The 57,223-nt window shown below is 63.0% G+C and carries 48 protein-coding genes and 1 riboswitch (2 of these 49 running past the window's edge); of the genes, 19 read left to right on the forward strand and 29 right to left on the reverse strand.

All coding sequences use genetic code 11. The features are described 5' to 3' along the window. From LNV08_RS15945 to LNV08_RS15955, 3 genes are all read left to right on the forward strand, one after another. Positions 1–661, forward strand: partial view of a molybdopterin-dependent oxidoreductase gene (locus LNV08_RS15945; RefSeq protein WP_263534708.1) — the final stretch only. The gene continues 1,547 nt to the left of window position 1, outside the view; the window shows 661 of its 2,208 coding nt (coding positions 1,548–2,208); its start codon lies off the left edge, out of view; the stop codon is at positions 659–661. A 258-nt stretch (positions 662–919) separates the two neighbouring features. Next, positions 920–1,126: a cold-shock protein gene (locus tag LNV08_RS15950; protein ID WP_263534780.1), complete on the forward strand. Its 207-nt coding sequence runs from the start codon at positions 920–922 to the stop codon at positions 1,124–1,126. A gap of 449 nt (positions 1,127–1,575) precedes the next feature. Next, positions 1,576–1,746, forward strand: a complete 171-nt coding sequence (locus LNV08_RS15955; protein WP_411969337.1) for a hypothetical protein — start codon at positions 1,576–1,578, stop codon at positions 1,744–1,746. A 73-nt stretch (positions 1,747–1,819) separates the two neighbouring features. Here LNV08_RS15955 and LNV08_RS15960 read toward each other — a convergent pair whose 3' ends face one another. From LNV08_RS15960 to LNV08_RS15970, 3 genes are read right to left on the reverse strand one after another with little or no spacing between them, the layout of a single operon-like run. Beyond that, positions 1,820–3,217 (reverse strand): efflux transporter outer membrane subunit, encoded by a 1,398-nt coding sequence (locus tag LNV08_RS15960; protein ID WP_263534710.1) that lies wholly within the window; start codon positions 3,215–3,217, stop codon positions 1,820–1,822. Beyond that, positions 3,214–6,387: an efflux RND transporter permease subunit gene (locus tag LNV08_RS15965; RefSeq protein ID WP_263534711.1), complete on the reverse strand. Its 3,174-nt coding sequence runs from the start codon at positions 6,385–6,387 to the stop codon at positions 3,214–3,216. The genes LNV08_RS15960 and LNV08_RS15965 overlap by 4 nt, the downstream gene beginning before the upstream one ends. Positions 6,388–6,402: 15 nt before the next feature. Then, positions 6,403–7,665 (reverse strand): efflux RND transporter periplasmic adaptor subunit, encoded by a 1,263-nt coding sequence (locus LNV08_RS15970; protein WP_263534712.1) that lies wholly within the window; start codon positions 7,663–7,665, stop codon positions 6,403–6,405. Between the two features lie 101 nt (positions 7,666–7,766). On the opposite strand from LNV08_RS15970, the gene LNV08_RS15975 reads away from it, so the two are divergent. Then, positions 7,767–8,477: a TetR family transcriptional regulator gene (locus tag LNV08_RS15975; RefSeq protein WP_263534713.1), complete on the forward strand. Its 711-nt coding sequence runs from the start codon at positions 7,767–7,769 to the stop codon at positions 8,475–8,477. A 137-nt stretch (positions 8,478–8,614) separates the two neighbouring features. Next, positions 8,615–10,990, forward strand: coding sequence for a YgiQ family radical SAM protein (locus tag LNV08_RS15980; protein WP_263534714.1), 2,376 nt, complete (start codon positions 8,615–8,617; stop codon positions 10,988–10,990). 3 nt (positions 10,991–10,993) lie between these two features. Here the strand turns inward: LNV08_RS15980 and LNV08_RS15985 are convergent, their stop codons facing one another. Together LNV08_RS15985 and LNV08_RS15990 are read right to left on the reverse strand one after the other, a co-directional pair. After that, a complete protein-coding gene (locus LNV08_RS15985) occupies positions 10,994–11,257 on the reverse strand; it encodes a hypothetical protein (RefSeq protein ID WP_263534715.1) in 264 nt (87 codons plus the stop codon). Continuing rightward, positions 11,258–11,671 (reverse strand): phage holin family protein, encoded by a 414-nt coding sequence (locus tag LNV08_RS15990; protein ID WP_263534716.1) that lies wholly within the window; start codon positions 11,669–11,671, stop codon positions 11,258–11,260. It lies immediately after the preceding gene. Between the two features lie 185 nt (positions 11,672–11,856). Here LNV08_RS15990 and LNV08_RS15995 point away from each other — a divergent pair, with 185 nt between their 5' ends. Then, positions 11,857–14,109: an EAL domain-containing protein gene (locus tag LNV08_RS15995; RefSeq protein WP_263534717.1), complete on the forward strand. Its 2,253-nt coding sequence runs from the start codon at positions 11,857–11,859 to the stop codon at positions 14,107–14,109. 38 nt (positions 14,110–14,147) lie between these two features. Here LNV08_RS15995 and LNV08_RS16000 read toward each other — a convergent pair whose 3' ends face one another. Further along, the gene (locus LNV08_RS16000) at positions 14,148–14,459 is read right to left on the reverse strand and encodes a DUF883 family protein (RefSeq protein ID WP_263534718.1); all 312 of its coding nucleotides are present in this window, start codon (positions 14,457–14,459) and stop codon (positions 14,148–14,150) included. 128 nt (positions 14,460–14,587) lie between these two features. Next, positions 14,588–15,703 carry an alanine dehydrogenase gene (gene ald / locus LNV08_RS16005; protein WP_263534719.1) on the reverse strand — a complete coding sequence of 372 codons (1,116 nt, stop codon included), beginning with the start codon at positions 15,701–15,703 and terminating at the stop codon, positions 14,588–14,590. 190 nt (positions 15,704–15,893) lie between these two features. Here ald and LNV08_RS16010 point away from each other — a divergent pair, with 190 nt between their 5' ends. The 3 genes from LNV08_RS16010 to LNV08_RS16020 are packed head-to-tail and all read left to right on the forward strand — an operon-like array spanning position 15,894 to position 18,812. Further along, on the forward strand, positions 15,894–17,111 hold the full coding sequence (locus LNV08_RS16010) for a 6-phosphofructokinase (RefSeq protein ID WP_263534720.1): 1,218 nt from the start codon (positions 15,894–15,896) through the stop codon (positions 17,109–17,111). Between the two features lie 2 nt (positions 17,112–17,113). Next, a complete protein-coding gene (locus LNV08_RS16015; RefSeq protein ID WP_263534721.1) occupies positions 17,114–18,097 on the forward strand; it encodes an aldo/keto reductase in 984 nt (327 codons plus the stop codon). Positions 18,098–18,140: 43 nt separating this feature from the next. After that, entirely contained in the window at positions 18,141–18,812 is a 672-nt protein-coding gene (locus tag LNV08_RS16020) for a dienelactone hydrolase family protein (RefSeq protein WP_263534722.1), read from the forward strand. Positions 18,813–18,816: 4 nt separating this feature from the next. Here LNV08_RS16020 and LNV08_RS16025 read toward each other — a convergent pair whose 3' ends face one another. The 11 genes from LNV08_RS16025 to LNV08_RS16075 all read right to left on the reverse strand — a co-directional run bounded on the left by LNV08_RS16025 (position 18,817) and on the right by LNV08_RS16075 (position 31,555). Further along, complete coding sequence (locus tag LNV08_RS16025; protein ID WP_263534723.1) at positions 18,817–19,731, reverse strand: hydroxymethylglutaryl-CoA lyase; 915 nt, start codon at positions 19,729–19,731, stop codon at positions 18,817–18,819. Continuing rightward, positions 19,728–21,728, reverse strand: a complete 2,001-nt coding sequence (locus LNV08_RS16030; RefSeq protein WP_263534724.1) for an acetyl/propionyl/methylcrotonyl-CoA carboxylase subunit alpha — start codon at positions 21,726–21,728, stop codon at positions 19,728–19,730. The genes LNV08_RS16025 and LNV08_RS16030 overlap by 4 nt, the downstream gene beginning before the upstream one ends. A 1,120-nt stretch (positions 21,729–22,848) precedes the next feature. Continuing rightward, the gene (bioB, locus tag LNV08_RS16035) at positions 22,849–23,919 is read right to left on the reverse strand and encodes a biotin synthase BioB (RefSeq protein ID WP_263534725.1); all 1,071 of its coding nucleotides are present in this window, start codon (positions 23,917–23,919) and stop codon (positions 22,849–22,851) included. A gap of 20 nt (positions 23,920–23,939) precedes the next feature. Further along, on the reverse strand, positions 23,940–24,641 hold the full coding sequence (bioD, locus tag LNV08_RS16040) for a dethiobiotin synthase (RefSeq protein ID WP_263534726.1): 702 nt from the start codon (positions 24,639–24,641) through the stop codon (positions 23,940–23,942). Then, positions 24,638–25,870: an aminotransferase class I/II-fold pyridoxal phosphate-dependent enzyme gene (locus LNV08_RS16045; protein WP_263534727.1), complete on the reverse strand. Its 1,233-nt coding sequence runs from the start codon at positions 25,868–25,870 to the stop codon at positions 24,638–24,640. Before LNV08_RS16045 ends, bioD begins: the two co-directional genes overlap by 4 nt. Continuing rightward, the gene (gene bioA / locus LNV08_RS16050; RefSeq protein WP_263534728.1) at positions 25,860–27,221 is read right to left on the reverse strand and encodes an adenosylmethionine--8-amino-7-oxononanoate transaminase; all 1,362 of its coding nucleotides are present in this window, start codon (positions 27,219–27,221) and stop codon (positions 25,860–25,862) included. The genes LNV08_RS16045 and bioA overlap by 11 nt, the downstream gene beginning before the upstream one ends. A 20-nt stretch (positions 27,222–27,241) precedes the next feature. Further along, positions 27,242–28,045 (reverse strand): enoyl-CoA hydratase/isomerase family protein, encoded by an 804-nt coding sequence (locus LNV08_RS16055; protein WP_263534729.1) that lies wholly within the window; start codon positions 28,043–28,045, stop codon positions 27,242–27,244. Continuing rightward, on the reverse strand, positions 28,042–29,247 hold the full coding sequence (locus LNV08_RS16060; RefSeq protein ID WP_263534730.1) for an alpha/beta hydrolase family protein: 1,206 nt from the start codon (positions 29,245–29,247) through the stop codon (positions 28,042–28,044). Before LNV08_RS16060 ends, LNV08_RS16055 begins: the two co-directional genes overlap by 4 nt. Before the next feature lie 2 nt (positions 29,248–29,249). Next, positions 29,250–29,651 (reverse strand): PIN domain nuclease, encoded by a 402-nt coding sequence (locus tag LNV08_RS16065; protein WP_263534731.1) that lies wholly within the window; start codon positions 29,649–29,651, stop codon positions 29,250–29,252. Further along, positions 29,648–29,908: a type II toxin-antitoxin system VapB family antitoxin gene (locus tag LNV08_RS16070; protein ID WP_263534732.1), complete on the reverse strand. Its 261-nt coding sequence runs from the start codon at positions 29,906–29,908 to the stop codon at positions 29,648–29,650. Before LNV08_RS16070 ends, LNV08_RS16065 begins: the two co-directional genes overlap by 4 nt. Before the next feature lie 39 nt (positions 29,909–29,947). Next, positions 29,948–31,555 carry a carboxyl transferase domain-containing protein gene (locus LNV08_RS16075; protein WP_263534733.1) on the reverse strand — a complete coding sequence of 536 codons (1,608 nt, stop codon included), beginning with the start codon at positions 31,553–31,555 and terminating at the stop codon, positions 29,948–29,950. Positions 31,556–31,707: 152 nt separating this feature from the next. Between LNV08_RS16075 and LNV08_RS16080 the strand changes: the two genes are divergently transcribed. Continuing rightward, entirely contained in the window at positions 31,708–32,436 is a 729-nt protein-coding gene (locus tag LNV08_RS16080; protein ID WP_409993951.1) for a TetR/AcrR family transcriptional regulator, read from the forward strand. Positions 32,437–32,454: 18 nt separating this feature from the next. Here LNV08_RS16080 and LNV08_RS16085 read toward each other — a convergent pair whose 3' ends face one another. The 3 genes from LNV08_RS16085 to LNV08_RS16095 all read right to left on the reverse strand — a co-directional run bounded on the left by LNV08_RS16085 (position 32,455) and on the right by LNV08_RS16095 (position 36,203). After that, positions 32,455–34,743, reverse strand: a complete 2,289-nt coding sequence (locus LNV08_RS16085; protein WP_263534735.1) for an ATP-dependent DNA helicase — start codon at positions 34,741–34,743, stop codon at positions 32,455–32,457. After that, positions 34,740–35,531, reverse strand: coding sequence for a hypothetical protein (locus LNV08_RS16090; protein ID WP_263534736.1), 792 nt, complete (start codon positions 35,529–35,531; stop codon positions 34,740–34,742). The genes LNV08_RS16085 and LNV08_RS16090 overlap by 4 nt, the downstream gene beginning before the upstream one ends. Positions 35,532–35,735: 204 nt before the next feature. Further along, a complete protein-coding gene (locus LNV08_RS16095) occupies positions 35,736–36,203 on the reverse strand; it encodes an excalibur calcium-binding domain-containing protein (protein ID WP_263534737.1) in 468 nt (155 codons plus the stop codon). Between the two features lie 458 nt (positions 36,204–36,661). Between LNV08_RS16095 and LNV08_RS16100 the strand changes: the two genes are divergently transcribed. Continuing rightward, the gene (locus tag LNV08_RS16100) at positions 36,662–39,598 is read left to right on the forward strand and encodes a DUF349 domain-containing protein (protein ID WP_263534738.1); all 2,937 of its coding nucleotides are present in this window, start codon (positions 36,662–36,664) and stop codon (positions 39,596–39,598) included. 10 nt (positions 39,599–39,608) lie between these two features. Here LNV08_RS16100 and LNV08_RS16105 read toward each other — a convergent pair whose 3' ends face one another. After that, a complete protein-coding gene (locus tag LNV08_RS16105; protein WP_263534739.1) occupies positions 39,609–40,454 on the reverse strand; it encodes a LytR/AlgR family response regulator transcription factor in 846 nt (281 codons plus the stop codon). 7 nt (positions 40,455–40,461) lie between these two features. Continuing rightward, complete coding sequence (locus LNV08_RS16110; protein WP_263534740.1) at positions 40,462–41,652, reverse strand: sensor histidine kinase; 1,191 nt, start codon at positions 41,650–41,652, stop codon at positions 40,462–40,464. 202 nt (positions 41,653–41,854) lie between these two features. On the opposite strand from LNV08_RS16110, the gene LNV08_RS16115 reads away from it, so the two are divergent. The 3 genes from LNV08_RS16115 (at position 41,855) to LNV08_RS16125 (ending at position 45,201) form a co-directional block, all read left to right on the forward strand. Next, positions 41,855–42,448, forward strand: coding sequence for a nuclear transport factor 2 family protein (locus tag LNV08_RS16115; RefSeq protein ID WP_263534741.1), 594 nt, complete (start codon positions 41,855–41,857; stop codon positions 42,446–42,448). 120 nt (positions 42,449–42,568) lie between these two features. After that, entirely contained in the window at positions 42,569–43,036 is a 468-nt protein-coding gene (locus LNV08_RS16120; RefSeq protein WP_263534742.1) for a (2Fe-2S)-binding protein, read from the forward strand. A 2-nt stretch (positions 43,037–43,038) separates the two neighbouring features. After that, positions 43,039–45,201 (forward strand): xanthine dehydrogenase family protein molybdopterin-binding subunit, encoded by a 2,163-nt coding sequence (locus LNV08_RS16125; RefSeq protein ID WP_263534743.1) that lies wholly within the window; start codon positions 43,039–43,041, stop codon positions 45,199–45,201. Positions 45,202–45,226: 25 nt separating this feature from the next. On the opposite strand, the gene LNV08_RS16130 is transcribed toward LNV08_RS16125, so the two are convergent. After that, positions 45,227–45,421, reverse strand: coding sequence for a heavy-metal-associated domain-containing protein (locus LNV08_RS16130; protein ID WP_263534744.1), 195 nt, complete (start codon positions 45,419–45,421; stop codon positions 45,227–45,229). A gap of 209 nt (positions 45,422–45,630) precedes the next feature. Here LNV08_RS16130 and LNV08_RS16135 point away from each other — a divergent pair, with 209 nt between their 5' ends. Together LNV08_RS16135 and LNV08_RS16140 are read left to right on the forward strand one after the other, a co-directional pair. Then, positions 45,631–46,431 (forward strand): hypothetical protein, encoded by an 801-nt coding sequence (locus tag LNV08_RS16135; RefSeq protein ID WP_263534745.1) that lies wholly within the window; start codon positions 45,631–45,633, stop codon positions 46,429–46,431. A 47-nt stretch (positions 46,432–46,478) separates the two neighbouring features. After that, a complete protein-coding gene (locus LNV08_RS16140; RefSeq protein ID WP_263534746.1) occupies positions 46,479–49,037 on the forward strand; it encodes a heavy metal translocating P-type ATPase in 2,559 nt (852 codons plus the stop codon). 11 nt (positions 49,038–49,048) lie between these two features. On the opposite strand, the gene LNV08_RS16145 is transcribed toward LNV08_RS16140, so the two are convergent. From LNV08_RS16145 to LNV08_RS16155, 3 genes are all read right to left on the reverse strand, one after another. Beyond that, on the reverse strand, positions 49,049–49,768 hold the full coding sequence (locus LNV08_RS16145) for a substrate-binding periplasmic protein (RefSeq protein ID WP_414858755.1): 720 nt from the start codon (positions 49,766–49,768) through the stop codon (positions 49,049–49,051). Between the two features lie 79 nt (positions 49,769–49,847). Then, a complete protein-coding gene (locus tag LNV08_RS16150; protein WP_263534747.1) occupies positions 49,848–50,714 on the reverse strand; it encodes a pirin family protein in 867 nt (288 codons plus the stop codon). Between the two features lie 32 nt (positions 50,715–50,746). Beyond that, complete coding sequence (locus tag LNV08_RS16155) at positions 50,747–51,382, reverse strand: FMN-dependent NADH-azoreductase (protein ID WP_263534748.1); 636 nt, start codon at positions 51,380–51,382, stop codon at positions 50,747–50,749. A 131-nt stretch (positions 51,383–51,513) separates the two neighbouring features. Between LNV08_RS16155 and LNV08_RS16160 the strand changes: the two genes are divergently transcribed. Beyond that, entirely contained in the window at positions 51,514–52,443 is a 930-nt protein-coding gene (locus LNV08_RS16160; protein ID WP_263534749.1) for a LysR family transcriptional regulator, read from the forward strand. A 59-nt stretch (positions 52,444–52,502) separates the two neighbouring features. Here the strand turns inward: LNV08_RS16160 and LNV08_RS16165 are convergent, their stop codons facing one another. Further along, positions 52,503–53,522 (reverse strand): PEP-CTERM sorting domain-containing protein, encoded by a 1,020-nt coding sequence (locus tag LNV08_RS16165; RefSeq protein ID WP_263534750.1) that lies wholly within the window; start codon positions 53,520–53,522, stop codon positions 52,503–52,505. Positions 53,523–54,124: 602 nt separating this feature from the next. On the opposite strand from LNV08_RS16165, the gene LNV08_RS16170 reads away from it, so the two are divergent. Then, positions 54,125–54,493: a hypothetical protein gene (locus tag LNV08_RS16170; RefSeq protein ID WP_263534751.1), complete on the forward strand. Its 369-nt coding sequence runs from the start codon at positions 54,125–54,127 to the stop codon at positions 54,491–54,493. 27 nt (positions 54,494–54,520) lie between these two features. Here LNV08_RS16170 and LNV08_RS16175 read toward each other — a convergent pair whose 3' ends face one another. Further along, positions 54,521–55,261, reverse strand: a complete 741-nt coding sequence (locus LNV08_RS16175; RefSeq protein WP_263534752.1) for an energy transducer TonB — start codon at positions 55,259–55,261, stop codon at positions 54,521–54,523. Between the two features lie 141 nt (positions 55,262–55,402). Next, positions 55,403–55,536, forward strand: a riboswitch (TPP riboswitch). A gap of 125 nt (positions 55,537–55,661) precedes the next feature. Here LNV08_RS16175 and thiC point away from each other — a divergent pair. Beyond that, positions 55,662–57,223 carry the 5' portion of a phosphomethylpyrimidine synthase ThiC gene (gene thiC / locus LNV08_RS16180; protein WP_263534753.1) on the forward strand. The gene runs 289 nt beyond the window's last position, so the window shows 1,562 of its 1,851 coding nt (coding positions 1–1,562); the start codon lies at positions 55,662–55,664; its stop codon lies beyond the right edge, outside the window.

Genomic DNA, 57,223 nt, shown 5'->3' on the forward strand with positions numbered 1-57,223 from the left:
CACTGCCACCACCTTGTCACAACAACTCGCCGGCCTGCGCGGGCCGGAGCGCTTGATCGACTTGGCGCTGCGCACCGGGCCTTATGGTGGAGCCGCAGAGCAAGACCTGACCCTCGCCAAGATCAAGGCAGCCGATGGCGGCATCGACCTCGGCCCTTTGCAGCCGCGCATCCCCGAGTTGTTGCGCACGCCGTCCGGCCGCATCGAGCTGGCTCCGCCTTCGCTGCTGGCGGATCTGCAATATGTCGACGCGGCATTGAGCTTGCCGGCGCCCGAGTTCAGCCTGATAGGCCGGCGTGACCTGCGTTCGGGCAATAGCTGGATGCACAACCTGCCGCTGCTGGCCAAGGGACCGGAGCGCTGCACCCTGTTCATCAATCCGCAGGACGCCGCGCGGCTGGGTCTGGGCGACGGCAGCCAAGCCAAGCTCAGCAGCGACTTGGGCGAGCTGCAAGTGCGGGTGGCATTGAGCGTGGACATGTCGGCCGGTGTGGTCAGCCTGCCGCATGGCTGGGGACATGACTTGCCCGGCGTTCGAATGGCCATCGCAGGCATCAAGCCTGGCGTCAATCTGAATGCCCTGATGAATGACAGCCTGCGCGACCCGCTCTCCGGCAACGCCGTGCTCAGCGGCGTGGCGGTCAAGATTTATGCCGCATGAGTCAGAGAAAACTCAAACTCCTCGACAGAGCTATAACTTTCGTGTTACATTCATCGGATAGATACGCACAAGACCGTTTCTTCAAGGTCTTCAATCTGCAGCCCCGCCGTACGTACGCTTTATTCGTCGCGCTAGGCTCGCTTCAGTTTCAACTCCCCGTTTGACTGTTCTTGAGTGTTTCTGTCTTCGAAGGTCTCGCGTTGTCGCGAGCCGCGAAGTGTTTTTTATTTTGTTCAAAAGGAACACATCATGACAACAATGCAAACTGGCACCGTGAAATGGTTCGACGACGGCAAGGGCTTCGGCTTCATCACGCCTGAAGACGGCTCCAAGGATCTGTTCGCTCACCACAGCGAAATCCGCAACAACGGCGGTTTCCGCACTTTGGCCGAAAACCAAAAGGTTGAGTTTGAAGTCAAGCAAGGCCCTAAGGGTCTGCAAGCTTCGAACATCCGCGGCCTGTAAAAGCCCCGGTACGGCGCGCAAGCGCCGTCACTAAAAAGGGTTGGCGCGCAAGTGCTGACCCTTTTGTTTTGATTTACAAGTTTTGCCCGTTTCAAATTTGATCTCACCAGATCAAACGGTTTTGCCCCCAACAAAACCAATGCGCCCCATTGACCCACAATGCGCCGCAGTTTCACCTTGCCAAAATAATTACAAATCCAGGCAAGCGAATATCAAGGTCGGCCCATTGAGCCCGGCACCTGTCAAGCGCCCACCAAGCCAAGACCAAGCCATTACCGTCGTTTGAGGCCACGAAGACTCACGACCCCATGCGCGACCCCCGATCACGCAGTCAATAAGCAAATCCCCTTCGCCATATCGCGCCGCGACATCTGTCATGGCGCACACCTCTCTCAAAAAAAATGCAAACTAAAAACAGCATTGAGGTGGGCAAATATCTTGTCTCACCCATGATCAAACCCCAGGACGATGGCAGTTTTGCTGCGTCTGTTTCAATCCGCTCAGGTCGCGGCATGGCCAGCCATGACCGTGTGATGCGCTTCACCCCGCGTTTCATCAGCCAGCGCGCTGCGATGCGCTACGCCACGTCCGAAGGCTTGGCCTGGGTGCGCGCGCATTGATGCACGCGAACTCATAAGCCAATAAGAAAAGGCGCTCCGAGGAGCGCCTTTTTGCGTTCAAGCGGCCGGCAAGTTAGCTCTTGGCCAGGCCGCCGCCCAGCGCCTTGTACAACTGCACATTGTTCAGCAGCAAACCCAGGCGGGTCTGCAACAAGGCCTGTTGCGCGGCATAACTGGCACGTTGAGCGTCCAGCAGCTCCAGGCTGTTCGATGCGCCATTGGCAAACCGCAGCTCCACCAAGCGCAGCCGCTCGGCCTCGGCGCGCGCCTGCTCAAGCTGTGCCTGCGTTTGCTCCGCATAAGTGGCGCGGCCCGCCAAGGCGTCGGCTACTTCACGGAAAGCCTGTTGCACCGCCTTTTCGTACTGCGCGACAGCAATCGCTTGCGCCGCTTTGCTGGCTTCCAGATTGGCCTGATTGCGCCCGGCATCAAAGATCGGCATCAGCGCTTGCGCACCCAGACTCCAGACCGTGTTGCTGAACAGCTGCGACAACTCATTGCTGGCCGTCCCCAAGCTGGTGGTCAGGCTGATGGACGGGAAAAAGGCCGCCCGCGCTGCGCCGATATTGGCGTTCGCCGCAATCAGCAATTGCTCCGCCTGCAAGACATCGGGGCGTTTGATCAAGACCTCGGACGGCAGGCCGGCCGGCAGCTCGAACACCTGAGCGGCCGCCAATTGCTGGCCTTGAGCCAAGTCGCTTGGCAGGGGCTGGCCGAGCAGCAACACCAGGCCGTTCTCGCTCTGCTCGCGCTGGCGCTTGGCCTGTGCGAGGCTGGCGCGTGCAGCCGCCGCAGCGGACTCGGCAGAGCTCAGGTCCAGGGCCGAGCCGGCGCCGCCGTCAAACTTCATGCGCGTCAAGCGCAAGGTGTCCTCGCGGGCGGCCAAGGTCTGGCGGGCCAAGAGCAGGAGCTCCTGGTCGGCTTGCAGCGCCAGATAGCTGGAAGCCACGCCGGCCACCAGGCTGATTTGCGCTGCGCGGCCACCCTCCGCGCTGGCCAGGTAACGCGCCAGCGCAGCGTCACTTTGGCTCTTCACGCGCCCGAACAAATCGAGCTCGAAAGCGCTGATCTGCAGTCCGGCCTGGTAGTTATTGCTGCTACCTCCGCTGCCGTCTGTTTTGGGCTGCCGGTTGGCGCTGAGGCCGGCATTGACGGTCGGCCAACGGTTGGCGTCAGCCACCCGCGCCAGCGCGCGTGCCTGCTCGACATTGAGCAGCGCCACGCGCAGATCGCGGTTGTTCTTGAGGGCGATTGCGATCAGCTCGCTGAGCCGGGCGTCGGCGGCGTAGAAACTCTGCCAGGGCAGCTCGACCGCCGAAACAGCGGCCGAGGAGCTGCCTTCGGCATGAAGCCAGGTGGCAGCCACCGGCGCCGCCGGCGTCTTGTGCTCAGGCGCCAAAGACATGCAAGCGCTGAGCAGCAGGGTTGATGCTGCCGCAATCAGACTGATTGAAAAACTTGGGCGAATCATGGTGCTTGCTCCTGAGTCGATGCTGGAGCGACACCAGCACCGAGATGATGTTGGGCGCTGAGCTGGCGTTGCCGCTCGGTGCCCGGGAAGATGCGCCGCACCACCAAGAAGAACACGGGCACGAACAAGACCGCCAAGACGGTGGCCGAGATCATGCCGGCCATCACACCGGTACCGATGGCGCGCTGGCTGGCCGAGCCCGCGCCGCTGGCGAACACCAAAGGCATCACACCCAAGATGAAAGCCATCGAGGTCATGATGATGGGCCGGAAGCGCAGATGACAGGCTTGCAGAATCGATTCGATCAGCCCCAGGCCCTCGGCCTGCAAGTCCTTGGCGAACTCGATGATCAGGATCGCGTTCTTGGCCGACAGGCCGATGATGGTGATCAGGCCCACTTTCAGAAACACGTCATTGGGCATGCCGCGCAGCGACACGCCAGCCAAGGCTCCCAGCAGGCCCAGCGGCACCACCAGCAGAACCGCCAGCGGAATGGTCCAGCTCTCATACAGCGCAGCCAGGCACAAGAACACTGCCAGCAGCGAGAACACCAGCAGGATGGTCGCCTGCGAGCCCGACAGCTTTTCTTCACGCGACAGCCCGGTCCACTCATAGCCGATACCGGCCGGCAGCTTGGTGATCATCTGCTCGAGCTCCTTCATCGCGTCGCCGGTGGAAGAGCCCACAGCGGCATCACCGGCCAGACGCATCGCCGGGTAGCCGTTGTAGCGCACCGCCTGCATCTGACCGCTGGTCCAATGCGTGGTGGCGAAGGCCGACAGCGGCACACTCTTGCCCAGGTTGTTGTTGACATTGAGCTTGAGCAAGTCCTCCGGCTTCATGCGCGCGGCGGCCTCGGCCTGCACGATCACGCGCTGCAACCGTCCACTGCTCGGGAAGTCATTGATATAGGCCGAACCCAGCTGGGTGCCGATTACCGCCGCCACCGACTCATAGGCGACGCCCAGGGCATTGGCCTTGTCGCGGTCGATCTCGACCTGCAGCTGCGGCGCGTCTTCCAGACCGTCCGGCCGCATGCCGGTGATGACCTTGCTCTTGGATGCCATGCCCATCAGCTGATTGCGCGCATTCAGCAAGGCCTCATGGCCTAGGCCGGCGCGGTCCTGCAGACGCAGGGCGAAGCCAGAGGCCGTGCCCAGCTCGGGGATGGGCGGCGGCGAGAGCGGGAAGATGAAGGCATCGCGCACCGCCATCATCGCGCCGAAGGCTCGCCCGGCCAGCGCCTGCGCGCTGTGCTCGGGGCCATGGCGTTCGCTCCAGGGCTTCAGCGGCACGAACACCAGCGCGGCATTCTGGCCCTGGCCGGAGAACGAGAAGCCGATCACGCCGACGGTGGCTTGCACCTCGGGCTGCTTGAGCATGAAGTCTTCCACCTGCTTGACCGCAGCTTCGGTGCGATTGGTCGTCGCACCCGGCGGCAGTTGCACATTGACGATCAGATAGCCCTGATCTTCATTGGGTAGGAAGGAGGTTGGCATGCGCACATAGAGCAGGCCGACGACGGCGACCAGCGCCACATAAATGATCAAGACCCGACCGCTGCGGCGCAGCAGCTTGGCGACCCAGCCCTCGTAGCCCTTGGCGGTGCGCGAGAAACCTCGGTTGAACCAGCCGAAGAAGCCGGTCTTGGCATGGGCATGGCCGGCCTGCACCGGCTTGAGCAGCGTCGCGCACAGCGCCGGCGTCAGCGTCAGCGCCATCAACGCGGACAAGAGCATCGCCGCCACCATGGCGAGCGAGAACTGGCGGTAGATATTGCCGACCGAGCCGGCAAAGAAGGCCATCGGCACGAACACCGAGACCAGCACCACGGTGATGCCGATGATGGCGCCGGAGATCTGCCCCATCGCCTTGCGGGTGGCCTCCAGCGGCGACAGGCCCTCCTCGTTCATGATGCGCTCGACGTTCTCGACCACCACGATGGCATCGTCAACCAGGATGCCGATCGCAAGCACCATGCCGAACAGCGTCAGCACGTTGATGGAAAAACCCATGGTCAGCATGATGGCAAAGGTGCCCAGCAAAGCAATCGGCACGACCAGGGTCGGGATCAAGGTGTAGCGCCAGTTCTGCAGGAACAGATACATCACCAGGAAGACCAGCACGATGGCTTCGAACAAGGTCGTCACCACTTGCTTGATCGAGATGTCGACGAACTTGGACGAGTCGTAGGGGATCTCGTAATTGACGTCCTCAGGGAAGTAGCGCTGCAATTCCAGCATGCGCGCCTTGACCGCATCGGCGGCCGCCAGTGCATTGCCGCTCGGCGCCAGCTGGATGCCGATGCCGGTGGATGGCTTGCCGTTCAGGCGCGAGTAGGAGCCATAGCTCTGGCCACCCAGCTCAATGCGGGCGACGTCCTTGAGGCGCACGCTTGAGCCGTCGGCGTTGGCGCGCAGCACCACATTCTGGAACTGCGCAGCACTCTCCAGCTGACCCTTGACCACCACCGTGGCCGACATGGTCTGAGTCGACAGATTCGGCAGATCACCCAGCGTGCCGGCTGGCACCAAGGCGTTCTGATTGCGGATCGCGTTATTGACTTCGGACGGGCTGATATTGAAAGACAACATCTTGGCCGGGTCCAGCCAGATACGCATCGCCCGCTCGGTGCCGAAGAGCTGGGCCTGGCCGATGCCGGGCAGGCGCTGGATCTCGGGGATGATGTTGCGCGAGGCGTAATCACCCAATTGCACGGGATCCATGGTCCCATGCTTGGACGACAAGGTGACGAACAATAAGAAGTTGCTGCGCGCCTTGTCGATGCGCACGCCCTGCTGGACCACGGCCGAAGGCAGACGCGGCGAGGCGCGGCCCATGCGGTTCTGGATCTCGACCTGAGCCAAGTCGATATTGGTGCCGGGCTCGAAGGTGACGGTGATCGCACCGGTGCCGTTGGCCTGGCTGACTGATTCCAGATAGGCCAGACCGGGCGCGCCGTTGAGCTCTTGCTCGATCACGGAAATAACGCTCTCGTCCAGGGTCTTGGCCGAAGCTCCCGGATAGACGGTGCTGATGACCAGCGACGGTGGCGCCACGGTCGGATACTGGGCGACCGGCAATTTGGTGATGGCGACAGCGCCAAACACCAAAATGAACAGCGCAATCACCCAGGCAAAAATCGGTCGATCAATGAAAAAACGTGCCATTGCGTGACCCTCCGCTTAGTGGCTGGCAGCCGAAGCTGCAGCCATAGGCGCGGACGCCGAAGCGGCTGGAGCCGAAGCTGCCATCCAAGGCACCGGCGTCACCGGCGCGCCGGGCACGAACATCTTCTGGAAGCCGTCAACAATGACTTGCTCGCCGACCTTCAGACCCTCCAGCACCACCCATTGATTGCCGGCTGCTTGGCCGATCTTGACCTGTCGCGCCAGCGGCTTGTTGTCGGGGCCAACGACCAGCACCGAGTCACCCTGATTGCCCCGCTTGACCGCTTGCTGCGGCAGCAGAATACCGGCCGGCAACTCGGCCTGCACCAGACGCACCCGCACATATTGGCCGGGCAGAAGCTGAACTTCAGCATTCGAGACTTCGGCACGCAGCGTCACTTGACCCGAAGTGGGGTCCACACTCAAATCGGTGAACAGCAGACGACCGGGCTGCTTGAGCTCGCTGCCGTCATCCAACACGATGCGCACTTCCGCCGCGGGCTGGCCCGTCTTTGAGCCGAGCTTGCGCAATTGCCCTGCATTCAGTGCCCGGCGCAATTGCTGCACCTCGTTGGCGCTTTGGGTGAAGTTAACGAACACGCTGGAGGTTTGCTGAATCAGCGCCAGCTGTGTCGCTTCCGCTGCACTGACCAAGGCGCCCTCGGTCACCAGCGCACGCCCGATGCGGCCGGAGATCGGTGCCGTCACATGGGCATAGTCCAGATTCAATTTAGCGCCAGTAATGGTCGCTTTGGCTGCGGCCACATCGGCCTCGGCGGACTTGGCGGACGCGACCGATATCAAGTATTCCTGCTGCGAGATCGCCCTGCCCTCATACAAAGGCTTGTTGCGTTCCGCTTGCGCCGCTGCCTGGCTCAGATTGGCCTGCGCCTTGGCCAAGTTGGCCTGCGCGCTGTCCAGCGCGGCCTGGTAGGGCGCGGGGTCGATCTGGAACAAGGCCTCACCGGCTTTGACTTCAGCACCTTCGGTAAACAAGCGCTTGAGCACCACGCCATTGACGCGCGCCCTCACCTGCGCGGTGCGCAAGGCTTCGACCCGACCGGGCAATTCGGTCTGCAAGGCCACGGCCTGCTGCTGAGCGCTGATCACGCCAACCTGCGGTGGTGGGGGCGCGCCACCTCCGGCTGCGGGCTTGTCGGTGCCGCCGCCACAGGCACTCAATGCGGCAGCCACGGCGATGACCAAGGGAATCAGATAGAGAACCCGAGCGCCGGTACTCAGCGCGCGTGGGGTCAAAGATGCGTTTTTTGTCGGCATGGTGATGGGAGGCAAATGTGTTGAGGCAACTGAACAAGAATGGCTCGCATTCTATACATACATTCACGCATGTATGTAAATAGGGTTAAAATATCCCCACGATGGCCAGAAAAACCAAACTCGAAGCACAGGAAACGCGCAACCGCTTGCTCGACGCAGCTGAACTGCTGTTCCAGCAACGCGGCGTCTCACGCTGCTCGCTGCAGGACATTGCCTTGGCGGCGGGCGTGACGCGCGGGGCGATCTACTGGCATTTCCAGGACAAGGCCGAGTTGTTCAACGCGATGATGGAGCGCGCCACCATGCCGCTCGAAGAAGGCATGCACCCGCCCAGCGCGGCCGCCGCCCACCTGACGCTGACGGAATTGCGCTGGGGTTTGGTCAACGTTTTCTACTCTGCCATGCACAACGAACGCACCCGCCGGGTGTTCGAGATCGCGATGCAAAAGGTCGAGTACACCGGCGAGATGCAGGCCCTGCAGGAGCGCAAACTTGCCTCGCACCGCGAGTGGCGCGAGCAAAATCGCGCCGCGTTCAATCACGCTGTGGGCTTGGGCCAATTGCCTAGCAGCCTGGACACGCGCATCGCGGCGGTCTCCCTGGTCGCCCTGGTGGACGGGCTGCTGCACCAATGGATGATGGACCCCAGCTCCTTCGATTTGCTGGAAGTCGGGCAAGCTGCTGTGGAAGGCTTCTTGACCAGTTTGGCCTCCAAGGACGTTAATTTGCTGCCGCCAATGAGCGAGGAAGAGCGCACTCGGCTCGGGCAAGTCGGAATTTGCAGGCGCAGCAGCCAGCTTGATACGCAGTAGCTGTAAGTCCGATTCATCAGCAAAGCATGAACAAAGCCCGCCACTTGCTGGGCTTAAGCCCTTGATTTTTGATGGCAATGAGCGGGTTTGTCCTAAGTCAGGGACAATCGCGGGTTGCTCTCCAAAGAATTGCCGCCGTGTCCGCACACCCAACCCTCACCGCACCGAAACCAGTCAAGGCCCTGACGGCTTATCGCCCGTTCTGGGCCAAGCGTTTTGGTCACGCCCCTTTTCTGCCCATGAGCCGGGCCGAGATGGATCAGCTCGGCTGGGATTCCTGCGACATCATCATCGTCACCGGCGACGCCTATGTGGACCACCCGAGCTTCGGCATGGCGGTGATTGGCCGCACGCTGGAAGCGCAGGGTTTCCGCGTCGGCATCATTGCCCAGCCCGATTGGCAAAGCGCCGAGCCTTTCAAGGTCTTGGGCAAACCGAATCTATTTTTCGGCATCGCCGCCGGCAATATGGATTCGATGATCAACCGCTACACGGCCGACCGCAAGATCCGCAGCGACGATGTCTACACGCCGGGCGGCCAGGGCGGCAGCCGGCCCGACCGCGCCACGCTTGTCTACACCCAGCGCTGCAAAGAAGCCTGGAACGAGGTGCCTATCGTGATCGGTGGCATCGAGGCGTCGCTGCGCCGCATCGCGCATTACGACTACTGGCAAGACAAGGTGCGCCGCTCGGTGCTGGTCGACTCCAAGGCCGATCTCTTGGTCTACGGCAATGCCGAGCGCGCCATTGTCGAGATCGCCCACCGCTTGGCCGCGCGCCAGCCGGTCGAGAGCATCACCGATGTGCGCGGCACCTCCTTCATGCGCCGCACCGATGATCCGACCTCGCATGAATGGTTCGAGCTGGACTCCTCCTCCGTTGATCTGCCCGGCCGCATCGATGCGCATATCAGCCCCTATCAGACGATTGAAGAGACCGCCACCGACAAGGCCGCCGCCTGCGTGACCGGCCAGGTCAAGGCGCCCGGCGACGACGGCAGCAAGCCGATCAAGATCGTGCGCATGGCCAGCGCCGCCGTGGCTGCAGCACCTCTGTCCGGCAAGATCCAACTGCCAGACCGCGCTCGCACCGTCGTGCGCCTGCCCTCTTACGAGCAAGTCAAGAGCGACCCGGTGCTGTATGCCCACGCCAACCGCGTCTTGCACCTGGAGACCAACCCGGGCAATGCCCGCGCGCTGGTGCAAAAGCACGGTGACCGTGACGTATGGATCAATCCTCCGCCAATCCCGCTGACGACGGCCGAGATGGACCATGTGTTCGATCTGAACTATGCGCGCTCACCGCACCCGCGCTATGCCGACGAGAACGGCAGCCATGACGGGACAACCAAGATCCCGGCCTGGGAGATGATCCGCTTCAGCGTCAACATCATGCGCGGCTGCTTCGGTGGCTGCACTTTCTGCTCGATCACCGAGCACGAAGGCCGCATCATCCAGAGCCGCAGCGAGGACTCGGTGATCCGCGAAATCGAAGAGATGCGCGACAAGGTCAAGGGCTTCACCGGCGTCGTTTCCGACCTCGGGGGACCTACCGCCAATATGTACCGCATCGGCTGCAAGTCGCCCGAAATTGAAGCCGCTTGTCGCAAGCCGTCTTGCGTCTACCCCGGCATCTGCTCCAACCTCAACACCAATCATGATCCGCTGATCAAGATGTACCGCCGCGCGCGGGCCTTGAGGGGCGTGAAGAAGATTCTGATCAGCTCCGGCCTGCGCTATGACCTGGCCGTCAAGTCACCCGAATACGTCAAAGAACTCGTAACGCATCATGTCGGCGGCTACCTGAAGATCGCGCCCGAGCACACCGAGAACGGGCCGCTGACCAAGATGATGAAGCCCGGTATCGGCACTTACGACAAGTTCAAGCAAATGTTCGAACAGGCCAGCGAAGAAGCCGGCAAGAAGCAGTATCTGATCCCTTACTTCATCGCCGCTCATCCGGGCACCTCGGACGAGGACATGATGAATCTGGCGGTCTGGCTGAAGAAGAATGGCTTTCGCGCCGATCAGGTGCAGACCTTCTACCCCAGCCCCATGGCCACGGCCACAGCGATGTACCACACCAGCAAGAATCCGCTGAAGAAGATCACCCGCAGCGCAGAGACCAGCGAGACGGTGGACATCGTGCGCGGCGATCGCCGCCGGCGACTGCACAAGGCCTTTTTGCGCTATCACGATGCGAACAACTGGCCGCTCTTGCGCGAGGCTTTGCAGACCATGGGCCGGGCCGATCTGATCGGTAACGGCAAATATCATCTGATTCCGACCTATCAGCCGGTCACCGACGGTAGTTACGAGAGTGCGCGGCGCAAGAACTCGACGCCGACCGGCGCGGCAAAACCTGCGCTCGGCAGCAAGCCGCGCCCAGGCCAGATCCTGACCCAGCACACCGGCCTGCCACCGAGAGATAACGGATCACGGCCGGCGCCGCGCCGATCGACATCCGCTACGACGGTCAGCACCGGCGTACGTCGCCCGCAGACGAAGAAGTAAGACTCAAGGCTTGGCGCGCAAGGCAGTCAGCAAGCGCGCCAGCCGCAGGCCCAAGCTGGTAAAGCCAAGCACCTTGCTGAAGAAGCCAGGGCGCCGCAAGCCCGCCGCCATCACCGCCGCGCCAGCCAAACCGCCGGCTGCGCCAAACCAGCCCACCGGCTTGAGCAGGGCTTGGGCCTCGGCGCGCATTTCGGCGCGCAACTCGATATTGCGCAGGCGCAGCGCCAACTGGCGCTGCCTCAATTCGACCAATTCGCGTGTAAACATTCAGGGCTCCAAGGCATTGCGGTCACGACCCAGCTCGGCCACTGTGCCGGCAAAGGCACCGCCGGGTTGACTCAACTGGCGACCGGCCCGCCGCCAGCAAACCCAGGCTAGCGCCAAGTAAAGCAAACCCAAGACCAGCGCCGTCAGCCAACGCCACGTCTCCGGCGTCATCAGCAACAAGCACAAACTCAACATGCCCAGCGCGGCCGCCGCCAAGAGCAAGGCTAGCAGCGACTGAATCAGGGCGCTGAAAAGCCTGAGTTTTTCAGCCTCGAACTCCAGCGAAATTTGCTCGACACGGATCTGCACCAACTCCAGGCCATGCCCAAACAGACGCCGTAAGGACGCCAACAGTCCCGCCGCAGGCGCGGGCTCTTGTTCGCCTCGCTCCTGGCTATCCGGCTCGCTCTTCATATCTTTTTCTCCAAAAAAACATCTTGCCAAGCTATTCAATCGATCAATGCTGCTGCAAATCGTCTATAACCGCAAACAATGCCGCTACGGGCGTTGCTTCATAGGCAATTGCGCGCATAGCGGCAGGGTGCAAAATGAAATACCCTTACGCCATTGTCAATCCATAGGCTGGAGCACAGGCCCACATGCGCGAGACAGACAGTCCGGCCAAGTCCGATCACAAGGACGACGACGATCTATTGGAATTTTTGGATGGCCCAGAAATAGGCGATGCCGGCGATCACGCTTCGAGTCAGCCATGGCGCGTCTTGATCGTTGACGACGATGGGGACGTTCACAAGGCGACCGAGTTGGCCATGCAAGGCCTGCTGGTTGAGGGCCTTCCGCTGACTTTTTTGCATGCCAATTCGGCAGCCGAGGCCAGACAAGTCTTGACCAGCGAGAGCGACCTGGCGGTCGTCCTGCTCGATGTCGTGATGGAGTCCGAAGACGCCGGCCTGCAGCTGGTGCGCTATATCCGAGACGACCTGCGGCTCGGCGCCGTGCGCATCATCTTGCGCACCGGTCAGCCCGGCTACGCGCCCGAGATCGAAACGGTGCAGGCCTATGACATCAATGACTACAAGACCAAGTCCGAGCTGACGCGCACACGGCTGTACACCGTGTTGACGGCCGCGATTCGCTCCTACCGCCAGATTTGCTCGCTCGATTCGAATCGACGCGGTCTGGAAATGATCGTCGAGGCCAGCACCGAGCTGAGCCGCCTGCGTGGACTGCACCGCTTTGCTGAGGGCGTTGTTACCCAACTCTGCGCGATGTTGGGCATCTTGCCGGAAGGCATGGTCTGCGTGCAGATGGAAAACGCGGCAGAGGCCGATGTGCGCATCGTCGCGGCCGCCGGGCAATACAGCGGACTGATCAACTGCTCGCTGGCCTCTGTGCAAATCAAGTCGGTGCGGGAGCGCCTGCAACGTTGCCTGAACCAACGCGAAAACATCTACGACGAGGGCACTTGCCTCTACTTCAGCCTCTCCAACGGGCGGCCGATGGCGGCCCTGGTCGATGTGGGCCGCAGGCTCAGCGATCTCGATCAGCAGTTGCTGCGTGCGTTTTGCTCCAATATCTCGGTGGGTTTCGAGAACGTAGTGCTGTACGGCAAGCTGCTGGATCAAGCCTATAACGATCAGCTGCTGCAACTACCCAACCGCAACCGCTTTGTCGAGTTGCTGGACAAGAACCTGAAAGACCCGGCCGGCGTCACGCTGGCCTTGATCGATCTGGATGATTTCTCCGACATCAATGACGCCTTTGGCCACCATTTCGGCGATCAAGTCTTGAAGGCTGTTGTGGCCCGACTGGGCAGCAAGCTGGGCCTGAGCACCGCGATGGCGCGGATTGGCTCGGACACCTTCGGCCTGCTGGGTGAAAACGCCGTGGTCTGCGGCGAGACGATTCAAGACGTGTTCCTGGAACCTTTCTCGGTCGCCGGAGAGCGCCTTCAGTTGTCGGCCACGACAGGCTTGGTGCGCTTGACCGAGTCCGCTGCCGTTGGTTCGGAGTTGCTCTTGGACGCCCAGATTGCGCTCAAGCAAGCCAAACAACAGCACCGCGGATCGTCCGAATACTTCTCACCCGCCATGGGCACCGATGCACGCGAGCGCTTCAAACTGCTGAAAGGCCTGCGCGCGGGCTTCGAAGAGAACCGTTTGTTTGTCGTCTATCAGCCGCAGGTTGATCTGCTCAGCGGCAAACCGATAGGCGCCGAAGCCTTGTTGCGCTGGCGCACCGAAGACGGCAAATTCGTGCCGCCCGATCAGTTCATCCCGCTGGCCGAAAAGTCGGGGCTGATCATCAGCATCGGCGAGTTCGTGCTGCGTACGGCCTGCCACCAACTCAAACACATGATCGAGCTCGGCTATGCCGACTTCCGCATGTGCGTGAACGTCTCCTTGGCGCAGTTCCGCCATCCTGACTTCATGACCGTGGTGAACAATGCCATGCGCGATATCGGCGTGGCCGGCCGCAATTTGGAGCTCGAGATTACCGAATCGATGGCCATGGAAGACACCGAGTTGGTGATGCACATCCTGGCCAATATCAAAAAGCTAGGCATCACCGTGGCGATTGATGACTTTGGCACCGGCTTCTCATCGCTGAGCCATCTGCGCCAACTGGATGTGGATCGACTCAAGATCGACCGGGCCTTTGTGCGCGAGGCGCAGACCTCGACGGCAGGGTCCACCATTGCGCAAATGGTCATCAACCTGGGGCGCGGGCTTGGCCTGACCGTGATCGCCGAGGGCATCGAGACCGAAGAACAGCGCTCGCTGCTGCTCGATCTGGGCTGCCATGAAGGTCAGGGTTACTTGTTCGCCCGGCCCATGCCGGCCGACCAGTTGGAAAACTGGATGAGCCAAACAAAAGCCGGCGCCGAATAAATCGCCGCCGGCTTTACCCGAACTGAACTGCCGATTGATTAACGTCGGCTGATCAACATACCCAGCAGCAAGCCCACACCGGCCGCCAAGCCCATGGCCTGCCATGGCTTTTCATGCACATAGAGGTCGGTGGCTCGGCCGGCAGCGCGTGCCTTGTCGACGGCAGCGTCCTGCAGGTCCGCCAGGTTATGTTTAGCGCGGTCCAAGCTGGCCTGCACCTTGGCGCGCAACTCGGACGCGCCTTCGCTGGCCGAACCTGCAGTGGCACGCAGCAGGCTCTCGGCTTCCGACACGACGGAATGCAAATCGCTCATCAAGCGGTCTTTATGGGCTTGGTTGATTTCAGACATGGCAATGCTCTCCTTGGCTACAAAAATCTCACCCCGTAACTTAACACCTCTTTTAGACGGATGGGTGACGGGCGGCTGATTTGGATCAATAAGCCGCCGCCCTAGAGTAGCGTGTCGACATGGAAATGTCAGTCCAGCAAGCCTTCCGCCGGCACATATTCATAGCCCAGATCACGCGCCACCGCCTCATAGGTCAGCTGACCCAAGGCCACATTGAGGCCCGCGCAGAGGTAGGGGCTGTCATTCAGGGCTCGCCGCCAGCCCTTGTCAGCCAAGGCCACGGCGTGGGCAATGGTGGCGTTATTGAGTGCGAAGGTCGAGGTGCGTGCGACAGCGCCGGGCATATTGGCGACGCAGTAATGGACAACACCGTCCACCACAAAGGTCGGATCTGCGTGCGTGGTCGCGTGCGATGTCTCGAAGCAGCCGCCCTGGTCGATCGCAACGTCGACCACCACGGCGCCCTTCTTCATGCGCGAAATCATCTCGCGCGTCACCAGCTTGGGCGCCGCCGCACCAGGGATCAACACACCGCCTATGACCAAGTCGGCCGACAGCACCGATTCCTCCAGGCTTTGCACGTTCGAATAGGCAGTGCTGATGCGGTTGCCGAAGACCAGATCGAGCTGCCGCAGGCGATCAACGTTGCGGTCCAGCACAGTGACGCGCGCGCCCATGCCGACGGCCATCTGCAGCGCATGGGTGCCGACCACGCCGGCGCCGATGATCACCACATGGGCCGGAGCCACGCCGGGCACGCCGCCCAGCAGCACGCCCATGCCGCCCTTGCTCTTCTCCAGATGAGCCGCGCCGGCCTGAATCGACATGCGCCCCGCCACCTCGCTCATCGGCGCCAGCAGTGGCAGGCCACCGCCGGGACCGGTAACGGTCTCATAGGCGATACAAACCGCGCCCGACTTGACCAGCGCGGCGGTCTGCTCCGGATCGGGCGCCAGGTGCAGATAGGTGTACAGGATCTGGCCTTCGCGCAACATCGCGCATTCCTGCGGCTGCGGCTCCTTGACCTTGACGATCATGTCGGCCTGCGCGAACACAGTCGCGGCATCGGGTGCCATGCTGGCGCCGGCCGCCACGTAATGCTCGTCCAGCAGGCCAATCGCTGCGCCAGCGCCGGTCTGCACCAGCACCTGATGGCCGCGCGAGGTCAGCTCGCGCACACTGGCCGGTGTCAGGCCAACGCGGTATTCATGATTCTTGATTTCCTTGGGGCATCCGACTTTCATGCTTGTCTCCAGGGCCTTGGCGGCTTGTTGTGGTGTGCTGTTGTACGCCCAAGGCCCCCCGCTAAGCAAGCTTGATTTGCTTAGCTTCAGATTCATTAGAGCCGCTTATGCAAGCAAGCCAAAGCAGCCAAGCTAAGTCACAATCACCACGCACCTTTGTGCTGCCATCAAACCATGCCAAGGAACGTTCATGTCCCTCTGCAAGATCCTCGTCGCCCAGGGCGGCGGCCCAACCGCTGTCATCAATCAATCCTTGGTCGGCGTGGTGCTCGAAGCACGCCGGCAACACCAGGTCGGCCTGGTCTACGGTGCCCGCCATGGTGTGCGCGGCATCATCAATGAAGACTTCGTCGACCTGACGCAAGAAACCAGCCACAACCTGGAACTGGTCGCTCAGACGCCTTCGTCCGCCCTGGGCTCAACCCGGGACAAACCCGATGCCGCCTACTGCCACAAGATGTTCAAAGTGCTGCAGGCGCACGGCATCACGCACTTTTTCAATATCGGCGGCAATGATTCGTCCGACACCGTGCGCATCATCAGCGAGGAAGCGGCCAGAGCCAGCTACCCGCTGCGCTGCATCCACATCCCCAAGACGATTGACAACGACCTCGTCGGCAACGACCACACGCCCGGTTTCCCTTCGGCCGCGCGCTTTGTGGCCCAAGCATTCGCCGGCGCAAACCTCGACAACGCCGCCCTGCCCGGCGTCTATGTCGGCGTCGTGATGGGCCGGCACGCCGGCTTCCTGACGGCCGCCTCGGCCTTGGGCAAGAAGTTCCCCGACGACGGCCCGCACCTGATTTATCTGCCCGAGCGCGTGTTCGACTTGCAGCAATTCTTGGCCGACGTGAAGGCGACCTACGAGCGTTTTGGGCGCTGCGTGATCGCCGTCTCCGAGGGCATCCATGACGCCTCGGGTGAGCCCATCGCCGCACAGCTGGCCAAAGACCTGGAGCGCGACGCGCACGGCAATGTGCAGCTGTCCGGCAATGGCGCGCTGGCCGATCTGCTGTGCGAAGAAATCAAAGAAAAGCTCGGCATCAAGCGGGTGCGCGGCGACACCTTCGGCTATCTGCAGCGCAGCTTCATCGGCTGCGTGTCAGACGTAGACCAGCGCGAGGCACGCGAGGTCGGCGAGAAGGCGGTGCAGTTCGCCTTCAATGCCGGCCGTGACGGTTCGGTCGCCATCAAGCGCAGCGGCTATTACTCGGTCGATTACGAGTTACTTCCACTCACTGCCGTGGCCGGCAAGACCCGCGTGATGGAGGACGAATTCATTGCGGCCAGCGGCACCGATGTGACCGATGCCTTCCGTCTCTATTTGCGCCCGCTTTTGGGCTCCGGCCTGCCGGATGCGTTCCGGCTGCGGCCTAACCCGGTTGCCAAGGTACTCAACCCAGAATGAATATGCCAAGCACCCCACCCTCGCGCCCTGTTGACAGGCCTTTGCCTAGCAGCAGCCGCCTCATACTCGGCTGCATGGGCATGGGCAGCGACTGGAATGGTGGCGCCGTCACCGAAAGCCATATCGCGCAGGCCCATGCTGCGCTGGAAGCTGCACTTGAGATCGGCATCACGCTGTTCGACCATGCCGACATCTACAAGCGCGGCACCGCCGAGCAATGCTTTGGTGAATTGCTGCGCCGCCAGGCTTCGCTGCGCGACGGCATCCTCTTGCAAAGCAAATGCGGTATTCGCTTCGCCGATGACAGCGGGCCGGCCCGCTATGACTTGTCCGGCGCCTACATCGTGTCCGCCGCGGAGGCCAGCTTGCGGCGCCTCGGCGTCGAGCATCTGGACATCCTGCTGCTGCACCGCCCCGACCCCTTGATGGAGCCGCACGAGATTGCCGAAGCCTTCAGCCGCTTGCGCAGCGCCGGCAAGGTGCGCTTTTTTGGCGTCTCGAATATGCAGGCCGGTCAAATGCGCTGGCTGCAACAGGCCCTGGATGCGCCGCTGGTGGCCAATCAGCTGGAAATGAGCCTGGCCAAGTTGGACTGGCTGGACCACGACAGCAGCTTCAACGATGCCCAAAACGCCAGCGCCTTGCCCTGGGCCGACACGCTGCAGTATTGCCAGCAGCAGGGCGTTCAGTTGCAAGCCTGGAGCCCTTTGGCGCAAGGCGCGTTCAGCGGCGCCAAGTCAGACAGCGCCAGCCCGGTTCAGCAGGCCACCGCCGAACTGGTGCAGAGCATGGCCGAGCAATATGGGGTGAGCGCGGAGAGCATCGTGCTGGCCTGGCTGCTGCGGCACCCGGCGGGCATACAGGCGGTGATAGGCAGTACCCGGCCGGATCGAATCCGCGCTTGCGCCGGCGCCACAACAATTCAGCTGAGCCGCGAAGATTGGTATCGGCTCTATCTCAGCGCTCGCGGCCAGGCCTTGCCTTGAGGCCGTCGCTGATCACCGTTAGCAAAACAAGCTAGGAAGCATCATGGGACAGACCATCCAATTCACGCGACCGGACGGCGCCAACAGCGCCGCCTACCTGGCCGAGGCCGACAGCAGCGAAGGGCTCAAGCGCCCGGGCCTGATCCTGATTCAGGAATGGTGGGGCTTGAACCCGCAGATCTGCGGCGTCGCCGATCGCTTTGCGGCGGCAGGCTTCACCACTTTGGCGCCCGACCTCTACCGTGGCCGCCTGGCCAGCACGGCCGATGAAGCCACGCATCTGAAAAGCGGCCTGGACTTTGCCGACGCCACCCATCAGGACCTGGCCGGCGCCTTCGCCTTCTTGGCCCATCATTGCACCAAGATTGGCGTGACCGGCTTTTGCATGGGCGGCGCGCTGACCATCGCCGCCGCCGTGCACCTGCCGAGCTTAAGTGCGGCCAGTTGCTTTTACGGCATTCCACCGGCCGAGTTGGCGGACCCGGCGCTGATCAAAATACCCTTCCAGGGCCACTTTGCCAATCTGGACGACTGGATCACACCTGCCGCCGCTGATGCCTTGCAAGCCAAGCTGCCGGCCTCAGCCGAAATACACCGTTATGCCGCCGAACACGGCTTCTTCAATGAGCAGCGCCCCGAGGTCTATGACGCAGCCAGCGCCGAGCTGGCCTGGACCCGCACATTAGCGTTCTTCAACAAGCATCTGTTGGCCTGACGCATCAGGCCGCAGCGCGTTTCGCCAGCAAGGCTCTGCCGAGTCTTGACACCGGCGGCCGCCCCAACACGCCGGAGATAAAGGCGCCGGCGTCGACCAGCTTGTCGATGTCGATGCCGGTCTCGATGCCCAGGCCATTAAGCATGAAGACCACGTCTTCGGTCGCCACATTGCCGGTCGCGCCCTTGGCATAAGGGCAGCCGCCCAGGCCTGCCACGCTGGCGTCGAAGGTGTGGATGCCCATCTCCAGGCAGGCATAGATATTCGACAGGGCCTGGCCATAGGTGTCATGGAAATGCCCGCTGACCTCGACCAGCGGGTAATGCTTCAAGGCCCGCTCCATCGCCGCCTGAATCCTTCTGGGCGTGCCAACGCCGATGGTGTCCGCCACGCCCAGATGATCAACGCCTATGCCCTTCATCAGCAGCACGACTCGCTCGACCTGGTCCGCGCTGATATCGCCCTCGTAAGGGCAGCCGACCGCGCAAGACAGCGCACCGCGCACCTTGATGCCGGCCGCGTGGGCGGCTTCCACCACCGGGGCAAAGCGCTCAATGCTCTCGGCAATCGAGCAGTTGATGTTCTTTTGGCTGAAGGCTTCGGACGCTGCGGCGAAGACGACGATTTCATCGGGCTGGGTAGGCAGAGCCGCTTCCAAACCCTTCATATTCGGTGTCAGCACCGAATAGCGCACGCCGGGATGACGGGCTATGGCCGCCATCACCGCAAGGTTGTCGGCCATCTGCGGCACCCATTTCGGGCTGACGAAACTGCTCACCTCGATCTCGCGCAGGCCGGCCAGATAAAGCATCTCGACCAACTGCGCCTTGTGCTCGGTGGTAACCAGCTCTTTCTCGTTTTGCAGGCCGTCGCGCGGACCGACGTCGACCAGCGTAACGCGGGAAGGGAGCGTGCTCATTGCGCTGTCTCCAAACGCAGCAACTCGGCGCCGTCACCGATCTGATCACCGACGGCGAACAGCAACTCGGCCACCACGCCGTCGCGCGGAGCACTGATCGTGTGTTCCATTTTCATCGCCTCCATCACCGCCAGCGGCTGACCCTTGGCTACGGCATCGCCGACCTGAGCCAGAAAGCCAACCAACTTGCCCGGCATCGGCGCGGTCAGGCGGCCGCCTTCGGCCGGGCCGCTGCCGGCGCGGGCGATCACGTCGATCTCGATCACCAGGGCCGAGCCGGTCGGCGCGAACACTGCCACCGTTTCGCCCTCGGCATAGGTTTTGACGGTGATGCGCTGCTGGTTGAGCCCTTCACCCAAAAGCAGCTCATGCGCTTCCAGGCTGGCCGAGTTGGCCGCGAAGGCGATCGCCTCACCGGCCACCGTCAACTGCATGCCGCCCTGGTGATGGCGCGACAGCAAGACCTCGTGGTGCACGCCGGAAATCTCCAGATCGAAGCGGCGCGACGAGGCGCCGTACATGCGCCAGCCGTCACGGCGGCTCCAGGGGTCGCTGGTTTGCAGAGTTGCTTCGGCCGCCAGCGTGTGGGCGACCACGGCCGCTGCGCTGAGACTCAAAGGCAAGCCGGGCTGCTCGAACAAAGCGGCGCGCTCGCGCTCGATCAGCGCGGTGTCGAGGTCGGCGCTTGCAAAGGATGCGGCCCCTGCGCAGCGGCGCAGGAATGCCACATTGGTTTGCAGGCCGACGATATGGGTGTCGCGCAGCGCGGCGTCCAAGCGCGCCAAGGCTTCAGCCCTGTCTTCGCCCCAGACGATCAGCTTGGCGACCATCGAGTCGTAATAGGGGCTGATCGCGTCGCCCTCGTCCACGCCGGCATCGATGCGCACATTGCCGCGCTGAAACTTCACGTGTTCAGGCCAGCGCGCCACATGCAGCGCGCCGGTGGCGGGCAGGAAGCCGGCATCGGGGTTTTCGGCGCAGATGCGCGCCTCGATCGCGTGGCCGGTCATCGTCAATTGCTCTTGCTTCAGCGGCAGCGGCTCGCCGGCGGCGACGCGCAATTGCCACTCGACCAAGTCCTGCCCCGTGATGGCTTCCGTCACCGGATGCTCGACCTGCAGGCGGGTGTTCATTTCCATGAAATAGAAGCGCCCGTCTTGCTCACAGATGAACTCGACCGTACCGGCGCCGCTGTAGCCCACCGCCTTGGCCGCCGCGACTGCCGCGCCGCCCATCTGGGCGCGGCGCTCGGCCGTCATGCCCGGCGCGGGCGCTTCTTCCAGCACCTTCTGGTGGCGCCGCTGCACCGAGCAATCGCGCTCGAACAGATAGACGCAGTCGCCGAAATTGTCGCCAAAGACCTGGATTTCGATATGGCGCGGGCGCTGCACATAACGCTCGATCAAGACTGCATCGTCGCCAAAGCTGTTGATCGCTTCGCGCTTGCAGGACGCCAGGGCCGCGTCGAACTCGTCTGACTGATAGACCGCCCGCATGCCTTTGCCGCCGCCGCCGGCGCTGGCCTTGATCAGGACGGGGAAGCCAATGCGCTCGGCCTCGGCACGCAGCAGCGCCGGGTCTTGGTCGGCGCCGTGGTAACCGGGCACCAGCGGCACGCCGGCCGTCTCCATCAGGCGCTTGGATTCGGCCTTCAGGCCCATGGCCTGGATGGCGGCGGGTGAAGGGCCGATGAAGGCGATGCCGTTGGCCGCGCAGGCGGTGGCAAAGGCTTCGTTCTCGCTCAGGAAGCCGTAGCCGGGATGGACGGCTTCGGCGCCGGTGGCTTTGGCCGCATCGATGATGCGCTGCCATTGCAGATAAGAGTCGCGGGGTGCGGGGCCGCCGATCAGGATGGCCTCATCGCAGGCCTGGACATGCTTGGCTTTGGCGTCGGCGTCGGAGTAGACGGCAACGGTTTTGATGCCCATTCGGCGGGCGGTGGCCGCGACGCGGCAGGCGATTTCGCCGCGGTTGGCGATCAGGATTTTCTTGAACATGCTGTTTGTCTCCAGTCTCGTGAACTTTGAACTTTCTCTGGCACTTCTAGATCACTGAGAAGTGCTGCAATATCTTCATTTCGTCGGGGCTTCGCTGCAACTTCGTCATCCTTCCCAGACCGTGCCGGGTGTTCGCCCCGGCAGGCGACCTTCTTTCTTGGGCGTCCAAGAAAGAAGGCAAAGAAACCGCCCCTGCCGCATGGCCCTGCGGGTCCGCTGTGGTGCTCAAGTTCGCAGGGCCGCGCCCAACTCACTGCGCTACGCTCCGTTCAGACAAGGGGCGCGAAACCAGTTCTTGCAGTCGCTTCGCGACGCCCTGCAAACTTTCCGCTCCTCGCCCACGCAGAAGGGGAACCCCGGAATACCAATACGCCTCGCTTCGCATCGGCTGATCCAGCACTCGCGCCCGTCGTTGGAGTTCGCGTTCGCTCACTACAACCTACCCAGCCAACAAAAACTAAAAAACTGCGCGGTGAATTTAGACAGGCAACTCGGCAAATTCAGTTTCTCCGCCCGCTCCTACCATCCATAAAAACAGAAACAATTGCAAAGGGTAAAAACACCGGCCAAACCATCGCGATACCGACGCCCGAAGCAAAACGTGAAACACACGAATCTGCGAAAACGCGGTGACCAATAAGAGGGCAGTCACCTCGAACAAGCCCGGCCACCGAATAAATCAGGCCAATGAATATAAAAAAGAGTCCGCCCCATTGGTAAATTGACTGGAACAGTTGCATTTACTGCCGAACCTTCTGACCGAGATATCGCGAAACAACTATTGCCCTGTCTCCCGAGCGGCACGGCTCTAGCGAGCCGATGCGCAGCGAGGCGTGTCGGTATTTCGGGGTTCCCCTTCTGCATGGGCGAGGAGCGGAAGGTTTGCCGGGCGTCGCGTAGCGACTTCAAAGACTGAATTCGCGCCCCTTGTTTGAACGCAGCGTAGCGAAGTGAGTTGGGCGCGGCCCGGTAAACCTGAGCACTGCAGCGAACCCGAAGGGCCATGCGGCAGGGGCGGTTTCTTTGCCTTCTTTCTTGGGCGCCCAAGAAAGAAGGTCGCCTGCCGGGGCGAAATCCCGGCATCGGCCTCAACGACAAAGCAATGCCCACAAAACCGGCCTCAGTGCGAGTGGCAACTCACCTTGCCGCAACCATCCTCAGCAGCAGCCTGCGGCACCAACTTCTCCTCGGTAGCGCACCGCATCCCCAGCCGATCCAGCAGCGCCCTATCCTTCTCCGCCTGCGGATTGCTCGTCGTCAGCAACTTGTCCCCATAGAACATCGAGTTAGCCCCCGCCAAGAAGCACAGCGCCTGCATGCTCTCAGGCATCTCTTCACGCCCGGCCGACAAGCGCACCATCGCACGTGGCATGGTGATCCGCGCCACCGCGATCGATCGGATGAACTCGAACGGATCCAAAGCCTCGGCGTCGGCCAAAGGCGTGCCCTCGACCTTGACCAAGTTATTGATCGGCACCGACTCCGGATACGGATTCAGATTGGCCAACTGCACGATCAAGCCAGCCCGCTGACCGCGCGTCTCGCCCAGCCCAACGATGCCGCCCGAGCAAACCTTTAAGCCCACATTGCGCACCCGGTCCAGCGTATCCAGCCGGTCCTGATAAGTACGCGTGGTGATGATCTGGCCGTAGAACTCGGGCGAGGTATCGAGATTGTGGTTGTAGTAGTCAAGGCCTGCCTCGGCCAATTGCTCGGCCTGGCCGTCACCCAACATACCGGCGGTCAAGCAGGTTTCCAGGCCCAGGGCCTTGACCTCCTTGACCATCTCACCAATCGCTTCCAAATGACGATCTTTCGGGGTGCGCCAAGCGGCACCCATGCAAAAACGGGTGGCGCCATTGGCCTTGGCCGCACGCGCCGCTTCCAGCACTTCTTGCAGCGGGATCAGCTTCTCGGCCTTCAGGCCGGTGTCGAAATGCGCCGACTGTGGGCAGTAAGCGCAGTCTTCCTCACAGCCGCCGGTCTTGATAGACAGCAGCGTGGACAGCTGCACCGCATTGGCGTCGAAGTTCTCGCGGTGCACCTGCTGGGCGCGGAACATCAGGTCATTGAAGGGCAGGTCATACAGCGCCACCACCTCTTTGACCGTCCAGGTCCTATTGCTGCGGCGCTCGGCGTCGGTGGTCGGCGTCAGCGACTGAATTTGATTGACGGTTTGGGAGTGGGTCATAAAAGTAGTACTTCCTGAACTTACAAAGACGAGAAAGACGCGGCTTGCGTGCGCAAGAGCGACTGATTCAAATGCGCGGCCACGGTCGACGGCGAGGGCAATGCCAAGCGGGGCACATAGCCCCAGCAAGGTGCGGCCAAAGAGGCGTCCAGCGCAGCCAGATTGTCGGTCAGATGCGGCATGTCGGCGTCCACCACGTTGCCCACCCAGCCGACCAGCTTCAAGCCCCGGGCCCGAATCGCTTCGGCCGTCAGCAAGGCATGGTTGATGCAACCCAGACGCAGGCCCACGACCAGCACGACCGGCAGGCCCAGGTCCACAGCCATATCGGCGGTGTCCCAGCCGGCACACAGCGGCACACGGAAGCCGCCAACGCCTTCAACCAGCGCCAACTCGCCCAAGGCGGCGCTGGCGCGAATGGCAGCCAACACCGGCGCGCGCTCAATGCTGCGACCTTCAAGCGCGGCGGCGATATGCGGCGCGCAGGCGGCGCGGAATTGCAGCGGGCCAACCTGCTCCGCCGTCATGCCTATGCTTTGGGCAGCGTGCAAGCGCTGCACATCTTCATTCACCCATTGCTCGTCCAGCCATTCTTGGCCGGCAGCCAAGGGCTTGATCGGCGCCACGCGCAGGCCTAGCTGCGTGAACGCATGGGTCAAGCCAGCAGTGATGCAGGTCTTGCCGACCTCGGTGTCGGTGCCGGTGATGAACAGCCCCCTCATAAAACCTCTGCCTTTTCCATGTCGGCAGCCGCCGCCGCCAAGGCTTGCAAAAGCTGCGCCACATCGGCCTCAGTATGCGTGGCGCACAGAGTAATTCGCAGCCGCGCCTCGCCTGCCGGCACGGTCGGCGGGCGTATGCCGGGCACGCGCAGCCCCTCGCGCTCCAGCCGCGCGGCCAGCGCCATCACTTCGGCATTGCCGCCGATGATCAAGGGCTGGACGGGGGTGTCGGACGGCGCCAGGCGCCAGCCCAAGGTCGGGTGCTGCGCCAACATCGCTTCGATGCCGACGCGCAGCTGCGCTTGAAGGCGGCGCAAATTGGCGCGGCGCTCGGCGCCCAGCTCGCTGTCGATCAGCCCCAAGCTGGTCAGCAAGGCATGCTCGACGGCCGGCGGCGAGGCGGTCGAGAAAATGTAGTTGCGGGCGGCCTGCAGCAGGTAATCGGTGATGGTGGCGTGGGCCACCACAAACGCGCCGGCCAGCCCGGCCGCCTTGCCCAGCGTGCCGACCAGAATCAGGCGTTCGCTGCGCAGTTTGAAATGCTCCAGCGAGCCGCGGCCCCGCTCGCCCAGCACGCCAAAGCCATGCGCATCGTCAACAATCAGCCAGGCGTCGAACTCGTCGGCCAGCGCCAGCAGCTCCGGCAGCGGCGCCAAGTCGCCGTCCATGCTGAAGACGGCGTCGGTGACGATCAGCTTGACCTTGGCTTGGCTGACCGCCAACAGGCCGCGCAGCTGCACCACATCGGCATGGGCATAACGCGTCACTTGCGCGCGCGCGAGTCGGCTGCCATCGATCAGCGAGGCATGGTTCCAGGCTTCCGAAAAGATCTCGGTGTGCTCGTCGCCCAAAGCGGTGACGACGGCCAGATTGGCCATATAGCCGGTGCAAAAGCCCAGCGCCTTGGCCTCGGGGATGTGCGGCGCCATCCAAGCGGCCAAGGTTTCGGCGACTTGTTCATGGGCTCGGCTGTGGCCGCTGATCAGCGGCGATGCACCGGAGCCGCCGCCGTAGAGCATCGCGCCGTCGATCAAGGCGGCGGTGATTTGCGGCTCGGCCGCCAGGCCCAAATAGTCGTTCGAGCAGAACATCAACAGCTCACGCGTGCGGCCGTCAGCGCCCCGCACCTGCTGGCGCGGCGCGGTCGGGCTCTCGGCCTGACGCAAAAAACGAGTCAGGCTTTGCGCCTCGATAGCAGCCAGTTTGGCGTTCAGATGGTCAAGCAACATGGGCATCGTCCTCCATGCTGACCGGCGCTTTGGGCGCTTGCGCCAAGACCTCGTCAAGCGTCAGGCGCACGGCTTGCGCCAAGAAGGCGGCAGCCGCGGCGTCGATCACATAAGGCGGCATCAGATAGACCGTATTGCCGATCGGGCGAATCAAGAGCTGATGCGCACGCGCGGCCAGATGGAAACGCTCGGCAAAGCGCAGGCCGGCGTCTTGCACATCAAAGGCCAAGACCATGCCGAGCTGGCGCAAATGGGCGACGCGCGGATGCGCGGCCAGCGGCGCGAAGGCCTCGGCCAACAAGCGCGCTTGCAGCGCATTGGCTTCGAGCTGGCCCGCATCGAAGCGATCCAGGACCGCATTCGCCGCCGCACAAGCCAGCGCATTGCCGGTGTAGGAGTGCGAATGCAAAAAGCCGCGCGTCACGTCCTCGCTCCAAAAGGCTTGGAACACCGCCTCGGTCGTCAGCACCAAGGACAGCGGCAAGGTGCCGCCGGTGATCCCCTTGGACAACAAAATAAAGTCAGGCCAGTCGGCGTTGCATTGCGGCTGCGTCTGCTCAAACGCGAAGAAAGTGCCGGTGCGCCCGCAACCCATTGCGATTTCGTCGACGATCAGATGCACCTCGAACTCGGTACAAAGCTTGCGCAAAGCCCGCAGATAGTCGGCCGAATACATCACCATGCCGGCAGCGCCCTGCACCAGTGGCTCGACGATGACGGCGGCAATCGTGGCGCTGCGCTCGGCCAGCAAGTCGCGCATCGCGGTCAGAGCAGCTGTCTCGTTAGCAAGGCGGGAGTCGGGGGACATCACGATGTGCGCGCGCATCAGCAGCGGGTCATAGGCGTCGCGGAACACCGCCACGTCGGTGACGGCCAGCGCACCTATGGTTTCACCGTGATAGCCGTTCTTCAGGCACACGAACTCGCGCTTGCCGCCACGACCCAGATTGCGCCAGCTGTGAAAGCTCTGCTTGAGCGCAATCTCGACCGCACTGGCACCGTCGCTGCCGAAGAAGACATGTCCTAAGGCTCCACCTGTGCGCGCACTCAAGCGCTCGGCCAGGCGCACCGCCGGCGCATGGGTGCAGCCGGCCAGCATCACATGCGGCAAGGTGTCGAGTTGCTGCTTGATGGCGTCATTGAGGCCGGCGTCGGCGTGGCCGAACAGATTGACCCACCAGCTGCTGTTTGCGTCGAAATAGCGGCCACCGTCAAAGTCATACAACCAAGGGCCGGCGCCGCGCGCGATGGCCAGGGGCGGCACCACGGCCGCACGCGCCATCTGTGTGCAGGGGTGCCAAACGGCGGCAAGACTGCGCTGTTGCCAGTCTTTTTGAGTAGAAATCGTCATCTGAAGAAGTGATCGGGACTTCAGGCCAGCCAGGCGGGCCGGCTCTTGTTCAAAAAGCTCTGCACGCCCTCGCGGCCCTCGGCGCTGGCGCGAATGTCTGCAATACGGCGGGCGGTGTCGTCGCGCAGCGCGGGCGTGAGGCTCGCGTGGGCGACGTCTTGCACCAAGCGCTTGCAGGCGCGCACCGCGTGCGGGCCGTTGGCGGCGATGGCAGCGGCGATCGCGCCGACCTTGTCATCCAGCGACTCGGGCGTTGCCAACTCATGCACCAGCCCCAGGCGATGAGCCTCGGCGGCGCTGAAGCGCTCGGCCGTCACGAAGTAGCGCCGCGATGCCTGCTCACCCAGGGCGCGCACCACATAGGGCCCGATGGTGGCCGGCAGCAAGCCCAGCTTGGCCTCAGACAGGCAAAAGCCAGCCGACTCCACCGCCACCACCACATCGCAAACCGCCACCAGGCCGACGCCGCCGGCATAGACATCACCCTGCACGCGCGCAATCACCGGCACCGGACAGCTGTAAATCGTCCACAGCATTTCGGCCAGCAGGGCGGCGTCGGCATGGTTTTGCTCCCAGCTGAATCCGGCCATCGCCTTCATCCAGTTGAGATCCGCGCCAGCGCAAAAAGCCTTGCCCTCGGCAGCCAAAACGATGGCGCGCACGCTGCTGTCTTGGCCCAACTCGGCAAAGGCGGCGGTCAGCTCGGCCACCACCACTTCATTGAAGGCATTGCGCACATCGGGGCGGTGCAGGCTGACGCTGGCGGTATGCGGGCCAAAACCGCCGCGTTGCACCACCAAGGTTTGATACTTGCTGTTATTCATTGGGGTCTCCAGACCACTTTGTCGTCGACGGCGTAAAAACTGCACGGCTTGCCCTTGCGCTTTTGGCAAAAGCCCAGCGCGCGCGACAGCACGTCCTCGCCGCTGGCATAACCGAATTCACCCTCGGTATTGAGGGCAAAGGCACGCGGCTTCTTGGCCATCAGGAATTTCTTATAGCCCTCTTGCGCAGACCAGCCCCGCAGCGGCAAGGCTTCCACGTCATTGAGCGGCGCGAAGTCGGTGTCGGGCGGCGCTTTCATCAGGCCGGTCTGGGTGAAGCCTTGCTGGGCCAAAAACTCATCGACCAAGGGCTGCCAGACGTCATTGGCCGCCGCGAACAGGCGATGACCATCGTCCCCGATGGCGGGCAAGAGCCGGTAGTCCACCAGGCCGCCACCATGGCGGTAGGCCTCGGCCCAGTCGCGGCTGTGGTGCGGGGCGAAATACATATCGTTCTCGGTATAGATCCAAAGCGTCGGCGTGGGCAAGTCGGCGCGGGCATTGAACTCGCCATAGCGCTGAAACAGGCGCTTGAGCTGCTCGGCTTGACAAGGCTCGCCTCGGCGCAGGGTCGGGCTGCCGCCATGCCCGCCGGCAAAGTTGATCGCCGCCACCAAGCCCGGCGGACGCTCCGCTGCTGCGGCGACGGTGGCGATGCCGCCGACCGACTGCCCGACCAGCACCAGACGGCTGGCGTCCACATCTGTTTGCGCGGCCATGGCGCGCGCGACCGCGATGATTTGCTGGGCAGCAGCGTTCAAGGCCGGCGCGTAGATGGGCTTGCTGCAACTCTGGCTGCTTTCCGGGTCGCCGAGCTGGGCCAACTCGCCGTAACCCAGACGCAGCGGTGAGGCCACGGCGAAGCCCTTGCGGACGAAAAAGCGCGCGGCCGATTCAAAACGCTGGCGCCCATATTCGCTGCGCTTGTCGCTGTTGCGGCCATGGCTGATGATGAGCAGCGGAAAGGGGCCGGGGCCGTTTGGTTTGAAGGTAGTGACCAGTAGATCGCCGGCAATATCGCGACCGTACGCGTCCTGCACGCTGACAGGCACGCGCAGCACCGCCTCACGTATATCCTTGTTCAAGGTGGCGGGGTCGATCAAAGCCTGGGCCCGCGCGCCGCTAGGCAGGCCGCTAAACAGGCCGCACAACAGGCCCGCCAGCAAGGCGACGCAAACTTTTGTGGTGCGCACAGCAGCCATCGTCAATGCTTCCAAACCTTGAGGCCGCGCAGCGTTTCCATCGCGTCGTAGTCGCGATCCGCGTGCAGCAGGGCGCAATCGTTGCTGATGCAAAAACTGGCTTGCAAGACATCGACCGGGCTGTTGACGGTCACACCACCGGCGCGCAGCGCACGGTAATGCTCGACGGCATGCAACGCGTTGTCCTCACCACCCATTTCGATCACATCCAGCGCGCCCAAGGCCCGCTTGGCGGCCAGGTAATCGCGCTCATCTCGAAAGCCGCGCAAGACCTCGAACAAGACCAGATCGGCCAGCGCCAAGGGCGCACCGGCATCTTCCAGCAACTCGCTCAGGCGGCGCACACCGACGGTATCGCGGCCGTTGAAGAAATCTATCCAGACCGAGGAATCAACCAGAATCATGGCGTGCCCGGCTTCGCGCTCAAGGCTTCATTTGGCCGCACCGGATGGCCTGTTGCGGGCCCATTCAAGATCAACTCGACAGCCCGAGGCGCATCTTCCCAACGCAGCTTGCCGCGCAGGGCCAGGATTTCACGGTAGGCCGCCTGCCGCGCCAGCAGGCGCAGGCCGGCCTCGACCGCGTCCTTCTTGGTCTTGAACGCGCCCGACTTCATCGCCTGGTCCATCAAATCATCATTGATTTCGATATTGGTGCGCATGATGTGTACGGAATTACCCAAATGTGTGTATTTTACACATCACATCCGGAAGACACCAAACTTGGTCTCGGCAATCGGCGCATTCAGTGCAGCACTCAAGCCCAGAGCCAAAACTCGGCGCGTGTCTGCCGGGTCGATCACGCCGTCGTCCCACAGCCGGGCCGACGCGTAATGGGGATGCCCCTGGTCTTCGTATTGCTGGCGGATCGGCGCCTTGAAGGCTTCTTCTTCATCGGCCGTCCAGCTGCCGCCCTTGCCCTCAATGCCGTCGCGCTTGACCGTGGCCAGCACCGAAGCGGCCTGCTCGCCGCCCATCACCGAGATGCGCGCGTTCGGCCACATCCACAAGAAGCGCGGCGAGAAGGCGCGGCCGCACATGCCGTAATTGCCGGCGCCAAAGCTGCCGCCGATGATGATGGTGAACTTGGGCACCTGGGCGCAGGCGACCGCCGTCACCATCTTGGCGCCAGCGCGCGCAATGCCCTCGTTCTCGTATTTGCGCCCGACCATGAAGCCGGTGATGTTCTGCAAAAAGACCAAAGGGATTTTGCGCTGGCAGCACAGCTCGATGAAATGCGCACCCTTGTTGGCGCTCTCGGTGAACAAGATGCCGTTGTTGGCGACGATGCCGACCGGCATGCCCTCGATATGGGCAAAGCCGCAGACCAAGGTGGCGCCGTAACGAGCCTTGAATTCCTCGAACTCGGACCCGTCCACGACGCGGGCGATCACCTCGCGCACATCGAAAGGCTTGCGTGTGTCGGTCGGGATCACCCCGTGCAATTCTTCGGCATCAAACAAGGGCGCGCGCGGTGCCTGCATCAAGAGTTGCGAGTCCTTGCGCCAATTCAGGCCGGCCACGGCTTGCCGCGCGATGGCCAGCGCATGGGTGTCGTTATTGGCCAGATGGTCGGCCACGCCGGACAGACGCGTGTGCACATCGCCGCCGCCCAAATCTTCCGCCGTCACCACCTCGCCGGTGGCCGCCTTCACCAGAGGCGGGCCGCCCAGGAAGATCGTGCCCTGATTCTTGACGATGATGGTCTCGTCGCTCATCGCCGGCACATAAGCGCCACCTGCCGTGCAGGAGCCCATCACGACGGCGATCTGCGGGATGCCGGCGCCCGACAAATTGGCCTGGTTGAAGAAGATGCGACCGAAATGATCACGGTCCGGGAACACATCATCCTGATTGGGCAAATTCGCGCCGCCCGAGTCGACCAGATAGACGCAGGGCAGGCGGTTTTGCGCGGCGATCTCCTGCGCGCGCAAATGCTTTTTGACGGTGATGGGGTAGTAAGTGCCACCCTTCACCGTCGCATCATTGCAGACGATCATGCAGTCCACGCCGGAGACGCGGCCGATGCCGGCAATCATGCCGCCACCGGGTGCGGCGTTGTCATACATATTGAGGCCGGCCAGCGGCGCCAACTCCAGAAACGGCGTGCCAGGGTCCAAGAGCATTTCGACTCGGTCGCGTGGCAGCAACTTGCCGCGCGCGATGTGCTTGGCCCGCGCCGCTTCGCCGCCGCCCTGGGCAATCTGCTCCAACCGGCTGTTCAGATCATCCAGCAGGCCACGCATGGTGGCGGCGTTGGATTTGAAGTCTGCGGAACGGGCATTGAGCTTGCTGCTGAGAACGGGCATGGAGCCTCCTGAAAGCGATGGCACCCGATTTTCTGAGTGCAACTCACAAATTTCACAAAAATAGCTCACGATCGACCGAGCCGACACGCGAGGCCCGAAGAATAGGTCAGAGTGATGCTTGATGCAAGCAGGACTTGAGCTTTACTCAATTAATGCGCAAAATAGCGCCCGTGACCACCATTCCCAGCCCCATCAAAGCACCCCAACGCCGCTCGCCTGCCAGCGCCAAGGCCGAACAGCGGGTACGCGATATTTTGCGCGTGGGGCGAGAAGTATTCTCCGAGCGCGGCTACGAACGCGCCACCACCACCGAGATTGCACAGCGCCTGGGCATCTCGGAGGCCACCGTATTCACCTACTTTCGCAGCAAGCGCGAGTTGTGCATGCGGGTGATTGGCGACTGGTATGACGAAATCATCGACGCCATCGAGACCGGCTTGCCCCTCAAGGCGACGGTGCGCGAACAGTTGGAGTTCATGGTCCACACCCATCTGCGCCTATTCCTGATCCAGGGCACGGGGCTGTGCGCCTTGGTGCTGTCGGAGGGGCGCACCAAGGGTGAATCGGGCCAAGAACTGAGCGAGCCCTTTGTCGCGCTGCAGCGCCGCTACACCGCGCCCTTGATGGATTTGCTGGCGCGCGGCCAGGCCAGCGGCGAGGTACGTGCGGACATCCCCTTGCGCCTGTTGCGCTCACTGGTGTTTGGGCCGATGGAGCATATCTTGTGGGAGGTTGTCATTGGCGGGCGCCAGATCGACATCGACAGCAGTGCCCGCGATCTGGTCGCCCTGCTCTGGCCAGCGCTGCAAGCCCCCGACCAAGAGCTGCTGGGCCTGCGCCGCATGCGCACCGAGCTGGCGGCCGCTTTGGCGCAAGGCTGAAACGCAGCCAGTTTCTAACTAGCTGCGCCCTCCCGGCGCCACCTGCCACCACCTCGGCAATAGAGCCTGCACCTCGCGGCGGCCGAAACGGTCGTCCATCAGATGAAGCACCCCTTGATCACTGACGGTGCGTATCACCCGGCCAGCCGCCTGCACGACTTTTTGCAAGCCGGGGTAGAGATAGGTGTAGTTGTAGCCGGCGCCGCCGCCCATCAACTGGTCAAGGCGAAGCTTGATTTGCTCGTTGACCGGGTTCACCTGCGGCAAGCCCAGCGTGGCAATGAAGGCGCCTATCAAGCGCTTGCCCGGCAGATCGACCGCCTCACCAAACGAGCCGCCCAGCACCACGAAAGCGATGCCTAGGCTATCGGGCGTCAATCGACTCAAAAATGCTTGCTGCTCTTGCTCCGTCATGCGCCGCGTCTGCTTGCTGATCGATATCTGCCCATGCAGGGATTCAAACAAGGCGGCGGCCTCTTGCAAATAGTCGTGGCTGCTGAAGAAAGCCAGGTAGTTGCCGGGCTGCGCCTGAAACTGCCGCGCCATCAATTCGACAATGGCCGGCAAGGAGGCTTGGCGCTGCTGGTAGCGGGTGGAAATATGCGCCGCCACCGACACCTGCAACTGATCAGCCTCAAAAGGCGCGGCCACATCGACCCAAGCAGTGTCGGCGGGCAGTCCCAGGATGTCGGCAAAGTAGGCCATGGGCTGCAAGGTGGCCGAGAACAAAATCGTTGTGCGCGCAGCAGTGAACCTGGGCCCCAGAAAGGGCGCGGGCAAAACATTGCGCAAACAGAGCACCGAGCCTGCTCGTGCCAGCCCGGTATCAGCCTTGCTCACGTCACACAAAGAATGCGGGCCGAACAACTCGGCCATGCGGGTGAAATGCAGCGCCTCGAAGTAAAAGACTTGCAGCGCGGCATTGACCTCGGTGGGATGCTCGGCCTGGTAGTCGGCCAGCGCCGAGTTCAGCAACTGCAAACTAGCGACAAATTTCAGCGGCAAGCCGTCCAGCACCTGATAGGGCGAGAGCTGCGCTTTGTTCAGTTCATTCCATTGCCGGTGCAGCCGGTCCAGCGCTTTCTTCAAGGCCGGCGGCGCCGCCAGCCTTGCCGCCCGCAAGCTGGCCTGATCCAGCTCGGCCGTGTACATCTTGCGGCCGCGCTCGACTAGGTTGTGTGCCTCATCCACCAAGACCGCCACCCGCCACTGATTGGCCTGCGTCAGGCCGTGCAGCAAGGCGCTGACGTCGAAGTAATAGTTGTAGTCCCCCACCACCACATCGCTCCAGCGCACCAACTCCTGGCTCAGGTAGTAGGGGCAAACGCTATGAGCCAGCGCGACTTCACGCAGGGCGCCACGGTCGAGCAGACCGTCGGTTGAAACCGTTACGGCCGCCGCCCGCGCCGCGCCCAACCGATCATAAAAACCCTGCGCCAGCGGGCAAGACTCACCGTGACAGGCCTTGTCCGGGTGCTCGCAAGCCTTGTCCCGCGCCACCAACTCCAGCGCCCGCAAGGGCAGCTTGCCGACGCTCTTCTTGAGCAGATGCAAGGCCTCCAGCGCCAAGCCTCGGCCGGCCGACTTGGCGGTGAGAAAGAACACCTTGTCGAGTTGCTGACCCGGGCAAGCCTTCAAGAGCGGGAAGATCGTGCCCACCGTCTTGCCGATGCCGGTGGGCGCTTGGGCCATCAGGCAGCGGCCGGTTTGGGCAGCGCGATAAACCGCAGTGGACAAATCACGCTGGCCGGGGCGGAAGTCGCCATGCGGGAAAGCCAAGGCCGACAGCGCCTCGTCACGCTGGCCGCGATGGGCCAGCTCCTGCTGAGCCCAGGCCAGAAAGCGCCCACACAGCGTCTCGAAAAAGACCTGCAAATCGGCGGCCGCGTGGCGCTCGCACAGCAGCGTTTCTTGCTGCGAGCCGATATTGAAATACACCAGCGCCAGCTCGACCTCGGCCAAGCCCTGCGCCCGGCACAGCATCGCGCCGTAAACCTTCAGCTGCGCCCAATGCAGCAGGCGATGGTTCTCCGGGATGCGCTCGATTTTGCCCTTGAAGGTCTTGACCTCCTCCAGCCGGCCCAGCTGCGCATCAAAACCATCGGCGCGCCCGCGCACCAGCAAGTCTTGGTATTGCCCACTCAAAGCCAGCTCGGCCTGGTAATGCGCCGGGCGCCTGGATGCCACCAGGGCGTGGCCTTCAATGCCTTCTTGCGCGCTGGGTGCGGGCGTGAAGCGCAGGTCCAAATCACCTTGTTTGGCGGTGAACTCGCACAGCGCTCGCACCGCCACCGTGTAGGGCTTCAAGTCGTGTCGCCTTCGCTGGACGAGGCCAACTGACGCTGCGCCGGATCTTCATCCAGCCGCGCCGGCGTCGCCTTGGCCAGCGCCAGCCAAACCGCAAACGGCAGCTTGCAAGGCTTGTGGCGGGCCGGGCGCAGCAACTCCAAACGGCCATCTTCGACGGCGCCGTGCAGCACCCAAACGCCAAAAGCCTCGGGAATCTCCGCCGCCTCGGCTACGCCCACCGGGAAGACGTAATAGCACTCGCTGCACAGCCATTGGTAAGAATCGCGCTTGGCCGCATGGCGCAGATCCGACAGCAAATCGGCCCGGCTGACCTTGATCTCATGCACCACCGGATGCAGATAGTCCTCGACCGAGGTGTTACGCACCGAGAACACATCCGGCCGCGCCACCCGCCACTGCGGCTTAGGCACAGCTGCGGCCAGGGTCTGGGGTGCCAGCAGGAACTCCGCATCGGGGTCGTGCTGGCCTTGCGCTTCAGCGCCGGCCTCACCTTCACCCTGCCCTTGCCCCTGCGCACGCAATGACAACTCGCGCCACACCACCCGCCCGGCCAGCAGCAGCTCACGCGTCATCCGTGCCGCCAAAGCGTCATGCGCGCTCAAGGCTCGCCGATTGAGTCGGCGAGCTTCGGCCAAGCAATGCACGCCCAGCTCGGTCAATCGCAGCGTTTCATGGCCCTCATGTCCCGTATGGGCTGAAGTCAGCGCCGCCCAACCGGCCGCCACCAGGTCAAGCTCCACCCCGTCGCGAACGGGCCAACAAGCCCCCACCGCCCAAATTTTCATCAGGCGAGTCAGGTGCTGGCGCTTAGGAATCAGGCTGAAGGTGGGCTGAGCAATCACTGTATAAGTTTACAGTGACACAGACTGAGCGCCAGTCGCAGAGTGTTTGATCTTGTTTGACAGGTCTGGCGCCGCTGCAATTGGCTTGCGTCAGCGTCAAATTCTCACCCGACAGATGAGCGACCTTTGCGTTTTGGGCTCACATTGCTAGCGGCACCATTGATCTTCGCAAGGAATTCCATCGCCATCACCGTCCATCTTGACGCCTGGACAATGCTTGAGAAAGAACTTGGCCTCCTCGCAAGAGCTCATTTGCGAGCAGTACAGGCGCCCATCACACCTTCGGTTTGATTGAGCCGCCGGCGCCAACGGCTGCGGCTCCTTGGCTTGCGAGGTCTGGGAGCTGGGTGGTGCGCCGGGCCGCGCTGATACCAGGCCTCTGTGTTCACTTGCCACAGAACCCGAGAGTTTGCTGGCAGTCTCTTGCTGCTGCTTCAGCTTCAGCCGTTCCGCGTTGAGCTGCTCCACCGTCGGCACCGTTCGCGGACCATCAACAGGGCAAGGATCGCTTTGGTAGGTGACCGAACCCTTCTGGCTGCACTTGAAAATAGGCGGCGCTGCATCCAGCGCCAAGGGCGTCAACAGAACGAAAAGCAGAGTGATGAAGGCAAGCAATGTGTTCATTCGATGAATCAATTTGCATCAAGCTCGATGCTCAAACCGTAAATGTAATCTCGCATTTCTAGTCATCCGGCGCGTCTAAAGCTGCGGCCCAAGGCCTTGAAAATCCCTACCGATCTCTTCCATCCCCTGAATCCCCTCCATCCCGGCTCAATTTCTTGGTTTTGATTTCACCAACGTTACACGCGGCAGGGTCAGGCTCGATACGCGCCTTTTTGTGAGGCTAGAAAAATTCTTGGCCTGGATGGAGGGGATGCAGGGGGTCAAAACAAGCGGGCACGGGGAGAGACCCGTTGTCGCCCAATCGGCTCGCAAGCGCGGCGCGTCTCGTCCAGCCAGCTCACCCGCTGCCAAGCCCCAACGCCCGCCCGCCTACACTCCGGGCGGCGGCGCGCAGGATGCGTGCCCGATGACAAACCCACAAACTGACCGGCGACTTGCGCCGCGACCACATGCTGAGCTGGATTTTTAAGAAATTTGGGCGCACCGCTGCCCCGGCCAAGGCCACCACGGCCTCACGCAAAGCCACCGAACAAGCCTCACCTCAGGCCGCCCAAAAAGCGGCCCAGAAGACCGCTCAAGAAGCAAGCCAGAAGGCTGCTCAGAAAGCCAGCGAGAAGGCTCAACAGTTGGCCGCCGCGCAAGCGGACTGGGCGCCCCGCCTGCAGGCCGCGCTAGGCGATGACGCCGCTTTGCTGGCTCTTGCCTTGGCCGCGCCGGTACTGGACATCAAGCTGGCCGCCATCAACGCACTGCAGGGCGAAACCACTTTGAAGCAAGCGGAGCGTGAATTCCGCAACCAAGACAAGCGCTTGCACCGCGCCGCCAAAACCCGGTTTGAGGCCGCCGTCGCCCAGCGCGAAGCACGCACACGCGCTCAAACCCTGATCGCCAGCGCCCAGGCCCTGCAGGCCGAGACCGATTTGCCCGTCAATCAGCTGAGCAACCTGGACCGCGATTGGCAGGCACTCGACCCCGAACTGCTGGAGCCTGCGCAGATTGCGCAGTTCCGTGGCTTGAGCGAAGCGCTGAACCACAATTTGCGCCAACGCAGCGAGTTGGCTCAGCAGGTGCTGCGTTGGTCCGTTGATGCCCGTCAGGCCTTGAGTGACTGGCAAGCGGCCGCCGAACAAGCCGCAGCCACCGGCTTGAGCGGCGAGCTGAGTGCAGGCCCGCACACCCAAGCCTTGCAAGCGCTGCAAGCGCGTTGCCCCGACGCCCACGCCGCACCTTGCCCTGAGCTGCTGCCCCAACTGGCCAGCGCCTTGCTCAGCAGTGAGCAAATCGAAGCGCGGCTGGCCTGCTTGGCGACTTTGTCTGCCGCAGCGATCAAGCCGGCCAGCGAGCCAGCTGCAGAAGCCGCCGATGTGGCCTCCCCAACCGAGCCAGCGGCCGCTTCGCCCTCCCAGCAATGGCAGGCCTTGGCACCGGTGGCCGATGCGGCCCTGGCGCGCGTGCTGACCCAGCGCTTTGAGCAGTGGCGCCAAGCCCAGCAGCGCGCTCAGCGGCCCGCCGAAACCTCAGCGCAAGCCAGCGAGACCACAGCCGCACCGGCGCGCGCCAAACCCGCCCGCAAGCAAGCCGCACAGCTGAGCGACGCGACGCCAGAGCAAGCACAGCAGTTTGCAAGCCTGCTGGCGCAAGCAGAAGCGGCGCAAGCGGCCGGTCTGCTCAGCGATATGCAGGCCTTGCTGCAGCAGATTGATGCCGGACTGACGGGCGTCAAGCCCGCCTCGCTGGATGAGGGCTTGCGCGAGCGCCACCACGCCTTGCTGGCCGAGCGCAGCCGCCTGCGCGACTGGGAGCAATGGGGCGGCGCCCTCGCGCTCGACGCCTTGGTGGCCGAGGCCGAAAGCCTGGCACAGGCCACTTTGGCGGCTGCCCCAGCTGCTGCCCTGCCTGCTGCAGAGGCAACGGAGCCTGCCGAAGCCAGCAGCTCTGAAGACACCCCCGCCCCGACTGAGCCAACGACCGACGCTCAAGCAGCGCCGCCGGCCAGCAAGCCGGCCAAGCTCAATTTGAAAGCGCAGCGCGAGGCGATTCAAGACCTGCGCAAGCGCTGGAAAGAGGTGGACCGCCTCAGCGCCGGCGCGGGCCATGCCCTGTGGCCACGCTTTGATGCGGCCTTGCAAACGGCCAATGAGCCAGTGGCCGCACAGCTGGCCGAGTTGAAGCTGGCCCGCGAAGCCAATCTCGCCAGCCGCGAGCAGCTCTTGGCCGAATTGGACGGCTTCGCCGCTCCCGAGGCCGGCTTCGCAGGCTTGGCCGGTGAAAGTGCCGCCCACTATTGGAAAGAATGCCTGCGGGCGCTGTCGGCCTTTCAGCTCGCCTGGCGCCAGCTCGGGCCGGTGGAGCACACCGTCCCGATGGCCAAGCGCGAAGCGCTGCTGCAACGCCAGCGCGCCAGCCTGGAGCGCCTCGAAGCGCCCTTGCAACAAGCCCGCCGCAGCGCCGAGGCACAGCGCGAGCAGCTGATCAAGCAGGCCGAGGGCTTGCTGCAAGAACTGCAGCAAAACCCTCAGCTGCGTGATGTGACGCAGCGCGTGCGCGACCTGCAGGCCGAATGGCAAAGCCAAGCTCGCAGCCTGCCGCTGGCACGCGGCAGCGAGAACGATTTGTGGGCGCGCTTCAAGGCCGCTACCGACGCCGTCTTCGCTCAGCGCTCGGCCGCATTTGATGCACGCGATGCCGAGCTGGCCGGCACGCTCGCCGCTTATGAGGCCTTGCTGGCAAGGCTGGACGCGCTGACGGTCGCCACGCCTGACGCCGAGATTCGACGCACCCTGGCCGAGGTGGACCGCAGCTGGCGCCAAGGCGGCGAGTTGCCGCGCGGGCTGGCGGCAGGCCTGGATGCCCGCCTGCAAGCGGCCCATGCGGCGGCGCTGCAAATTCTTGACGGGCGCAGCCAAATGATCTGGCAAGCTCAATGTGAAGCATTGGACGCCAAGCTCAAGCTGTGCGAAGCGAAAGAATCTACCGGGTCTGTAGCGAACGCAGCACCGGAAACCGCAGCGGACGAGGCAGAGTTTGCACAGCGATTTGCCGCCCTACCGGCTCTGCCGGACGACTGGGAGCAAGCGCTGAAGCAGCGCATGCCCGCGACTGCCGAGCTCGACGAGATCTTGCTGCAACTCGAAGCCGCCTTGGATCTGCCGGCCTCGGCCGAGATGCAGGCCGCCCGCCGACAGCTCAAACTCAAGGCCCTGAAAGACGCGCTCGAAGGGCGCGGGGCCGCGCTGCAAGGCGCTCAGCAACAAGCCGCCTGGCTGCGCGAGGCCCTGCGAGCCAGCAATTGCTCGGCCGCGCAGACCGAACGCCTGCACGGTTTGATCAAGGCCTTGGCACAAGCGCCTGCGGGGACTTTGGGCGTCAGCTTGAAGGTAGATTGATATCTAAGGATTAGCCCAACAAAGCCCGCAGCTGCTTCACATAGCGCTCGCTGACCGGTACTTTGTCGGCGCTGCGCAAGGTGGCTTCGTAGCAGGCGTCGCCGCTGACTTCCAGGCGCGCAAGCGCTTCGGGGCGCAGCAGGGCTGTGCGGTGCACCCGCATGAATTGCTGGCGGGGCAAGCGCTGCTCCAGGGCGGTCAAGGTCGCGCGGTGCAGCACCACGCGCGGTCTGTTGTTACCCCCCTCAGCCGCGCGCAGATGCAGCTCCACATAGTTGCCCGCTGCACTGATCCACTCGATATCAGCCACCGCAATACGCTCGAGCATGCCCACCGAGCGAACATTCAAGAAGCTCACAGCGGGAATAGCCTCGCCCCCCGCCAAGCTGCGTTGCTCATGCAAAAAGCCACTCAGCGTCTGCCCTTGGGTTTGGGCTTGGGCTTGGGCTTGGGCCAGCGCAGAGACCGCACCTTGCTTGAGCGTCAGCATCTGTTCAACACGGGCCAGCATGGCAGCGAAGCGCTGGTCATCAAAAGGCTTGAGCAGATAGTCCAGCGCAAACACGTCAAAGGCCGCCAGCGCATGTTCGTCATAGGCGGTCACAAAAACCAGCAAAGGCGGATGGGGGCCATCGCACAATTCGGCTGCAAAGCTCAGCCCGTTTTGGCGCGGCATTTGAATGTCCAGCAAGAGCAAATCAAAATCGCGCCCGGCCATGGCCACGCGGGCCTCGGCGGCACTTGCGCAGAGCTCCGCCGCATGCCAATTGGGATGCTCGGCCAGCGCCAGCTGCAGATTGCGTCGCGCCAGGGCCTCGTCGTCCACCACCAGGGCGGTCCATTTTCGAATTCTCATAGGGCGGCTACTCCGGCAGCTCTCGCCAGGGCAGGATCAGTTCGGTCGTGAAGCTGCCCGCTTCTTGCCGGGTCAGCAATCGGGCCGCATCACCGTACAGCAGCTGTAGACGCTCGCGGGTCGCCGACAGCCCAAGGCCGTGGCCACGCTGCCGCGGGGTCTCGGCGCCGACGGGATTGCGCAGCGTCAGGCGCAACCCGTCGCCGTCCGGCCTCAGACTCAAGGCGACAAAACCTTCACCGTCGCATGCCTCCAGCCCATGGTGAATGGCGTTCTCCACCAGCGGCTGAAACATCAAGGGCGGGCAAGCGGCCCGCTCCCAAGCCGCCTCATCGATTTGCCATTGCACGGACAAACTCTCTCCATAGCGCAGGCTTTGCAACTGCAAATAGTCGCGCATGAAGTTCAGTTCATCTTGCACCGAGACCCACTCGGTCTTGCTGGCCCGCAGCGCATAACGCAGCAATTCACTGACACGGGTCAAGGCCGTCAGGGCCATGCCGCGATCGGCGGCGCGCACCAGGGCCGAGATGCTGTTCAAGGCATTGAACAAGAAATGCGGCTCCAACTGCCCTTGCAACAAGAGCAGGCGCAAGCGCAAATGGTCGGACCGCTCGCGTTGCCGGGCGGCCTCGCGCGCCTGGGCATTGGCCTTGGAAACCACAAAGGCCTGCACCGAGAAGGCACCACCCGCCAGCACAAGATCATAGAAAAGCGAATACCACCGGTTCCTCAGTACCAGGGCCCACCATGCATCCGGCAGCGCGCCTTCGCGCAGCAGCTCCAAAAGCCAAAAGTAACTCAGCCACACCAGCGCGAACAGCGACATGCTGACCATGAACACGCGTATTTGCTTCTCCGGGCTGGCCCACTGCTGCGGCCGGCGCCAAGCGTGCAGGAACAAAACCCAGCTGAACAGGATATAGGGCGGAAAGGCCGACAGGCTGAGCCGCAGCACCTGCAGCAGGCTCAGGCTGGTGCGCCCCGTGTTGGCGGCATCTGCCGTTTGCGCCAGGGCCATCAACAACCAGATCAACAGCCACAAGCCGGTGCACACCAAAAGGCCATGCACCGCTTTGCCAAGCAGCATGCCGCGCGTGGCCACCTTCGCCTTCGCCGCTTCATCCGCTTCGGGCAATGCTGCAAGGACAGAGGTGTGGGCAGCCGTGTGGGCTGCCATGTGAGCAGCGATAGACATGGTCGGGAGATGTTCAGCCGGGCGTGATGAAAGCCGCCAGGCAAGAGCTGGTGCAAGCACTTTATTCGATCTGACTCCCGGCCCGCCGGCAGGCGCCTGGGCTCGCTGGCTCGGGGCCGGTGTTTCATCCCAAACCTTTCACTTGCGGCCCGACTTCGCGCCACAGTGATCGCTTCGCCAGCCATCCCAAGCTCACTTGACCATGCAACGACGACACAACTCCCTGCCCAAGCTGATCCTCGGCCTGAGCCTACTCGCCAGCCTGACTGTGCCGACCCAAGCGGCGCAGGAGCCGCAGACCGCCCAAAGCCCGGCAAGGCCGGACTACCAGTCCGCCTCGGCCAAGACAAAGGCGATTGCCGAGGCCTATCTGCACACCTATATTCAGCAAGACTGGGTGCACCTTGCCGAGATGATGGACGAGCAGATCAGCTTTCGGGACCCGAGCGCCAAGCTCGTCTTTGGTGAGCTGGGGCAAGACGGAAAAAGCCGGCTGATCGGCTATTTCAAAGCCACCTACCCCTATATCGAAACGCACAGCTTCAAACTCGAACGCAGCTTTTTCGCTGGCGAACAGGCGGTCTTCATCGGCGTTTCGGACTGGAGTTTTGCGCCACCTGGGCAGCCGGTGGTGCGCAGCGTGATACCGCTCGTCATTGCCATTCAGGTCAAGCATGGCTTGGTGGTCGAGCACCTGGAGATGGGCGATCTGCAGCCCTATGTCGACGCAGCGAGTCTGGCCCAGAAAAGAAGTCAAGGCCCAGGGCGGGCAGCGGCCCAAGCGCAAGCAAACTGATAGAACTCTGTGTATGCTGCGCAACGGGCATCTGCTGCGCACATGCCCAGAGCCAAGTGCCAAGAGCCAAGAGCCAAGAGCGCGGCCAAGCCTCACTATTTGCATTCGCAAGGACTCACGATGATCAATCTCAACGTCAACGGCAAACCCGCCAGCGTGGACGCCGACCCCGATATGCCGCTGCTGTGGGCCTTGCGTGAAGACCTGCAACTGACCGGCTCCAAGTTTGGCTGCGGCATGGGCTTGTGCGGTGCCTGCACCGTGCATTTGGATGGCCAGCCGGTACGCGCCTGTTCCACCCCGCTGTCTGCGGCGGTTGGCAAAAAGGTCACCACGATCGAAGGCATCAGCGCCAGCAAAACCGGCAAGGTGGTGCAAGCCGCCTGGGTCAAGATCGATGTGCCGCAATGCGGCTACTGCCAAAGCGGCCAGATCATGAGTGCTTGCGCGCTGCTGGCTGCCAAGAAGTCGCCCAGTGACGCCGACATCGACCAAGCCATGAGCGGCAATATTTGCCGCTGCGGCACTTACAACCAAGTGCGCGCCGCCATCCACGATGCCTCCGCCACGCTGAAGAAAGGCGCATGAAGATGGATACCACCTCAACACTGCCGCAAACTTCCCGTCGGGGCTTCCTCAAGAGCATTGCCGGCGGCGCCTTGATGCTGTCTTTCGCGCTGCCCTTGGCGAGCAAGCGTGCACTGGCCCAATCCGTCAGCAACACCTTTGCGCCGAGTGCCTGGCTGCGCATCACGCCCGATAACCGCGTCACCGTGCTCTGCGGCTCATCCGAAATGGGCCAGGGCGTACTGACTGCCATCCCGATGATGGTGGCCGAGGAATTGGACGCCGATTGGGCGCTGATTGGGGTTGAGCAAGCCCCTGCCGACACAGCCTTCAACAACCCGCTGTTCGGCATGCAAGGCACTGGCGGCAGCACCACGGTGCGTGCGCATTGGACGCCGCTGCGCCAGGCAGGTGCGGCGGCCCGCGAGATGCTGGTGGCAGCTGCGGCGCAGGCCTGGAAGGTCGATGCGGCCACGCTGCGCACCGAGCGCGGCCATGTGATCGGCCCCGGCGGCAAAAAGCTCTCCTACGGTGCGCTGGTGGAAAGCGCGGCCCAACAAGCCGTGCCGGCCTCGCCCAAGTTGAAGGACAGCAAAGACTTCAAGATCCTGGGCAAGCCCACCCGCCGCCTGGACAGTGCAGCCAAGGTCAACGGTTCGGCCCAGTTCGGCATAGACACCCATCTGGACGGCTTGCTGGTGGCCGTGATGGCGCGCGCGCCGGTGGCCGGAGCCAAGGTCAAGAGCAGTGACGAAGCGGCGGCGCGCGCGGTCAAGGGCGTTCAGCATGTGATCGCGCTGGACAACGGCGTGGCCGTCTTGGCCAAGGGCTTTTGGGCCGCGAAAAAGGGTCGCGCGGCCCTCAATGTGCAGTGGGATTTGGGGGCCGGCCTTGGCGCCGATCTGTCCACCGAGAAAGTCTCGGCCATGCTGTCGGATGCAGCCGGCAAAGCCAGCGCCGTGGCGGTGGACAGTGGCAATCTCAAAGACGCCGCCGCCAACTCCGCGCAACAGCTGTCGGCCAGCTACGAGGTGCCCTATCTGGCCCACGCCTGTATGGAGCCGCTCAACTGCACCGCCTGGGTGCGCGACGGCGCGGCCACGGTGTGGGTAGGCACCCAGGGCCAGGGGCCGACGCAGCAAATCATCGCAAAAATAGCCGGAGTGCCGACCGACAAGGTGCAGGTCAACACCACCTTGCTGGGCGGCGGCTTCGGGCGCCGTTTTGCGCATGATTTCACCATCAGCGCCACGCTCTTGTCCAAGCTCAGCGGCCACCCGGTCAAGCTGATCTATGAGCGCGAAGACGATATGGCGGCGGGCTTTTATCGCCCCGCTTCGGTGGTCAAGTTTGAAGGCGCGCTGGACGACAAGGGCCGTGTCAGCCTCTTGCGCGCCGACATCGGCTCACCCTCCATCATGGCCGGCTCCGGCTTCATGAAGCTGCCGGAAAGCGGCGTGGACGCCATGGCGGTCGAGGGCCTGGCCGATCATCATTACGACATCGCCAATCAACGCATTGCCTATGGGCAGGCCGAGCCCGGCCCGCAGGTCTGGTTCTGGCGCTCGGTCGGGCATTCGCAAAATGCTTTCTTCCTGGAGAGCTTTGTCGATGAGTTGGCCCATGCGGCAAAAGCCGATCCGCTGCAGTTCCGCTTGCAGATGCTCTCCAAGCAGCCACGTCTGCGCGGCGTGCTGGAGTTGGCGGCGGCAAAAGCGGGCTGGGGCAAGCCTGCGCCCAAGGGCATCTTCCGCGGCATTGCGGTAGCCGAGAGCTTCGGCAGTTATGTGGCCGAGGTGGCCGAGATCTCGATCGCCAAAGACGGCACACCCAAGGTGCACCGCGTCGTCGCAGCCGTTGACTGCGGCATGACGGTCAACCCCTTGACCATCACGCACCAGATCGAAAGCGCGATTTGCTATGGGCTGTCAGCGGCGCTGTACGGCAAGATCACGCACAAAGACGGCCGCGTCGAGCAGAGCAACTTCCATGACTACCCGGTCGTGCGCATGAGCGAGATGCCCAAGGTGGAAGTGCATATCGTGCCGAGCAAAGAGGCACCCGGCGGCATCGGCGAACCCGGCACGCCGCCGCTGGCACCGGCGCTGACCAACGCGATCTTTGCCGCTACCGGCGTGCGGGTGCGCAAACTGCCGATTGATACGACGGCGTTAAAGCGAGTTTGAGGTCTTAAGCCTTAAACCTCAAACCTTAAACAGCGGGCGGGTAGCCCTCTTCTGTCAAGGCCGCGACGAAGACGTCGCGGCCTTTTTCGCTTTCGACCCGCAAGACTCTCGCCTCGCGGTCAAACAAGGGCTTGGCCTCGGCATCCACGGTCGCCACCAACTTGGTGATGGCGGCGACGCAATGGCCGCAAGTCATATCGGGGAGTTTGAATTCGTACATGGTGGGGACCTTTTGGTTGAACGGACCTCAGCATAAACCGGCGAGGGATCGGCGTGTGAGGGTCAGGTCTTGCCGGTATGGCTGACGTGGTCGCCAGGCACGATGCCGGGAGTTCGGCCCGGCATCGTGCAGGTACACCAAATCAGCTGTAGCGGATCAAAGGCCGCCACTACACTGATGACCTCCCCTGTATTGACCTCTCTCGCCCCATGAAATTCCACCGTCACTGGATCCTCAGCACCCTGCTTGCCGCGCTCAGCGTCACCACCGCCGCTACGGCTGCCGCCGCCGAGCCAGCCCCGCTTGACCTCGAACAGCTTTACGCACAGCACGAGCAGTACATTGGCAAAGCCGCCACTGAGCGCATGCTGCGCAACGCCTATCAAAGCCAGATCGGCTCGCAACTGGTGTGGGAGCAGATCGGCATCAACTACCGCGACCCCTTCGCAATTCAAGAGTTCAAACAACGCTTCGAGAAGCAACTGCAAGAGCGCCTCAAACCCCTGGGCGCGCCGCAGCCGCTGCCGCCGCTGGTCAGCGCGCAGGTCAAGTTCAAGACCGACCGCAGCTCCTACTCCTTTGACAACGAGACGCTGGTGATTGGCCCGGTCTTCGCCCATCTGAAAAGCGCCGCCATCAGACCCAGCGGCAGCGGCCACCGGGACTGGCCCTTCCCCATCGCCAGTTGCTTCCGCCGTGAGATCAGCGGCAAGCTGGAGGTCTTTGACTTCGGCGAGATCGGCAACTTCTGGGGCCATATCAGTGCCGAAAAGCTCGCGCGCATGAGCATCAAGGCGGACGAGGCCAAAGAGCTGTTCAAGGGCCAGCAAACGGCCGAACTCGACGGTGTGGCGGTCTACCGCGTCACCAAGCAGCCGACGCCCATGGGCAGCACCTTCTGTGGCAGCGGCGGTATCTTGTTTGAACTCAGCCCTGTATCCTTCACCATCAAGGGCCTGCCCGGCGGTGAGCGGGTGTTGACCCAATTCTTTTGGGGGCGCGGCGCTTAGTTCAGCACAGCCCTGCCCCTCATGGCTGAGGCCAGAATCGAAGCCCGATGAACAGCAGCAGTAACAGCAATAACAGCAGTAAAACGGGCGTCAACGACGCCGCCGCCAAGTCTTTCACCCTCCCCGTCGCCGGCATGACCTGCGCCTCCTGCGTCAAGCGGGTAGAAAAAGCCTTGCTGCGCGTGCCCGGCGTCAGCAGCGCCGAAGTCAACTTGGCGACCGAGACCGCTAGCGTCAGCGGCTCCGCCGAAATCACGCTGCCGCTGCTGCGCGCCGCCGTCGAGGCGGCCGGTTACAGCCTGCCGGAGCAAAGCCTAAGCCTGCAAATCAGCGGCATGACCTGCGCCTCCTGCGTGGGTCGGGTCGAACGCGCCTTGCTCAAGATGCCCGGCGTCTTGTCGGCCGAGGTCAATCTGGCCACCGAAGCGGCCAGCGTGCGCATGCTCAGCAGCGTCGAGCCACAAGCGCTGATCNCCTTGCTCAAGATGCCCGGCGTCTTGTCGGCCGAGGTCAATCTGGCCACCGAAGCGGCCAGCGTGCGCATGCTCAGCAGCGTCGAGCCACAAGCGCTGATCGCGGCCATCGCCAAGGCCGGCTATGAGGCGCGCTTGGTGGATGCCGAAAATGCCGCCTCTCCGCCCAAGCCGAGCTGGCAGCACAGCGGCTGGCCGGTGCTGATCGCCGCGCTGCTGAGCGCACCGCTGGTGCTGCCCATGGCCGGCATGCTGCTGGGTCAGCATTGGATGTTGAACGGCTATTGGCAGCTTGCCTTGACCGTGCCGGTGCAGTTCTGGCTGGGCGCGCGCTTTTACAAGGCCGGCTGGGCCGCATTGCGGGCCGGCAGCGGCAATATGGATTTGCTCGTCGCCCTTGGCACCAGCGCGGCGTTTGCCTTGTCGGTCTACGAGCTATGGCTGCGCGGGCCGCTGAGCATGCAGCTCTATTTTGAATCGGCGGCCGTGGTCATCACCCTGGTCTTGCTGGGCAAATGGCTGGAAGCGCGGGCCAAGCGGCAAACCACCGAGGCCATTCGTGCGCTCAAAAAGCTGCAGCCCGATACCGCCCGCGTGCGCCGCGACGGCCAGGACATCGAGCTGCCGCTGGGCCAGCTGCGCTTAGGCGACGAGGTGGTGGTGCGGCCGGGCGAGCGCATCCCGGTGGACGGCGAGGTGTTGGAAGGCGCCTCGCATGTCGACGAGTCGCTGATCACCGGCGAGAGCCTGGCCGTAGCCAAGGCCGTGCACGACAAGGTCGTCGGCGGAGCCGTCAATGGCGAGGGCTTGCTCCTGCTGCGCGTGAGCGCGCTGGGCGCGGAGTCCACCTTGTCGCGCATCGTGCGCATGGTCGAATCCGCGCAGGCCAAGAAGGCGCCGATTCAGCGCCTGGTCGACCAAGTCAGCGCCGTCTTTGTGCCGGTGGTGATCGGCTTGGCCCTGCTCACCTTGCTGGGCTGGGGGCTGCTGCAAGGCAATTGGGAGCAGGCGCTGCTGAACGCCGTCGCCGTCTTGGTGATTGCCTGCCCCTGCGCTTTGGGCCTAGCCACACCGACCGCCATCATGGCCGGCACCGGCGTTGCGGCGCGCCACGGCATTTTGATCAAAGACGCCGAGGCGCTGGAGTTAGCGGCCAAGCTGACTGTCGTCGCCTTTGACAAGACCGGCACGCTGACGGTCGGCAAGCCCGAGCTGCTGGCCCTGCATGCGGCCGACGGGACCCAGCCGGCGGAACTTTTGCGCTGGGCGGCGGCCGTGCAAGCCGGCAGCGAGCACCCGCTGGCCCGCGCGGTCGGCGCTGCGGCTGCGGCGCAAAACATCGTGGTTCCCCCGAGCACTGAGATGCGCGCCGTGGCGGGCCGGGGAGTAGCGGCCCGGCTGAAAGAACAAGACCTGAGCTCGCTGGATCTTCGCCTCGGCAGCAGCCGCTTTATGCAGGAGTTAGGCGTGTCGACCGAGGCCTTGCAGACGCAGGCCGACAGCCTGCAAGCGCAAGGCCGCACGGTGTCCTGGCTGGCCGAGGTGTCCAGCAGCCCGCGCCTGCTGGGCCTGCTGGCCTTTGGCGACAACATCAAGCCGACGGCGGCAGCCGCCGTGCAGGCGCTGCATCAGATGGGCCTGCGCTGCGTGATGCTCAGCGGCGACAACGCAGGCAGCGCGGCCCTGGTCGCCAGCCAACTGGGCATCACCGAGGTGCGCGCCGAGGTGCTGCCCGAGGACAAGGCACGTATCGTGGCGGAACTGAAAGGCAAGAGCCAAGATCAAGAGAAAGAGCAAGTGGCCATGGTGGGCGACGGCATCAACGACGCGCCGGCCCTGGCCGCCGCCGATGTGGGCCTGGCTATGTCGACCGGCACCGACGTGGCGATGGCGGCCGCAGGCATCACGCTGATGCATGGCGACCCGGCGCTGGTAGCGCAGGCGATTGATCTGTCGCGCCGCACCGTCGCCAAGATTCGGCAAAACCTGTTCTGGGCCTTTGCCTACAACGTGATCGGCATTCCGCTGGCGGCCTTCGGCTTTTTGAACCCGGTGATTGCCGGCGCGGCGATGGCTTTGTCCAGCGTCTCGGTGGTCAGCAATGCCTTGCTACTCAAGCGCTGGCGGGCTTGAAATGACTCATCCTAATGCTGAATATGCAGGGAGCCATCCTTGTGCATGGCCTGCAAAGCCTCGTCCAGCTGCTTTAAGGGCAAGGCGCTTTTGAGCGACAAGGCACAACGAAGATCGGTTTTTTCCAGCAGCAAAGGCTGATGCAGCGCCAAATCAAAGCCCAAGACCTGACGCTGGTAGTCCAGATAGCTGCGGCTGACGATCGCATGCGCTACGCGCTTGGCCGCTAGGCGACGCAGCAGCGCCTCGGCATCGGGGCCATCATCACGGCTGAATTTCAGGCCCAGCTGGCGCTCCAGCGTCACGTAGCGGAAGCCTGCAATCGTCCCGATCGCCTGGCCGGCCAAGTCCTCCAGGCGCTGCGGCGCCGGCATATCGGCGCGTGTGATCAACAATTCAAAATGCTGCGCGACCGGCTGACTCCACTGAAACGGCCCCGGCAACCAGGCGCTGGCATAACCGCAGATCAGGTCGGCCTGACCGCGCTCCAGGGCAGCGGTGATGCGTTTGCGTGCGACAGGCACAAACACCGCCTCCCGGCCTAAGCGCTTGGCCAGATCGAGGCCAAGTTGATGGCTGAGGCCGGACGTGAGCTCACCCTTCTCAAACTTGGCATAGGGCAATGACACGCTGGTGTCGACAACAAAGCGCAATGGCTCCGCCCAGGCCGGCGCAGGGCCCCAAGCGAGGAAGATGCTTAAAAAAAGCGCATTGCGCAAAGACACCGACAAGGCAATAGCCCCATGAAACCACACAGGCCACGAGGATACCCGCTGCACCATCGCGACCCGGCATTGAAGGCAAAATTCTTCAGGCCAAAACGCCGGCCTGGAAGTCACGCACCGCTTGAATCAACTCGGCCTGCGTGTTCATCACGAAAGGGCCGTGCTGCGCGATCGGCTCGCCCAGGGGCTTGCCGGCCACCACAATCGCCCGCGCACCCGCCGCGCCGGCCGTGAAGCTCAGCCCGTCGCTGCCCGGCGTATTGGCCAAGATGGCCATGCGCTGCTGCGGCACCTGCACCTCGCCCGCAAAGGCCAACTCACCCCGGTACACATAGACAAAGACGTTATGCGTGTCGGCCAAGAGCTGGCTGAAGCGCGCACCCGGCTGCAGATGCAGGTCCAGATACAGCGGCTCGGTGTGCTCGCGCTGCACCGCGCCAGCTACGCCATGGCTGGCACCGGCGATCACCCGCACCTTGACCCCATCCAATTCGAACTCGGGGATCTGAGGCGAGGGAATGTCGCGGTACCAGGGCTCGCGCATCTTCTCGAAGCTGGGCAGGTTCAACCAGAGCTGAAAGCCCTCCATGCGGCCCTCTTCCTGCTCGGGCAACTCGCTGTGGATGACGCCGCGCCCGGCTGTCATCCATTGCACACCGCCATTGCCCAACAAGCCTTCGTTGCCGGCCGAGTCACGGTGGCGCATGCGGCCTTCGAGCATATAGGTGATGGTCTCGAAACCCCGGTGCGGGTGGTCAGGGAAGCCGGCGATGTAGTCATCGGCCTTGTCCGAGCCAAAGGCGTCGAGCATCAGATAAGGGTCGAGCCGGCGCTGCAGGTTTTGCGTCAGCACGCGGGTCAGCTTGACGCCGGCGCCGTCGCTGGTGGCTTGGCCCGCGATCAGGCGCTCAACAGCGCGGGGGGCTTGCAAAACAATCGGATTGAGTTTCATCGCAACAGCCTCTTCTTTCTTGGAACTTCGGTTCAAGCCAGCATGGGGCTGGCGATATGTTCTTGAATCTGCTCGCGCGCCGCCGCCAAGCCCTGGGCCGCCGCCTCGGGGCCCATTGCCAAACCCTCGGCATAGACAAAGCTGATGTCGCTCAGCCCCAAAAAGCCCAGCACCGTGCGCAGATAGGGCACCATGGTATCGGCTGCTTGATCACGGTAGATGCCGCCGCGCGTCAGCAGCACATAGACTTTCTTGCCGCTCAGCAAGCCCTCGGGGCCGTTTGCGGTGTAGCGGAAGGTGACGCCGGCCTTGGCCACCGCATCGATCCAGTTTTTCAGCAGCGCCGGCACTCCGAAGTTGATCATGGGAACGGCCAGCAGCAACACATCGGCACGGCGCAACTGCTCCACCAAGCCCATATCCAGCGCGACGCGCTCGGCCTGCGCCGGGCTGCGCTGCTCGGCCGGCGTGAACATGGCCTGCAGGGCGGCCTCATCCAGTGCCGGGTGCGGCGTCAGCGCCAGATCCAGGACCTCAAGCTTTGTCGCCTCGGCAGGGCTTTGCTGCAACAAGCCCGCAGCCAGTTCATTGGCCAACCGGGTCGAATCAGACCCCTCTCCGCTGGCTTGCAGGCGGCGGGCACTGGAGTTGATTTGCAGAATGTTCATGGCGAGTCCTTTGCGGTGTGTGGCGTCTTGTTCTGACGATGGCCTCACTGTATTGATAGCCTCAATGCAACGGAAGTCCTCAAATTGGATAACATCGTTCCACCAATGCACCAATCAAACCCAATCAAGCGATGAGCCTGGACGCCGATGACCTTTTGCTGTTTGCCCGCGTGGTCGATGCCGGCAGCTTCAGCCGCGCGGCCGAACGGGTGCAACTGCCCAAATCAACCGTGTCACGCCGGCTTGCCGCGCTGGAACTCAGGCTCGGCGAGAAACTCTTGCAGCGCAGCACCCGCAGCCTGACGCTGACCGAATTTGGCGCCGGCGTGCTGGAGCACGCGCGAGCCTTGGCGGCCGAAGTTGATGGCGCCCTGGCCCTGGCATTGCACCGCCAGCAACGCCCAAGCGGCCGACTGCGGGTCTCGATGCCCGGCGACTTGGCCAATCTGGCCCTCAGCGACATGTTGAGTCGCTTCGCGCTGGACTACCCGGAGGTGCAGCTATCGCTGGACCTCTCGCCACGCCGCGTCGACCTGATTGCCGAGGGCATTGATCTGGCCGTACGCATGGGGCCATTGCCCGAGGACAGCCAATTGGCGGCACGCCGCCTGGCCCTGTTCAGCAATGGTCTCTATGCCTCGCCCGCCTATGTACACACGCACGGCGAACCCTTGCTACCCGCGGCCTTGGAAGACCTGCACGGGCTGATGATCTTGAGCCGATCCGGGGAGCCGATGCCTTGGCATTTGCACAAAGGCCAAGGCACGGACGCGGCGCAAAGCTGGCAGGGCATGCCGCGCCAACGCAGCCTGGTCAACGCCCCTGATCTGCTGCTGAAGATGGCCTGCGCCGGCGTCGGCATCACCGCCGTCGGCGAACATTTCGCACAGGACTATGTCGCCCGCGGCGAGTTGCTGCGCATCCTGCCTGACTGGTGCCTGGCCCCGGTACCCTGCTGGGCCGTGTTCCCCGAGCGCCGCTTGATGCCGCTGCGCACTCGGGTGTTCTTGGAAGCGGTGGCGCTCGCCTTGTCGAGTTGCCCTGGTCAATCTTCGCCTTGAAACTCGCGCCGAGTTTCTTTATCCCAGCAAACGACTGACGGCAGAGAAATCAATTCGGCCTACTCATGCCTACGCTTCAGGCCAGCCCACAGCACAGGGATGCCAAGCAATAGCAACAAGGCCGAGGCGGGCTCAGGCACCGGATTCAATACCGGATTATTGGTTTGCAGCTGCGTAAAAAGCGCGGGCGCATTCGGGTTTTCTGAGGCGTAGCCGGTTTCCAGGCTGGTGCCTTGCAGCATCTCTACCGCCGTCAACTTGCCGGTGTGACCGAAGTCCAGTGTGCTGTTGCCTTGGCCCAAAAGATTCAATTGCAGCTCAAGATAAAAGGCCTGCCCATAGAGGAAGGGCATCAAGACTTCAACTTCAACTGCCCCGGCCCCTGCAAATGGAGCCACCGGCTTGGCCGTGATGGGGGGATTCCAATCATGCCAACTGGGGGAGCTGAACTGCCAAGCGGTTTGGCCATCCAAGTAAACGCCGCCGGCGCCTTGCCACGCTACGCCGGTATTCGTCAACCGGTAAGCCAGCGCCACCAAGGACGCAAAGTTGTTATAGGGATGCGTCGAGCCGCTCAGCCGATCGGACAGCAATTGGCCATCCAAACTCAGATGAAGATTCAACAAGCCAGCGGAGTTTTCCAGATGGTCTGCAGTTGGCGCGACGTACCAGCGATCGCCCCACCCTGCCGATGCGTTAGCAAACAAGGTCGTCGTACTGCTGCGGCTTGCATCACTGGTCAGCGTTTGAACCTTTGCATGCAGACCAAAACCTGCATCGACTTGCGCTTCGCCGCTGTAGCTGTATTTGTGTTCCCCATTCTGCGTCAACGCTTTGACTTGAGAGTCATCCACACCAACAGAAGTCCATGACTGCGCGCTCGAACCGTCGCCATAGACGGTCGGCAAAACATAGATATTGCCCGGAACACCTTGCACAACTTGGTCCGCACTCAAGTCGGTCAAGGTTCCATGCAGGTATGAATACTTGTAGTACGCAGGAAGCGCAACAACAGCCTGTACGGGCAAGGCCATCAAAGCCACCGCCCCCATCAGCACCGAGCACGCGAGTCGTTTCATACACGTCATGGCAACACCTTCTTTATTTAATCGGACGCCTCGTCGAGCGAAAGCCAAAGATATAACTCACAGCTAACTCGTTATTTTGGCGAGGCATATGTTAGTCGCCGAGAATCAATACACAGCCCCTAATACTAGGGAGCGGGGGGCCGATACTCGACCTGAAAGGCAATGGCCACTGACGCCTCGCGTGCAGTGGACAAGGGCGCGAATTGCCACTGCTGAACTGCGCTGACCACAGCCACGACGAGCCGCTTGTGAAAAAGCCAGTTGGCCGCGCGCCGCCTCGCCTTGTTCAACAACGGCGATGGCGCAAAGCTGGCAAGGTGCAGTGGCTGAGCTTTTCGCGCAAGACTATGTGGCTCGCGGCGAGTTGTTGCGCTTCTTGCCCGACTGGTGCTTGCCTGCCGCCGCCTGCTGGGCAGTCTTCCCTGAGCGACGCTTGATGCCCTTGCGCACCCGGGTGTTTCTGGAGGCATTGGTACTTGCTCTATCGAATTGCCAAGCCCGGAACTGAGTCTTAGAACCTGTCCGCAAACAGTCGAGGTCGCCTAGTGCAAAATTGCCTCGTCAACAACTTCCCTGCCATGCCATGCCATGCCATGAGTCTGCGCAATAGCGTCTTCGCCCTGCTGGCCTTGTCAGTGCTGTGCGGCTTGGCCGAAGGCACGGCGGGAAGTTTTGGCCTGGTGATGCAAAAACCCTTCGATGTCGTCTCGTCCTTGTTATTCATGCTGATAGGCTACCTCTGGTACCGCCAGGATGCCCAGGCACGCCAGTACCGTGGAAGTAGCTTATTAGGCGGCGCGATAATCATGGCCTCGGTGCTTGCCATACCTTACTATCTGGCGAAATCCCGGCCGAGCGAGCAGCGCGGCAAAGCTATCGGCAGCTTCATTGGTCTGGTGTTGCTGGCGGCCACATCGGCTGGCATTGCGGCCGTGCTGGCTGATTTACTCAGAGCGTCTTGAGTGGCTGCTTCGGCCTAAGCCGCAGCACTACTCCACCGCAAACGCAATCTCCACCGTGGCCTCGCGAGGCGAAGGCAGCGGCGCAAAACGCCATTGATTGACCGCCGTGACGGCAGCCAAGGCCAGCCGCTTGTGCGACGCTTGCAGGGCCTGCGCCTGCATGACCGAGCCATCGGCCTGCACCATGAAACGCACCGTCACCGCACCGCCTCTGAAGTCGGCCTGCAGCTGGCGCGGGATCTCGGGCTCGACCTTGCTCAGCAGTTGCAAGGCAGGCGGCTCGGGCTCGGCCGGCTCACTGGGCATTTGTGGCAAAAGCTCGGGCGGCACCGCCGCCGCTGTCAGTTGGGCCGCAGCCAAGAGTACCGGCGGCGACTCAGGGCCGGCATGCGCCGAAGGACGTGCTTCGACGGCAGCGCTAGTTGCGCCAGCCGCTGCGGCGGCCACCGCGACGGCCGGCTTGGCCAGCGGCTTGTTCGCTGCGGGTTTGGCCTGCGCGGTGTTGGCAGGCTGAAGCGGCGGGCTGGCCGGCGCGTTGGCAGAAGTGGTGGCCGGCAGGGCATCCGTGCTCGCCCGTTTGGCCGCAGGCTTCACCGACTGCAGCTTGATGAAAGTAAAGACCTTTTCGGCCTGCCGCTGCGCACGCTCTTCGGCGCTGAGTTCAGGCTTGAGCGGCCCATCAGCCTGAGCGCGAGCGCTACCGGCCGCAAGCAGCAAAACCATCATCAAGCTGGGCAAGCCCGGCCCCAGGCAGCTCAAGCGTCTCATGAAGAACACTCCAGAAAAGAGGGCGCGACACGACGACGCCAAGGCAGGCAGTGTAGGGAGCAGCCCCCCGCAAATGAGCTGCGGGTTTGTCCGTAGAGGCGCCTGCAGAACGCGAAGTAATTCACGGCTCATCTATACTTGCGCTTCGCTCCGGGGTGCCCTGCTGCGCATACATAAGTAAGAAGTTATGCGCCGGGCTGAGATGTGGTGGAAGCCATAGACCCGCTGAACTTGATCCGGTTGATACCGGCGTAAGAAGAGCCCGCCCGCAGACCCGTTCCGCCACGCCTCCCGCAGAGGATGCCGGGCGAACTCGCTGGGGCAGCCGGTCTCCTCGCAACGCCACAGCGACCCTCGAGCCGGCCCTCGCAGCGCTTCACAGCCACCGCGAGAACCGTCTATGAACAGCATCACCGAACCCGGCCTCAACAATCTTGCCAGCAGCCTAGAGTTGACGCGCACGCCCCTGCCCGGCTCCAGCAAGGTCTATATCGCTGGCGAGCGCAACCCCGAGTTGCGCGTGCCGATGCGGGAGATTGCCTTGACCAACGGCGAGCGAATCACGGTCTATGACTGCTCCGGCCCCTACACCGACATCACCGCCAAGATCGATGTCAAGCAAGGCCTGCCCGCCACCCGTGCCCCTTGGGTGGAGGCGCGCGCCGACACCGAGCTGTACCAGGGCCGGCCCATCCAGCTGATCGACGACGGCCTGCGCGACACCGCCCAGCAAGAGGCGCTGATGCAGATGAGTGCCGGCCTGCGCCGCCAGCCGCGCAAGGCACTGCCGGGCGCCAACGTCACCCAGATGCATTACGCGCGTCGCGGCATCGTCACGCCGGAGATGGAGTACATCGCCATCCGCGAGAACCAGCGCCTGGACTGGATGCGCGAGTACGAACAAGACGCCGAGCGCGAGGCCCGTCTGCGCGGCAATTCCTTCGGCGCCAGTATTCCGGCCATCATCACGCCCGAGTTCGTGCGCGACGAGGTGGCACGTGGCCGTGCCGTGATCCCGGCCAATATCAACCACACCGAGTTGGAGCCGATGATCATTGGGCGTAACTTCCTGGTCAAGGTGAATGCCAATATCGGCAACTCGGCCGTCACCTCGTCGATCGAGGAGGAAGTCGAGAAGCTGGTCTGGAGCACACGTTGGGGCGCCGACACGGTGATGGACCTCTCCACCGGCCGCAACATCCACACCACGCGCGACTGGATCATCCGCAACAGCCCGGTGCCCATCGGCACGGTGCCGATTTACCAGGCGCTAGAGAAGGTCGGCGGCGTGGCCGAGGACCTCACATGGGCGCTGTTCCGCGACACGCTGATCGAGCAGGCGGAACAGGGGGTTGATTACTTCACCATCCATGCCGGACTGCGCCTGCCCTTCATTCCGATGACGGTCAAGCGCCGCACCGGCATCGTCTCGCGCGGCGGCTCCATCCTGGCCAAGTGGTGCATCTCGCATCACAAGGAGAACTTCCTTTACACGCATTTCGAAGAGATCTGCGACATCATGAAAGCCTATGACGTGACCTTCTCGCTCGGCGATGGCCTGCGTCCGGGTAGCTTGGCCGACGCCAATGACGAGGCGCAATTTGCCGAGCTGCGCACGCTCGGCGAGCTGACCAAAATCGCCTGGAAGCATGAGGTGCAAACGCTGATCGAAGGCCCCGGCCATGTGCCCATGCACTTGATCCAGCAAAACATGAGCGAGCAATTGAAACATTGCGACGAGGCGCCCTTCTACACGCTCGGCCCTTTGACGACCGACATCGCACCGGGCTACGACCACATCACTTCGGGCATAGGCGCGGCGATGATCGGCTGGTTCGGCTGCGCGATGCTTTGCTATGTGACGCCCAAGGAGCACCTGGGCCTGCCGAATCGCGACGACGTCAAGGCCGGGCTGATGGCCTACAAGATCGCGGCGCACGCGGCCGATGTGGCCAAGGGCCA

The organism is Paucibacter sp. TC2R-5, assembly GCF_025717605.1.
Classification (GTDB): Bacteria; Pseudomonadota; Gammaproteobacteria; order Burkholderiales; family Burkholderiaceae_C; genus Paucibacter_A; species Paucibacter_A albus.

Coding starts and splice junctions, on each gene's coding strand:
- LNV08_RS15950 (WP_263534780.1), top strand. CDS start 920: ATGCAAACTGGCACCGTGAAATGGTTCGACGACGGCAAGGGCTTCGGC.
- LNV08_RS15955 (WP_411969337.1), top strand. CDS start 1,576: ATGATCAAACCCCAGGACGATGGCAGTTTTGCTGCGTCTGTTTCAATC.
- LNV08_RS15960 (WP_263534710.1), bottom strand. CDS start 3,217: ATGATTCGCCCAAGTTTTTCAATCAGTCTGATTGCGGCAGCATCAACC.
- LNV08_RS15965 (WP_263534711.1), bottom strand. CDS start 6,387: ATGGCACGTTTTTTCATTGATCGACCGATTTTTGCCTGGGTGATTGCG.
- LNV08_RS15970 (WP_263534712.1), bottom strand. CDS start 7,665: ATGCCGACAAAAAACGCATCTTTGACCCCACGCGCGCTGAGTACCGGC.
- LNV08_RS15975 (WP_263534713.1), top strand. CDS start 7,767: ATGGCCAGAAAAACCAAACTCGAAGCACAGGAAACGCGCAACCGCTTG.
- LNV08_RS15985 (WP_263534715.1), bottom strand. CDS start 11,257: ATGTTTACACGCGAATTGGTCGAATTGAGGCAGCGCCAGTTGGCGCTG.
- LNV08_RS15990 (WP_263534716.1), bottom strand. CDS start 11,671: ATGAAGAGCGAGCCGGATAGCCAGGAGCGAGGCGAACAAGAGCCCGCG.
- LNV08_RS15995 (WP_263534717.1), top strand. CDS start 11,857: ATGCGCGAGACAGACAGTCCGGCCAAGTCCGATCACAAGGACGACGAC.
- LNV08_RS16000 (WP_263534718.1), bottom strand. CDS start 14,459: ATGTCTGAAATCAACCAAGCCCATAAAGACCGCTTGATGAGCGATTTG.
- ald (WP_263534719.1), bottom strand. CDS start 15,703: ATGAAAGTCGGATGCCCCAAGGAAATCAAGAATCATGAATACCGCGTT.
- LNV08_RS16010 (WP_263534720.1), top strand. CDS start 15,894: ATGTCCCTCTGCAAGATCCTCGTCGCCCAGGGCGGCGGCCCAACCGCT.
- LNV08_RS16015 (WP_263534721.1), top strand. CDS start 17,114: ATGCCAAGCACCCCACCCTCGCGCCCTGTTGACAGGCCTTTGCCTAGC.
- LNV08_RS16020 (WP_263534722.1), top strand. CDS start 18,141: ATGGGACAGACCATCCAATTCACGCGACCGGACGGCGCCAACAGCGCC.
- LNV08_RS16025 (WP_263534723.1), bottom strand. CDS start 19,731: ATGAGCACGCTCCCTTCCCGCGTTACGCTGGTCGACGTCGGTCCGCGC.
- LNV08_RS16030 (WP_263534724.1), bottom strand. CDS start 21,728: ATGTTCAAGAAAATCCTGATCGCCAACCGCGGCGAAATCGCCTGCCGC.
- bioB (WP_263534725.1), bottom strand. CDS start 23,919: ATGACCCACTCCCAAACCGTCAATCAAATTCAGTCGCTGACGCCGACC.
- bioD (WP_263534726.1), bottom strand. CDS start 24,641: ATGAGGGGGCTGTTCATCACCGGCACCGACACCGAGGTCGGCAAGACC.
- LNV08_RS16045 (WP_263534727.1), bottom strand. CDS start 25,870: ATGTTGCTTGACCATCTGAACGCCAAACTGGCTGCTATCGAGGCGCAA.
- bioA (WP_263534728.1), bottom strand. CDS start 27,221: ATGACGATTTCTACTCAAAAAGACTGGCAACAGCGCAGTCTTGCCGCC.
- LNV08_RS16055 (WP_263534729.1), bottom strand. CDS start 28,045: ATGAATAACAGCAAGTATCAAACCTTGGTGGTGCAACGCGGCGGTTTT.
- LNV08_RS16060 (WP_263534730.1), bottom strand. CDS start 29,247: ATGGCTGCTGTGCGCACCACAAAAGTTTGCGTCGCCTTGCTGGCGGGC.
- LNV08_RS16065 (WP_263534731.1), bottom strand. CDS start 29,651: ATGATTCTGGTTGATTCCTCGGTCTGGATAGATTTCTTCAACGGCCGC.
- LNV08_RS16070 (WP_263534732.1), bottom strand. CDS start 29,908: ATGCGCACCAATATCGAAATCAATGATGATTTGATGGACCAGGCGATG.
- LNV08_RS16075 (WP_263534733.1), bottom strand. CDS start 31,555: ATGCCCGTTCTCAGCAGCAAGCTCAATGCCCGTTCCGCAGACTTCAAA.
- LNV08_RS16080 (WP_409993951.1), top strand. CDS start 31,708: ATGCGCAAAATAGCGCCCGTGACCACCATTCCCAGCCCCATCAAAGCA.
- LNV08_RS16090 (WP_263534736.1), bottom strand. CDS start 35,531: ATGAAAATTTGGGCGGTGGGGGCTTGTTGGCCCGTTCGCGACGGGGTG.
- LNV08_RS16100 (WP_263534738.1), top strand. CDS start 36,662: ATGCTGAGCTGGATTTTTAAGAAATTTGGGCGCACCGCTGCCCCGGCC.
- LNV08_RS16105 (WP_263534739.1), bottom strand. CDS start 40,454: ATGAGAATTCGAAAATGGACCGCCCTGGTGGTGGACGACGAGGCCCTG.
- LNV08_RS16110 (WP_263534740.1), bottom strand. CDS start 41,652: ATGTCTATCGCTGCTCACATGGCAGCCCACACGGCTGCCCACACCTCT.
- LNV08_RS16115 (WP_263534741.1), top strand. CDS start 41,855: ATGCAACGACGACACAACTCCCTGCCCAAGCTGATCCTCGGCCTGAGC.
- LNV08_RS16120 (WP_263534742.1), top strand. CDS start 42,569: ATGATCAATCTCAACGTCAACGGCAAACCCGCCAGCGTGGACGCCGAC.
- LNV08_RS16125 (WP_263534743.1), top strand. CDS start 43,039: ATGGATACCACCTCAACACTGCCGCAAACTTCCCGTCGGGGCTTCCTC.
- LNV08_RS16130 (WP_263534744.1), bottom strand. CDS start 45,421: ATGTACGAATTCAAACTCCCCGATATGACTTGCGGCCATTGCGTCGCC.
- LNV08_RS16135 (WP_263534745.1), top strand. CDS start 45,631: ATGAAATTCCACCGTCACTGGATCCTCAGCACCCTGCTTGCCGCGCTC.
- LNV08_RS16150 (WP_263534747.1), bottom strand. CDS start 50,714: ATGAAACTCAATCCGATTGTTTTGCAAGCCCCCCGCGCTGTTGAGCGC.
- LNV08_RS16155 (WP_263534748.1), bottom strand. CDS start 51,382: ATGAACATTCTGCAAATCAACTCCAGTGCCCGCCGCCTGCAAGCCAGC.
- LNV08_RS16160 (WP_263534749.1), top strand. CDS start 51,514: ATGAGCCTGGACGCCGATGACCTTTTGCTGTTTGCCCGCGTGGTCGAT.
- LNV08_RS16165 (WP_263534750.1), bottom strand. CDS start 53,522: ATGAAACGACTCGCGTGCTCGGTGCTGATGGGGGCGGTGGCTTTGATG.
- LNV08_RS16170 (WP_263534751.1), top strand. CDS start 54,125: ATGAGTCTGCGCAATAGCGTCTTCGCCCTGCTGGCCTTGTCAGTGCTG.
- LNV08_RS16175 (WP_263534752.1), bottom strand. CDS start 55,261: ATGAGACGCTTGAGCTGCCTGGGGCCGGGCTTGCCCAGCTTGATGATG.